Source organism: Pseudomonadota bacterium (assembly GCA_016719885.1).
GTDB lineage: Bacteria > Pseudomonadota > Gammaproteobacteria.
Genome location: JADJYF010000015.1, coordinates 115343 through 165108, shown reverse-complemented (window position 1 = coordinate 165108; position 49766 = coordinate 115343). Strand labels below are relative to the sequence as shown.

At 66.3% G+C, this 49766-nt stretch carries 39 protein-coding genes and 6 pseudogenes (1 of these 45 cut by a window edge); 16 read left to right on the top strand and 29 right to left on the bottom strand.

Annotation, left to right across the window (positions count from 1 at the left end; translation table 11 throughout):
* Together lon and pyk are read left to right on the top strand one after the other, a co-directional pair.
* The coding region (gene lon, locus IPM80_16785) for an endopeptidase La (GenBank protein ID MBK8960023.1) at positions 1-1239 on the top strand (1239 nt) is incomplete at its 5' end.
* A 77-nt stretch (positions 1240-1316) separates the two neighbouring features.
* Positions 1317-2768: a pyruvate kinase gene (gene pyk, locus IPM80_16780; protein MBK8960022.1), complete on the top strand. Its 1452-nt coding sequence runs from the start codon at positions 1317-1319 to the stop codon at positions 2766-2768.
* A 123-nt stretch (positions 2769-2891) separates the two neighbouring features.
* Here the strand turns inward: pyk and ssb are convergent, their stop codons facing one another.
* Both ssb and IPM80_16770 read right to left on the bottom strand, forming a co-directional pair.
* On the bottom strand, positions 2892-3383 hold the full coding sequence (gene ssb / locus IPM80_16775) for a single-stranded DNA-binding protein (protein ID MBK8960021.1): 492 nt from the start codon (positions 3381-3383) through the stop codon (positions 2892-2894).
* Between the two features lie 82 nt (positions 3384-3465).
* Complete coding sequence (locus tag IPM80_16770) at positions 3466-4656, bottom strand: MFS transporter (GenBank protein ID MBK8960020.1); 1191 nt, start codon at positions 4654-4656, stop codon at positions 3466-3468.
* Between the two features lie 104 nt (positions 4657-4760).
* On the opposite strand from IPM80_16770, the gene uvrA reads away from it, so the two are divergent.
* The gene (gene uvrA / locus IPM80_16765) at positions 4761-7622 is read left to right on the top strand and encodes an excinuclease ABC subunit UvrA (GenBank protein ID MBK8960019.1); all 2862 of its coding nucleotides are present in this window, start codon (positions 4761-4763) and stop codon (positions 7620-7622) included.
* Positions 7623-7635: 13 nt separating this feature from the next.
* On the opposite strand, the gene IPM80_16760 is transcribed toward uvrA, so the two are convergent.
* Positions 7636-8265, bottom strand: a complete 630-nt coding sequence (locus IPM80_16760; GenBank protein ID MBK8960018.1) for a hypothetical protein — start codon at positions 8263-8265, stop codon at positions 7636-7638.
* A gap of 89 nt (positions 8266-8354) precedes the next feature.
* Between IPM80_16760 and IPM80_16755 the strand changes: the two genes are divergently transcribed.
* A complete protein-coding gene (locus tag IPM80_16755; protein MBK8960017.1) occupies positions 8355-9293 on the top strand; it encodes a carbohydrate kinase family protein in 939 nt (312 codons plus the stop codon).
* A 25-nt stretch (positions 9294-9318) separates the two neighbouring features.
* On the opposite strand, the gene IPM80_16750 is transcribed toward IPM80_16755, so the two are convergent.
* Positions 9319-11319 carry a thioredoxin domain-containing protein gene (locus IPM80_16750; GenBank protein MBK8960016.1) on the bottom strand — a complete coding sequence of 667 codons (2001 nt, stop codon included), beginning with the start codon at positions 11317-11319 and terminating at the stop codon, positions 9319-9321.
* Between the two features lie 117 nt (positions 11320-11436).
* On the opposite strand from IPM80_16750, the gene IPM80_16745 reads away from it, so the two are divergent.
* Genes IPM80_16745 through folA form a run of 3 tightly spaced genes read left to right on the top strand, consistent with a single transcriptional unit; the run spans position 11437 to position 13556 of the window.
* Complete coding sequence (locus tag IPM80_16745; protein MBK8960015.1) at positions 11437-12225, top strand: prolipoprotein diacylglyceryl transferase; 789 nt, start codon at positions 11437-11439, stop codon at positions 12223-12225.
* Positions 12226-12232: 7 nt separating this feature from the next.
* On the top strand, positions 12233-13027 hold the full coding sequence (locus IPM80_16740; protein ID MBK8960014.1) for a thymidylate synthase: 795 nt from the start codon (positions 12233-12235) through the stop codon (positions 13025-13027).
* A gap of 16 nt (positions 13028-13043) precedes the next feature.
* Positions 13044-13556 (top strand): type 3 dihydrofolate reductase, encoded by a 513-nt coding sequence (gene folA / locus IPM80_16735; GenBank protein MBK8960013.1) that lies wholly within the window; start codon positions 13044-13046, stop codon positions 13554-13556.
* Here folA and IPM80_16730 read toward each other — a convergent pair.
* The 4 genes from IPM80_16730 to IPM80_16715 form a co-directional block, all read right to left on the bottom strand.
* Positions 13525-14361, bottom strand: coding sequence for a symmetrical bis(5'-nucleosyl)-tetraphosphatase (locus IPM80_16730; protein MBK8960012.1), 837 nt, complete (start codon positions 14359-14361; stop codon positions 13525-13527). The genes folA and IPM80_16730 overlap by 32 nt on opposite strands.
* Positions 14362-14373: 12 nt before the next feature.
* A complete protein-coding gene (gene apaG / locus IPM80_16725) occupies positions 14374-14754 on the bottom strand; it encodes a Co2+/Mg2+ efflux protein ApaG (GenBank protein ID MBK8960011.1) in 381 nt (126 codons plus the stop codon).
* 66 nt (positions 14755-14820) lie between these two features.
* Positions 14821-15900 carry an LLM class flavin-dependent oxidoreductase gene (locus IPM80_16720; GenBank protein MBK8960010.1) on the bottom strand — a complete coding sequence of 360 codons (1080 nt, stop codon included), beginning with the start codon at positions 15898-15900 and terminating at the stop codon, positions 14821-14823.
* A 60-nt stretch (positions 15901-15960) separates the two neighbouring features.
* Complete coding sequence (locus IPM80_16715) at positions 15961-16083, bottom strand: hypothetical protein (protein MBK8960009.1); 123 nt, start codon at positions 16081-16083, stop codon at positions 15961-15963.
* On the opposite strand from IPM80_16715, the gene IPM80_16710 reads away from it, so the two are divergent.
* On the top strand, positions 16070-16657 hold the full coding sequence (locus tag IPM80_16710; protein ID MBK8960008.1) for a hypothetical protein: 588 nt from the start codon (positions 16070-16072) through the stop codon (positions 16655-16657). The genes IPM80_16715 and IPM80_16710 overlap by 14 nt on opposite strands.
* Before the next feature lie 71 nt (positions 16658-16728).
* Here the strand turns inward: IPM80_16710 and IPM80_16705 are convergent, their stop codons facing one another.
* The 3 genes from IPM80_16705 to IPM80_16695 are packed head-to-tail and all read right to left on the bottom strand — an operon-like array spanning position 16729 to position 18357.
* The gene (locus IPM80_16705; protein MBK8960007.1) at positions 16729-16998 is read right to left on the bottom strand and encodes a cytochrome C oxidase subunit IV family protein; all 270 of its coding nucleotides are present in this window, start codon (positions 16996-16998) and stop codon (positions 16729-16731) included.
* Positions 16995-17603 carry a cytochrome c oxidase subunit 3 family protein gene (locus IPM80_16700; GenBank protein ID MBK8960006.1) on the bottom strand — a complete coding sequence of 203 codons (609 nt, stop codon included), beginning with the start codon at positions 17601-17603 and terminating at the stop codon, positions 16995-16997. Before IPM80_16700 ends, IPM80_16705 begins: the two co-directional genes overlap by 4 nt.
* Positions 17590-18357 (bottom strand): hypothetical protein, encoded by a 768-nt coding sequence (locus tag IPM80_16695; GenBank protein ID MBK8960005.1) that lies wholly within the window; start codon positions 18355-18357, stop codon positions 17590-17592. Before IPM80_16695 ends, IPM80_16700 begins: the two co-directional genes overlap by 14 nt.
* A 236-nt stretch (positions 18358-18593) precedes the next feature.
* Here IPM80_16695 and oxc point away from each other — a divergent pair, with 236 nt between their 5' ends.
* Positions 18594-20243, top strand: coding sequence for an oxalyl-CoA decarboxylase (gene oxc, locus IPM80_16690; GenBank protein MBK8960004.1), 1650 nt, complete (start codon positions 18594-18596; stop codon positions 20241-20243).
* Between the two features lie 125 nt (positions 20244-20368).
* On the opposite strand, the gene IPM80_16685 is transcribed toward oxc, so the two are convergent.
* Positions 20369-21301, bottom strand: coding sequence for a LysR family transcriptional regulator (locus IPM80_16685; GenBank protein ID MBK8960003.1), 933 nt, complete (start codon positions 21299-21301; stop codon positions 20369-20371).
* A 230-nt stretch (positions 21302-21531) separates the two neighbouring features.
* On the opposite strand from IPM80_16685, the gene IPM80_16680 reads away from it, so the two are divergent.
* Positions 21532-23244 carry an amidohydrolase family protein gene (locus IPM80_16680; GenBank protein ID MBK8960002.1) on the top strand — a complete coding sequence of 571 codons (1713 nt, stop codon included), beginning with the start codon at positions 21532-21534 and terminating at the stop codon, positions 23242-23244.
* A gap of 333 nt (positions 23245-23577) precedes the next feature.
* Here the strand turns inward: IPM80_16680 and IPM80_16675 are convergent, their stop codons facing one another.
* The 3 genes from IPM80_16675 to IPM80_16665 all read right to left on the bottom strand — a co-directional run bounded on the left by IPM80_16675 (position 23578) and on the right by IPM80_16665 (position 27139).
* Positions 23578-24459 carry an LLM class F420-dependent oxidoreductase gene (locus IPM80_16675; GenBank protein ID MBK8960001.1) on the bottom strand — a complete coding sequence of 294 codons (882 nt, stop codon included), beginning with the start codon at positions 24457-24459 and terminating at the stop codon, positions 23578-23580.
* A gap of 68 nt (positions 24460-24527) precedes the next feature.
* Positions 24528-26102 (bottom strand): DHA2 family efflux MFS transporter permease subunit, encoded by a 1575-nt coding sequence (locus tag IPM80_16670; protein MBK8960000.1) that lies wholly within the window; start codon positions 26100-26102, stop codon positions 24528-24530.
* Between the two features lie 8 nt (positions 26103-26110).
* Entirely contained in the window at positions 26111-27139 is a 1029-nt protein-coding gene (locus IPM80_16665; GenBank protein MBK8959999.1) for an HlyD family secretion protein, read from the bottom strand.
* Positions 27140-27218: 79 nt separating this feature from the next.
* Between IPM80_16665 and IPM80_16660 the strand changes: the two genes are divergently transcribed.
* Complete coding sequence (locus tag IPM80_16660) at positions 27219-27827, top strand: TetR/AcrR family transcriptional regulator (GenBank protein ID MBK8959998.1); 609 nt, start codon at positions 27219-27221, stop codon at positions 27825-27827.
* Positions 27811-29292, top strand: coding sequence for an efflux transporter outer membrane subunit (locus IPM80_16655; protein MBK8959997.1), 1482 nt, complete (start codon positions 27811-27813; stop codon positions 29290-29292). The genes IPM80_16660 and IPM80_16655 overlap by 17 nt, the downstream gene beginning before the upstream one ends.
* Here the strand turns inward: IPM80_16655 and IPM80_16650 are convergent.
* Positions 29289-30041: a VOC family protein gene (locus IPM80_16650; GenBank protein ID MBK8959996.1), complete on the bottom strand. Its 753-nt coding sequence runs from the start codon at positions 30039-30041 to the stop codon at positions 29289-29291. The two genes, IPM80_16655 and IPM80_16650, sit on opposite strands and share 4 nt — an antisense overlap.
* A 166-nt stretch (positions 30042-30207) precedes the next feature.
* Between IPM80_16650 and IPM80_16645 the strand changes: the two genes are divergently transcribed.
* The gene (locus tag IPM80_16645) at positions 30208-32967 is read left to right on the top strand and encodes a site-2 protease family protein (protein MBK8959995.1); all 2760 of its coding nucleotides are present in this window, start codon (positions 30208-30210) and stop codon (positions 32965-32967) included.
* Between the two features lie 22 nt (positions 32968-32989).
* Here IPM80_16645 and IPM80_16640 read toward each other — a convergent pair whose 3' ends face one another.
* The 9 genes and pseudogenes from IPM80_16640 to IPM80_16600 all read right to left on the bottom strand — a co-directional run bounded on the left by IPM80_16640 (position 32990) and on the right by IPM80_16600 (position 41158).
* The gene (locus IPM80_16640; protein ID MBK8959994.1) at positions 32990-34180 is read right to left on the bottom strand and encodes an acyl-CoA dehydrogenase family protein; all 1191 of its coding nucleotides are present in this window, start codon (positions 34178-34180) and stop codon (positions 32990-32992) included.
* Between the two features lie 83 nt (positions 34181-34263).
* The gene (locus IPM80_16635; protein ID MBK8959993.1) at positions 34264-35631 is read right to left on the bottom strand and encodes an MFS transporter; all 1368 of its coding nucleotides are present in this window, start codon (positions 35629-35631) and stop codon (positions 34264-34266) included.
* A 42-nt stretch (positions 35632-35673) separates the two neighbouring features.
* Complete coding sequence (locus IPM80_16630; protein ID MBK8959992.1) at positions 35674-36063, bottom strand: MaoC family dehydratase; 390 nt, start codon at positions 36061-36063, stop codon at positions 35674-35676.
* Positions 35996-36625 (bottom strand): annotated as a pseudogene (locus IPM80_16625) (CoA transferase). The gene IPM80_16630 and the pseudogene IPM80_16625 overlap by 68 nt, the downstream one beginning before the upstream one ends.
* 3 nt (positions 36626-36628) lie before the next feature.
* Positions 36629-37512, bottom strand: a pseudogene (locus tag IPM80_16620) (nitronate monooxygenase).
* Between the two features lie 15 nt (positions 37513-37527).
* Positions 37528-37833, bottom strand: coding sequence for an SDR family oxidoreductase (locus IPM80_16615; protein MBK8959991.1), 306 nt, complete (start codon positions 37831-37833; stop codon positions 37528-37530).
* A gap of 31 nt (positions 37834-37864) precedes the next feature.
* A pseudogene (locus IPM80_16610) lies at positions 37865-39104 on the bottom strand (CoA transferase).
* A 99-nt stretch (positions 39105-39203) separates the two neighbouring features.
* A pseudogene (locus tag IPM80_16605) lies at positions 39204-40092 on the bottom strand (CoA ester lyase).
* A 184-nt stretch (positions 40093-40276) separates the two neighbouring features.
* Positions 40277-41158 (bottom strand): LysR family transcriptional regulator, encoded by an 882-nt coding sequence (locus IPM80_16600; GenBank protein MBK8959990.1) that lies wholly within the window; start codon positions 41156-41158, stop codon positions 40277-40279.
* A gap of 250 nt (positions 41159-41408) precedes the next feature.
* Here IPM80_16600 and IPM80_16595 point away from each other — a divergent pair.
* Positions 41409-43366 (top strand): annotated as a pseudogene (locus tag IPM80_16595) (AMP-binding protein).
* 79 nt (positions 43367-43445) lie between these two features.
* A complete protein-coding gene (locus IPM80_16590; GenBank protein ID MBK8959989.1) occupies positions 43446-44282 on the top strand; it encodes an alpha/beta hydrolase in 837 nt (278 codons plus the stop codon).
* Positions 44283-44313: 31 nt separating this feature from the next.
* Here IPM80_16590 and IPM80_16585 read toward each other — a convergent pair.
* The 4 genes and pseudogenes from IPM80_16585 to IPM80_16570 all read right to left on the bottom strand — a co-directional run bounded on the left by IPM80_16585 (position 44314) and on the right by IPM80_16570 (position 49248).
* Positions 44314-45571 (bottom strand): annotated as a pseudogene (locus IPM80_16585) (N-6 DNA methylase).
* Between the two features lie 1094 nt (positions 45572-46665).
* Complete coding sequence (locus IPM80_16580; protein ID MBK8959988.1) at positions 46666-46959, bottom strand: type II toxin-antitoxin system HigB family toxin; 294 nt, start codon at positions 46957-46959, stop codon at positions 46666-46668.
* A 259-nt stretch (positions 46960-47218) separates the two neighbouring features.
* Positions 47219-48559, bottom strand: a complete 1341-nt coding sequence (locus tag IPM80_16575; protein MBK8959987.1) for an aspartate aminotransferase family protein — start codon at positions 48557-48559, stop codon at positions 47219-47221.
* Positions 48556-49248, bottom strand: a complete 693-nt coding sequence (locus IPM80_16570) for a GntR family transcriptional regulator (protein MBK8959986.1) — start codon at positions 49246-49248, stop codon at positions 48556-48558. Before IPM80_16570 ends, IPM80_16575 begins: the two co-directional genes overlap by 4 nt.
* A 97-nt stretch (positions 49249-49345) precedes the next feature.
* On the opposite strand from IPM80_16570, the gene IPM80_16565 reads away from it, so the two are divergent.
* Positions 49346-49766 carry the start of a hydantoinase/oxoprolinase family protein gene (locus IPM80_16565; GenBank protein MBK8959985.1) on the top strand. It continues 1670 nt past the right edge of the window, so 421 of the gene's 2091 nt are visible here — the first part of the coding sequence; it begins with the start codon at positions 49346-49348; its stop codon lies beyond the right edge, outside the window.

The following is a 49766-nucleotide window of genomic DNA, read 5'->3' as shown; positions in this document are numbered from 1 at the left end:
GTCGGCAAGACTTCCATCGGGCATTCGATCGCCGATGCGCTCGGCCGCAAGTTCTTCCGCTTCAGTGTCGGTGGCATGCGCGACGAAGCCGAGATCAAAGGCCATCGTCGTACCTACATTGGCGCCATGCCGGGCAAGTTCATCCAGGCCTTGCGTGATACCGGCGTCGCCAACCCGGTGGTGTTGCTGGACGAGGTCGACAAGATAGGCGCGTCCTACCAGGGCGACCCGGCCTCGGCGCTGCTCGAAGTGCTGGACCCCGAGCAGAACGTCGGCTTCCTCGATCATTACCTCGACGTGCGCTTCGACCTGTCGAAGGTGCTGTTCGTGTGCACGGCCAATCAGCTCGATTCGATCCCGGGCCCACTGCTGGACCGCATGGAAGTGATCCGTCTGGCGGGCTATTTGACTGCCGAAAAAGTCGCGATCGGCAGCCGCTACCTGTGGCCGAAACAGCGCGCCAAGGCAGGTCTCGGCGCACGCCAGGTGCGCATCAACGCCGGCGCCATCAAGGCCATCGCCGAGAACTACGCGCGCGAGGCGGGCGTGCGCAATCTCGACAAGCAGCTGGGACGCATCGCGCGCAAGGCGGCCTTGGCCGTGGTGCGCGATCCTCGTCACGAGGTGGCGGTCACGCCGAAGAATCTCGAAAGCTTCCTGGGCGCGCCGCTGTTTCGCAAGCAGGTGCCGGAGCGTGGCATCGGCATCGTCACCGGTCTTGCCTGGACGGCGCTCGGCGGCGCGACGCTCGACATCGAGGCGACGCTCGTGCATAGCAAGCATCGCGGTTTCAAATTGACCGGACAGCTGGGCGAAGTGATGCGCGAGTCGGCCGAGATCGCCTACAGCTATATCGCGTCGCACCTCACCGAGTTCCGCGCCAGTCGGGAATTCTTCGACGAGGCCTTCGTGCACTTGCACGTGCCCGAAGGCGCCACGCCCAAGGACGGTCCGAGCGCCGGCGTCACCATGGCCACCGCGCTGTTGTCGCTCGCACTCGGGCGGCGCATGAAAAGGCCGCTGGCCATGACCGGCGAACTGACCTTGACCGGGCGCGTGCTGGCGGTGGGCGGCATACGGGAAAAGATCATCGCGGCGCGCCGCGCGGGGCTTAAGGAAATCATCCTGCCGGCGGCGGTGCGCGGCGAGTTCGACGAGTTGCCGGCCTATATCCCCGAAGGCCTGCGCTTCCACTTCGTGGAGAACTTCAGCGAGGTGGCGGCCATCGCGTTCGGCTGAATGGCGCACGGTGCGGAGACGCGGTAGCGAGCGGGCTTTGTGCGATACTCGCCCAAATCCACCGTGACGAGGCCGCAATGTCGATCGTAACCGAGCCCTCACTGCTGATTCATCGTCGCACCAAGATAGTCGCCACCGTCGGGCCGGCTTCGAGCTCGGAGGATGCCATCGCGGCCCTCATCGAAGCCGGCGTCAATGTCTTCCGCATCAACCTATCGCATGGCAGTCATGCCGCGCACGGCGCCGCCATCGCGATGATTCGCCAGGTGGCGCAGCGTCTCGGCACGCCTACCGCCATCCTCGCCGATCTGTGCGGGCCCAAGATTCGCACCGGCAAGTTTCGCGACGGCAGTGTCGAGCTCGTTGCCGGCAAGCGCGTGACGGTGACCACCGCCGACGTGCTCGGCGATGCCGAGCTAATTCCCTCGCAGTACGCGGCGCTGCCGGGCGATGTCGCACCCGGCAACCGCATCCTGTTGAACGACGGCGCGGTCGAACTGCGGGTGGAGGCGGTGCGCGGCCAGAACGTCGAGTGCGTGGTGGTGGCGGGCGGCCCGGTCGGCGATCACAAGGGCATCAACCTGCCGGGTACGGCGGTGTCGGCGCCGTCCCTCACCGACAAGGACCGCGCCGATGCGGTGTTTGCGCTGGCGGCGGGCGTCGATTTCATCGCCCTGTCGTTCGTGCGTAACGGCGACGACATCAGTTCGTTACGCGCCATCGTCGACGCCGCCGAATCCAAGGCCGGCATCATCGCCAAGATTGAAAAGCCCGAAGCGCTCATCAACAGCGAAGACATCATCGCGCGTGCCGACGGCATCATGGTGGCGCGTGGCGATCTTGGTGTCGAACTCAATCCCGAGCAGGTGCCCTTGGCGCAGACCCAACTCATCACCCGCGCCCGCCAGTTGAACAAGCCGGTCATCGTCGCGACGCAGATGCTGGAGTCGATGATCACCAACGCGCGGCCGACGCGCGCCGAGGTTTCCGACGTTTCGTTCGCGGTCGCGAGCGGCGCCGATGCGGTGATGTTGTCGGGCGAATCGGCGGTCGGCAAGTTCCCGGTCGCGGCGGTGCAGATGATGGACCGCGTCGCGCGTCAGACCGAAGCCTATTACTGGCATGCCGGGCTCGCGTTCCCGGGCAGCCACGCGCCGACCTCCGTGCCCATGCCCTTTGGTGATGCCATCGCCGACGCCACCGCGCGCCTCGTCACCGACCTGCGTGCGCGGGCGGTGATGGTGATCTCCATGCACGGCATGACTGCCGCCACCATCAGCGCGGCGCGACCGGCGGCGCCGGTGGTGGCCATTTCCTGCGATCAACAGACCTGCCGCCGCATGAGTCTCATGTGGGGCATGATTCCCCACTACGTGGCAAGCGTGGGCGCCGAGAATCCCAATCAGATCGCGCGGCGCGTGGCGCGGGAACTGGGCTTGGCGAAGGACGGCGGTTACGTGGTGATGGTGCGTGGCTTCAATGCCGACCCGGCCATCAATTCACCGTCGATGACGGTGTTGCAAGTGTGAGTTGGCTACAGGTGTAATCGAATGCTCTGTAGGTGCGAATTCATTCGCACATTAGAGCCCGGCTGAAAGCTGCTTGATGGGGCTCAATGTGCGAATGAATTCGCACCTACGAAGAGGGACATCTCAGAACGGAATATCGTCGTCGAAGTCCATCGGCGGCTCGGCCTGGCCGCGCGGTGCGCTGTCGCCGCGACTGCCGCCACCACCGCCACTACCACCACCGTAGCTCGAGCCACCGCGCTCGCCGCCCGCCGCCGGACCACCACCGCCGCCGCCACTGCGGCCGCCGAGCATCTGCATGTCGCTCGCGACGATTTCGGTGCTGAATTTCTCGTTGCCGTCCTTGTCCTGCCATTTGCGGGTCTGGATGCGGCCTTCGACGTAGATCTGCGAACCCTTCTTGACGTACTGCTCGACGATCTCAGCGAGGCGGTTGAAGAATACCACGCGGTGCCACTCGGTGCGTTCCTGGGTTTCACCGCTGTCCTTGTCGCGCCAGGTGTCGGCGGTTGCCAGGCGCACATTGGCGACGGCGGAACCGCCGGCGGTGTAGCGCACTTCGGGGTCGGCGCCGAGATTGCCGATCAGCATGACTTTGTTGAGGCCACGTGCCATGGGTGTTTGCTCCTTCAGGGGGTTGATGCGACCGTCCGTGGTCGGTGTAAGGCCGGGATTCTACCCAAGCCGGCAGGCGACGTCAGTCCTGCGGCGCGCTGTCGAGTGCCGCACGCGGCGCGCGCAGGGCCGCCACCAGCCATACCAGGCACAGGCCCGCGCACAGCGCCGGTACCCCGGCGAAACCGAAGCGGCCGGCGACGAAGCCGCCGAGTGTGCCGCCGATGAACATGCCGAGGAACTGGAAGGTCGCGTAGGCGCCCAGCGCCGTGCCCTTGTAGGCCGGCGGTGCCACCCTCGAAATGAGGCTGGGCAGAGAAGATTCAAGGAAATTGAAGGCGGTGAAGAACACCGTCAGCGCGACATAGGTGCCGAGCCGCTGGTGCCAGGTCAGCCACAGCAGCACTTCGGCCACGCCGAGCAGCGCGATGGCCGAACAGGAGACCTTCATCAGCCAACCGGGCCGCATCGACAGACGGATGAGCGGCGCCACCAACGCGATCGACACCAGTAGCACCGGCAGGTAGACGGTGTGATGGCGCGCGGTGGGCAGGCCCAGGCCTTCACGCAAATCGACCGGAATCGCGACGAAGCTGGCCGCCAGCACCAGGTGCAGGGCCAGCACGCCGAAATACAGCACGCGCAATTGTGGGGCACTCACCGCCGCCCACGAAATCGGCGTCGCGCGGCGCACCTGCGCCGCGGGCGTCGGTACCAGGTAGAACAACACCGGCAGGGCCAGCGCCCCAACCACGCCGGAAGCGATGAACAAACCATTGAGGCCGACCGCGCCGTCGATCATCGGGCCCAGCACGAAGGCCACCGAAAACGCGATGCCGATGCTGACACCGATGATGGCCATGACCTTGGTCCGCTGCGATTCGCGGGTCAGGTCCGCGGCCAGCGCGAGGGTCGCGCCCGACACCGCGCCGGTGCCCTGCACCGCGCGCCCAATCAGCACCGGCAGGATGTGATGCGCGAAGGCCGCGATGGCCGAGCCCAGGGTAAAGATCACCAGGCCAAGGGCGATCACCGGCTTGCGCCCGATGCGGTCGGACAGGGTGCCGAAGGGGATCTGGAAGCAGGCCTGGGTCAGGCCGTATATGCCGAGCGTCAGGCCGACCATGAAGGGCGTCGCGCCGGCCAGTTGATTGGCGTACAAGGCGAGCACCGGCACCAGCATGAACAACCCCAGCATGCGCAGGAAGAACACGCCGGCCAGGGCGAAGGTCGCATGGCGTTCGGAAGCTGTGAAGGCGGTGCTGGCTGACACGATGTAAACGAATTGAGCGCTGGTGAAAAAACGCCGTATAGTAATCGTTTGATCTTTGTCGGCGCCAGTCGCAGCCGCACGCCTTGGGAAGTCCACAGTAGTCCATGGATACGATTCATCTTCGCGGCGCACGCACGCACAATCTCAAGAACATCGATATCGACCTGCCGCGCGACAAGCTGATCGTGATCACAGGCCTGTCGGGCTCGGGCAAATCCTCGCTGGCCTTCGACACCATTTACGCCGAAGGCCAGCGCCGCTACGTCGAATCGCTGTCGGCCTACGCGCGGCAGTTCCTGTCGATGATGGAAAAGCCCGACATCGACCACATCGAAGGCCTGTCGCCGGCCATTTCCATCGAGCAGAAGTCGACTTCCCACAACCCGCGCTCGACGGTCGGCACCATCACTGAAATCTACGACTACCTGCGCCTGCTGTTTGCGCGCGTCGGCGAACCGCGTTGCCCGGACCACGCCGAGATCCTCGAAGCCCAGACCGTTTCGCAGATGGTCGACCAGGTGCTGGCGCTGCCGGCCGATTCGCGCTGGATGCTGCTGGCGCCGGTGGTGCGCGGCCGCAAAGGCGAACATCACCAGGTGTTCGAGCATCTCGCGCGTCTCGGTTACCTGCGCGCGGTGGTCGATGGCGAAGTGGTGATGCTGGATCAACCGCCAGTGCTGGCGCTGCGCAAGAAGCACGACATCGACGTGGTCATCGACCGCTTCCGCGTGCGCGAAGATCTCAAGCAGCGCCTCGCCGAGTCCTTCGAATCGGCGCTCGAACTCGGCGAAGGCGTGGCGCGCGTGGTGCCCATGGAGGGCGAGCAGGCGGGCGCCGGCGCGGAACTGGTGTTCTCGTCGCGATTCGCCTGCAAGGTGTGCGGTTATTCGATCAGCGAACTCGAGCCGCGGCTGTTCTCGTTCAACAACCCGGTGGGCGCCTGCACGGCCTGCGACGGTCTCGGCGTGGTGCAGTTCTTCGATGAACAGCGCATCGTGCAGCGCCCGGACATCAGCCTGCCGGCCGGCGCCATCCGCGGCTGGGACCGCCGCAACGCCTATTACTTCCAACTCATCAGCGCGCTGGCGAAACACTACGCCTTCGACATCGATACGCCGTTCAACGACATACCGGCCGACATCCGCCAGGTGATCCTGCACGGCAGCGGCGAGGCCGAAATCGAATTCACTTATTTCAAGGCGGGCGGCAAGGCCTACAAGAAGAAGCACGCCTTCGAAGGCGTCTTGCCCAACATGGAACGGCGCTACCGCGAGACCGATTCGAACATGGTGCGCGAGGAGCTGGCGCGCTACCAGGGCTCGAAAGCCTGCCCGGAATGTTCCGGCACGCGTTTGAATCGCGCCGCGCGCAACGTGTTCGTGCGCGAACACAATCTCGCCCATGTCACCAGCATGGCGATCGGCGCCACCCATGCGTTCTTCGATCGCCTGAGCCTGCCGGGCAAACGTGGCGAGATTGCCGAGAAAATCGTCAAGGAAGTCAAACTGCGCCTGCAGTTCCTGGTCAACGTCGGTCTCGATTACCTGACTCTAGACCGCAGCGCCGATACCTTGTCCGGCGGTGAGGCGCAGCGCATCCGCCTTGCCAGCCAGATAGGCGCGGGCCTGGTCGGCGTGATGTACATCCTCGACGAGCCGTCCATCGGTTTGCATCAACGAGACAACCAGCGCCTGTTGTCGACGCTCGTGCACCTGCGCGATCTCGGCAACACCGTGATCGTGGTCGAACACGACGAAGAAGCGATCATGGCGGCCGACCACGTGGTCGACATGGGCCCGGGCGCCGGTGTGCACGGCGGCCAGGTGGTGGCGCAGGGCACGCCCGCCGACGTGTGCTCGAGTGCGGAATCCTTGACCGGCCAATACCTTTCGGGACGGCGTGGCATCGTCATTCCCCATCTTCGCCTCAAGCCCGATCCGAAGCGCATGCTCAGCATCAAGGGCGCGCGCGGCAACAACCTGAAGGGCGTCAGTGCCGATATTCCGGTCGGACTCATGACCTGCGTGACCGGCGTGTCGGGCTCCGGCAAGTCGACGCTGGTCAACGACACCTTGTTCGCGGTCACTGCGCGCGATCTGAACGGCGCCACGGTCAGCCCCGCCGAACACGACGCCGTCGTCGGTCTCGAACATTTCGACAAGGTGGTCGACATCGACCAGAGTCCCATCGGCCGCACACCGCGCTCCAATCCCGCCACCTACACCGGCCTGTTCACGCCCATTCGTGAATTGTTCGCGGGCGTGCCCGAGGCGCGCTCCCGCGGCTACGAGCCGGGACGCTTCTCCTTCAACGTCAAGGGCGGACGTTGCGAAGCCTGCCAGGGCGACGGCGTGATCAAGGTCGAGATGCATTTCCTGCCCGACGTCTACGTGCCCTGCGACATGTGCAAGGGCAAGCGTTACAACCGCGAGACGCTCGAAATCCTGTACAAGGGTCGCACCATCAGCGACGTGCTGGACATGACCGTCGAGGAAGCGCGGCTGTTTTTCGAAGCGGTGCCGACCATTGCCAGCAAGCTGCAGACCTTGACCGAAGTGGGCTTGACCTATGTGCGCATCGGGCAGAACGCCACCACCTTGTCCGGCGGCGAAGCGCAGCGCGTGAAGCTGTCGCGCGAGCTGTCCAAGCGCGACACCGGCAAGACCCTGTACATCCTCGACGAGCCGACCACCGGCCTGCATTTCTACGACATCGAGCAGTTGCTGAAAGTCTTGCATCGCTTGCGCGACCACGGCAACACGGTGGTCGTGATCGAGCACAATCTCGATGTCATCAAGACCGCCGACTGGATCATCGATCTCGGTCCCGAGGGCGGCACCGGTGGCGGCGAGATCATCGCGGTCGGCACGCCGGAACAGGTGGCGGCCGAGCCGCGTTCCCATACCGGCCGCTTTCTCGCCGAGGTGTTGGCGCGGCCGGTACCGGCGACGCGCGCATCGGCCTGAAGCGGCGCCGCGCCTACATCGCGAGCTGCGTGCCGAGCAGGTAGCCGTAGAGCATCACGACGGGCGCCACGGCGACCATGCCCATGGCCTGGCCCAGCCACTGTTCGAGGCCGCGCGCGCCGCGACGGGCATCGAGCCGTGCGCCCACATCCTGGCCGAGCCCGGCGGCGAGCGCCGGCAGCAGCCAACACAGGCCGAACAGCGCCATGGCGCCCAGCGCGCCCGGCCACGGGCTGGCGCTCAAGGCGCCGACATGCCTGGAAAATCCCACGAACAACAGCGCAGCCGCGCCCACGCCTTGCAGTGCGTCGATGAGTCCGGTGCGCGAACCGGACAGCGGCAGCGGCACCAGCAGGCGCGCCGCGCACAAGGCGATAAGCCACAGGCCGCCGTGTGCGGCCGTTTCGTGCATGAGGGTGGCGAGCGTGGGGGCGGCGCGAAAGCCGAACAGGGCCGGGTAGGCGACGAGCACCGCGCCCACGATCATCGCGCCGCGCAGCAGCGGCGCGCCGAGGCCGAGCCACAGGCGCGTGAGCATGGGGCGCGTCGCCACCAGCCGCGCCAGCCACAGCTCGAAGCTGACGCCCGCCACCAGCACCAGCATGAGTTCGAGCATTCCTGTCGACGGCGACAACGGCAACATGCGCGGTGCCTCAGACCGCGTGCTTTCGGCGAGGCCGAAACGAATCGAGTATCATGCCGGCCATCCCCGACTTCACAGGTAGCAGTTGAATGTCCGTTCTGATCTGCGGCTCGCTCGCGTTCGATAACATCATGGTGTTCCAGGACCGGTTCAAGAACCACATCCTGCCCGACAAGATCCACATCCTGAACGTTTCCTTCCTGGTGCCCGAGCTGCGCCGCGAGTTTGGCGGCTGCGCCGGCAACATCGCCTACAATCTCAAGCTGCTCGGTGGCGCGCCCCTGATCATGGGCACGGTCGGTGTCGACTTCGCGCCCTACGCGAGCTGGTTGAAAGGGCAGGGCATGGAAACCCGCTGCATCACCACCATCGATCAATCACTGACCGCGCAGGCCTTCATCACCACCGACCTGGACGACAACCAGATCACCGCCTTTCATCCCGGCGCCATGAACTACTCGGCGAGCAACAAGGTTGCCGACGCCGGCGCGGTCGAGCTCGGCATCATCGCGCCCGACGGTCGGGACGGCATGCTCGCACACGCGCGCCAGATGCACGAGGCCGGCATTCCCTTCATCTTCGATCCGGGCCAGGGCATGCCGATGTTCGACGGCGACGATCTGAAAGCGTTCATCGACATCGCCACCTGGGTGACGGTCAATGATTACGAATCGGAGCTCATGCAGGAGCGCACCGGGCTGTCGCCCGAGGCGATCGCCGAGCGCGTGCAGGCCTGTATCGTCACGCGCGGCGGCGAAGGCTCCAACATCTACACGCGCGGCGGACGTATCGACATCCCCTGCGCCAAGCCCGCCAGCCTCACCGATCCGACCGGCTGTGGCGATGCCTATCGCGCCGGCCTGTTGTACGGCCTGGTCAACAAGCTGCCGTGGGAAACCACCGGTCGCATCGCGTCGCTGCTCGGCGCCATCAAGATTGCCCACGCCGGCACCCAGAACCATTACTTCACGCGCGACGAATTCGCGGCGCGTTACGTCACCGAGTTCGGCGCCAAGCTCGACTGGTAGGCGTCGCAAGCGCCCCGCGCACGGTTCATGAAACCAGCGCGCGCAGGCAGTCATCCAGCGTGGTGAGCGGCGCGCTGCAGCGGCTGGCGCGGCACACGTAAGCCGTGACGGCGGCGCCTTCCTGCGCCGCGCGCGCGTCCAGCAAACCGGGCAGTGCGCGCTCAGCGCCGGGGATCGCGTAGCAACTCAGCTCGGCGCCCGCGTGTGGCGCGAGTCGGGCACGCCAATGGGCCACCTGGTCGGAGTCGTCGCCGCGCAGCAGCACGTGGGGTGGCGCGCCTGCGTGGCGATGGTTCGCGGCGAGCGCGCTGGCATGGGCCTGCGGCGCGGCCTGGGCGGCATGCATGGCAGCTGTCAGCGTGCGCTCGGCGGCCACCTGGTAGCGCGCGTCGCCGATCAACTGCGCGAGCTCCAGCAGCGCATCGGCCGTCACCACGTTGCCGGACGGCAGCGCGTCGTCATTGAAGCTGCGCACGCGTACCAGCAGCGTTTCGTGATCGCGCGCGGTGAAATAGAAACCTCCGCGTTCGCGGTCTTCGAATTCGTCGAGCAGCAAATCGGCGAGCGCCACCGCGAAGTCCAGATCGCTGCGCCGCCAGCGACACGCCAGCAGTTCGAGCGTGGCGGACAACAGGAAGCCATGATCGTCGAGATAGGCCGGCACGCTCGCCACGCCGTGTCGGCTGGTGGCGAGCAGTCGGCCCGCGCGCCAGTGGTGGGCGATGACGAAGTCGAGGGCGCGTTCCGCGGCGCTGATGAAATCGGGCCGCGACAGCAGGCGCCCGGCGCTGGCCAAGGCACCGATGGTGAGCGCGTTCCAGGCGGTCAGGATCTTGTCGTCGTGCGCCGGCGCCACGCGCGCGCCACGCGCGGCGCGGAGCTTGGCGAGCTGGGCCCGCGTGGGCGCGGAGGGCGGCGGCAGCGGCTGGTCGCGGGCGGGCGACGGCCGACGCAGGTGCCAGCGGCCTTCAAAATTAGCCGCGCCGTCCAAGCCGTACTGCGCGGCGAAGGCGGCATGCCCGGCGCCCAGCACGGCCTCGACTTGCTCGCGTGTCCACACGTAATAGCTGCCTTCCTCGCCCGCCGCATCGGCATCGACGCTGGAATGAAATCCACCCGCGGCATCCTGCATGTCGGCTACCAGCCATGCGCCGATGTCGCACGCAACGGATTTGAGGTCGTCCAGGTCGCGCTTGGCGCCGACCCGCGCATAGAGCGCGAGCAGCGCGGCGTTGTCGTAAAGCATTTTCTCGAAATGCGGGATGCTCCAGTGCGCGTCGGTCGAATAGCGAAAAAAGCCGCCGCCTACCTGGTCCATGAGGCCGCCGGCGGCCATCGCGCGCAGGCTGAACGCGACCAGCCCCGGGTGGTCGGTCTCGAGCAAGGCCAGCGCCTCCGGGTGCAGAAACTTGGGCGCGCCGCCGAAGCCGCCGTGGCGCGCATCGAAGGCCTGCGTCAACTGCATGACGGCGCGCGCCATCAGCGCCGGTTCGAAGCCGGCGGCGACGTCGTCCGCGCCGCCGAGCTCCGCGCCGAGTGCGGCGCGCATGTTGGTACTGAATTCGGCCATGCGCGCGCCATGCTCGCGATAGGCCTGCGCCACGCGCTCCAGCACCTCGGCGAAGCCTGGCCGCCCATGGCGCGGCGTGTTGGGGAAATAGGTGCCGCCGAAGTAGGGCACTTGGTCGTCGGGTGTCAGGAACATGGTCAGCGGCCAGCCGCCGTTGGCCTGGGTCAGCAGCCGATGGGCGGCCTGGTAGATCTTGTCGAGGTCTGGGCGCTCCTCGCGGTCGACCTTGATGTTGATGAACAGGCGATTCATCTGCGCGGCGATGGCGCCGTCTTCGAAGGACTCATGGGCCATGACATGGCACCAGTGGCATGCCGAGTAGCCTATCGACAGGAGAATGGGCTTGTTCTCGCTGCGTGCCCGCGCCAATGCTTCCGCACCCCACGGGTACCAGTCCACCGGGTTGTCGGCGTGTTGCAAAAGGTAGGGACTGGTGGCGTCGCGCAGGCGGTTCATGGGGTGATGTCGGACTCGGAATGGGGCCGCAACGCTACCACGTCGAGCGGCGCCCGTGCCTCTCCCGACGCCTTGAACAGTGCATAATGGCGGCCGGTTGCTGTGACGTTCCTGGCCATGATTCCGTTTCCCCCCATCGATCCCGTTGCCTTCAAACTCGGTCCGGTGGCCGTGCACTGGTACGGCCTGTCCTACATCGTCGGCATCGGCCTCGGCTGGGGCTTGCTGCACGACCGTGCCGGCCGCGGCAACGGACGCTGGACCCGCGACCAGGTGGCGGATCTGGTGTTCTACGCGGCCCTCGGTGGCGTGCTCGGCGGTCGCATCGGCTACATCCTGTTCTACAACCTGCACAGCTACCTGTCTGAACCACTGTCGATACTGGCGGTGTGGCGCGGCGGCATGTCCTTCCACGGCGGCGCCGTCGGCATGTCGCTGGCGCTGGCGTGGTTCGCGCGTGCCAACCAGCGCAGTTTTCTCGAGGTGGCGGATTTCCTCGTGCCGGTGGTGCCTATCGGTCTCGGCCTCGGGCGCATCGCCAACTTCATCAACCAGGAGCTATGGGGCGCGGCCACCACCCAGCCGTGGGGCGTGCTGTTCACCCATCCCGCCGCCGGCGGAGTGGCGCGCCATCCGACCCAGCTCTACGAGGCTTTTCTCGAAGGCCTGGTGCTGTTCGTGATCCTGAACGTAATCGCGCGCAAGCCGCGCGCCCATGGCACGCTGATGGCGTGGTTCTTCATGCTCTACGCGGTGTTCCGCTTTGCCGTCGAGTTCGTGCGCGAGCCGGATGCGCACATCGGCTACCTGGCATTCAACTGGTTGACCATGGGCCAACTGCTGTCGGCGCCGATGTTCATCATCGGCGTCGTAATGCTGGTGGCGGTGAGCAATCGCAAAGGGTAAGGCCGCCATGCAGACCTATCTCGATCTCCTCCGTCACGTGCGCGACCACGGCGTGCGCAAAAGCGATCGCACTGGCACCGGCACCTTGAGCGTGTTTGGCCACCAGATGCGTTTCGATCTCGCGCAGGGCTTTCCGCTCCTGACCACCAAGAAGCTGCATTTGAATTCCATCATCCACGAACTGATCTGGTTCCTGCGCGGCGAATCGAACATTGCCTACCTGAAGGACCATGGCGTGTCGATCTGGGATGAATGGGCGGACGCCGACGGCGAGCTCGGGCCGGTCTACGGTGTGCAATGGCGCTCGTGGCCGCGCGCCGACGGCGGCAGCATCGACCAGATCACGGAAGTCATCGAGGCCATCCGTCGCACGCCCGACTCGCGGCGGCTGGTGGTGAGCGCATGGAACGTCGCCGACATTCCGCGCATGGCGCTCGCGCCCTGCCACACGATGTTCCAGTTCTATGTGGCGGACGGACGCCTGTCCTGCCAGATGTACCAGCGCAGCGCCGACATCTTCCTGGGCGTGCCATTCAACATCGCGTCCTATTCCTTGTTGACCATGATGATCGCGCAGGTGTGTTCGCTCGAGCCCGGCGATTTCGTGCACACGCTGGGCGACGCGCACATCTATCTCAATCACCTCGAACAGACCGACCTGCAGCTGACGCGCACGCCCTATCCCGCGCCGCGCATGGTGCTGAACCCGGCGGTGCGTTCGATCTTCGATTTCAAGCGCGAGGATTTCGTGCTCGAAGACTACCAATGTCATCCCCACATCGCCGCGCCGGTCGCGGTGTGATGGCGGCATCGCGCACGTGAAGCTGGCGCTGGTGGTGGCGATGGCGCGTAACGGCGTCATCGGTCGCGACGGTGGCCTGCCCTGGCATCTGCCGGCCGACCTGCAGCGTTTTCGCGCCATCACCATGGGCAAGCCCATCGTGATGGGGCGACGCACCCATGAATCCATCGGTCGGCCCTTGCCGGGTCGTCGCAACATCGTGCTGTCGCGCGCCGCGAATCATGCGGCCGCCGGTTGTGAAGTGTTCGCAACCCTGGACGCCGCGCTGGCGGCGCTGGCCGATGTCGAGGAAGTGATGATAGTCGGCGGCGCGGCACTGTACGCCGAAGCCTTGCCGCGCGCCGAGCGCCTGTATCTCACCGAGGTCGACGCGGCGCCGACCGGCGACGTGTTCTTTCCGGCGTTCGAGCGTGGGCAATGGCGCGAAGTGGCGAGCGAGGCGCATGTCGCCGACGCGCGCAACGAGTACGCCTGGACCTTCCGCGTGCTGGAGCGGATCAGTCGAACGGCGCCGCCGTCGTCGAATTGACCTCGAACAAGGCACCGTCCTCGAGGCGCATGGCGGTGAGCTTGCCACCCCATACCGCGCCGGTGTCGAGCGGGTAGACGTGCAACGCCGGCCATTCGTCGCGCGGCAGGCGCAGCGTCGACCAGTGGCCGAACACGATGCGCAGGTCGCGATTGGCGCGCGCCGGCATGCGAAACCACGGTACGAGATGGCCGGCCGCGCTCGGTTCGCTCTTGTCCTCGAGATCGATACCGCCGTCGGCATGGCAATGGCGAATGCGCGTCAGGGCATTGGTGATGTAGCGCAGACGCGCATGACCGCGTAGCGAGGCATGCCAGTGCGCGGGCTCATCGCCGTACATGTGCGCGAGGAAATCGCGAAAGTCATCGCCCTGTAGGGCGCCTTCCACTTCGCGCGCGCAGGCCATGGCGGTGGCGAGATCCCAGCACGGCGGCAGGCCGGCGTGCACCAGCGTGTAACCGAGCGTCGCGTCGTGGTGGAGCAGCGGCTGGCGGCGCAGCCAGTCCAGCATCGTTTCCCGGTCCGGCGCGTCGAGAATGTCGTCGAGGGTGTCGCGCCGGCGTGGCTTGGCGCCCGCCACGTGGGCGCAGGCCAGCAGATGCAGGTCGTGATTGCCGAGCACTGTCACCGCGCGCTCGCCGAGCGTCATCACGCTGCGCAGCACCGCCGCCGATTGCGGCCCGCGGTTGACCAGGTCGCCGACCAGCCACAGCCGATCACGCGTACGGTTGAAATCGATTTGCTCGAGCAGCGCCTGGAACTCGCGGTGACAGCCCTGTATATCGCCAATCGCGTAAGTGGCCACGGCCTTGCCGTCTCAGTTCAGGATGCGCGGCATGGCCAGACGGAAGATCGGAATGACGGCCTTGAACTGCTCACCGTCGCTGGCCTGCATCTGGTAGCTGCCGCTCATGCTGCCGATCGGCGTCTCGAGCACCGCGCCGCTGGTGTACTGAAAGGCCGTGCCCGGTTCAATCAAGGGCTGCTGGCCGACCACGCCATCGCCATGCACTTCCTGCACGCGGCCGTTGGCATCGGTGATGAGCCAGTGGCGGCTCCGCAACTGCGCCGCCACCGTGCCGGTGTTGGCGATGGTGATGGTGTAGGCGAAGGCGTAACGATTGGCCGCCGGCTCCGACTGCTCTTCGAGATACGTGCTTTGGGCGCTGACACGTATGTCGTATCGGGTCTCGTTCATGCGCTGGTTCCGTGACTATGGCGCCGGGCATCACGCGCCTGGCGCCATTGTAACGGCGACGGGGCCTCAATAGCGCGCGATGACGTGGGTGGCGAAATCGCGAAACACGCGGCGCGCGTGATCCATGGGCGGCAGCAAGGTGATCTCGCGCAGGCCCGCCGCTTCGGCAGCCCTGAGTCGCGCGATGATCTGTTCGGGCTCACCGGCCAGGATCCAGGTCTCGATGGCTTCCGGCGTGATGAAGCGCCGTTCCTCCGGCACCAGCCACGAGCAATGCCCTTCATGGATCTGCAGATAGCGCTTGTGCTCGGGCATCGACATCTTGCCGACGTAGTCGCAGTACTCGTCCCACACGTTGCGCACCGCCGGCGGCAGCGCCGAATCGTCGCCCGACAATTTCCAGTTCTCGTAGCAGTAGTGGAGGGCGGCCGCCACCTGTGAGCCGCATTGGTCGATGACGCGTGGGCTGGTGAGTTTTTCGCCCGGGCCCAGCACCACCGCGCTGGTCAGCGCGGCGCTGTGGAAATCGGCCGGAAACACCCGCTTGACCTCGGCAGCGCCGGCGCGCATCAATTCGTAGCTCTCATGCACCAATGCCGGCGGCTCGTTGAGCGCCGAGATGCGCCCGTCGCCGTAGGCGCCCGCCGCGCGCAGCGCGCCCGGGCCATTGGCCGCCACCCAGATCGGGATCGCCTGGCTGATGTCGATGAACTTGCGCTCGAGGTGCAGGAAGCGGATATCGCGCGTTTCGCCGTTCAAGCTGTACTCGACTTCATCGCCGGCCAAGAGGCCGCGCACCACGCGCAGGTACTCGCGGAACGGTTTGGGCTTCATCGGCTTCATGCCCATCACGCGCATGGCGGTATGGCCGGTGCCGAGTCCCAGGAACACGCGGCCCGGCGCCAGCGCCGCGATGCTGGCGATGGAATGGGCGGTGACCGGCGCGATGCGGGTCGGCGCGATGGACACGCCCGTGCCGATCTTGATGCGCGAGGTATTGACCGCCGCCAGCGCCAGCACCGCGTAACAGTCCGACCAGATCATCTGGGAGTCGGGCACCCAGCCGTGGTCGTAGCCGAGATCCTCGGCCAGCTTGATGAGCTGCCAGTCGTTGATGTGCGTGCCGATCATGGCGCCGAATTTCATGTTCTTTCCCCTCGATGGTGATAGCCGTGCCCTGCATCGTTTGTCATCGAAGGCGGAGGGTCAAGCGGCGTCACCGGTGATTGCCGAACGACCCATGCCCGAAAAATTGAGGCCGCGACTGCAATTGCGCGCACCGCAGACGAGGATACGTATCGCGCTGCTGCTGATCGTGCCGGCCGCCATCGCCTTCAACCTGTACGTGAACAACATTGCGCTGTCGCGCGACATCGGCGGCATCAGCTTCGTGCAGCCGGCCGGCTGGAACTATCACACCGACACGCCGGTGATCCCGCATGCGCGGGTCATCCACTTCAGTGCCAGCGGTCTCGCCAACGCGATTCGCGAGCAGCATGGCGTGCCGCTGTTCGTGACCACCAAGTACCCGGCCGACAAGGGCGGGCTCAATCCGCTGATTGGTGTCAACGTGTTCGCGCACAAGTCGGATGACGAGCTTGCCCCGGAAAAATTGCTGGAGGCCAAGTTGTCCGAAGTGCAGCGCGATTCGCACAACGCGCTGGAGGTCATCGAGCCCATCGCGACACTGCCCATCGCGACGCTGCCCGGCGCGCGGGTGGTGGTGAAGGTACGCGCCGGCAAGGAGGCCGACGGTCTCAACCGCACCACGGTTTACACGCTGGTGGCGGGCCACCTGAGTTTCACCATCATCGCTTCCGATGCGGCGCAAGGTGAGCAAGCGACGGACGCCGAGTTACGCGACTTCATCTCTTCCATTGCCGTGGACGAGGTAAACCCGTAGGTGTGAATTCATTCGCACAGGGGATTCGGACGCAGACCGAAGCGTCGTTCCATGCGCGAATGAATTCGCGTTTACACGGTCGCGAACAGGTAGGCGCCGAGGATGATCAGGGTGACCGCCGCCACCCACGCTTCGGCCACCAGCCGCCACGGCATGGCGCCGCTCGAAAGCTCCATGAAGTGCAGGAATACCAGGCGCACCTTGAAGGCCGCGATCAGGATGATGGCGACGGTGGCGCCGCGCGCGGGCGCGTCGTTTTCGACCAGCGCGAACACCGCCAAGGTGGCGGCGATCAAGGCCAGCCACGCGCGCGTCATGGGCAGGGACAGTAAGGCCGTCATGGCGCGTGCAGCAGGTAAAGCATGGGGAACAGCACGATCCACAACAAGTCGACCATGTGCCAGTAGCAGCCGCTCGATTCAATCCACACCACGAAGCGCGCGTCCAGCGCATCCTGCCGGCTCTTGGCCAGGCATACCGCCAGCACCGCCATGCCGACCACGAAGTGCAGGAAATGCAGGCCGGTGAGCGCGAAATAGAACATGAAGAAATCGTTGCTGAGCATGGTGATGCCGGCCGCGATCTTGTGCCAGTACTCGAAAATCTTGCTGACCGCGAAACCCGCGCCGACCAGCATGCCGAGCGCCAGGTAACGCTGCACCGCCGCCCGCTGGCCGTCACGCGCGCAGTGCACCGCCAGCGCCACCAGCCACGAGCTGGTCAGCAATATGAGGGTGTTGAGGACGCCGAGGCGTGGGTCCAGCAGCTGGCGCGATTGCTCGAACAGCGCCACTGCCTTGCCGCGTTCGACCATGAACAGGCCGAACAGCAACGCGAACAGCGTGATGTCCGCGCTGATGAAGAACCACACGCCTTCGTCACCGGCCAGCCTGCGCTGACCGGTGGCGTCGTTGGTGGTCGCAAGCGTGGAGTCAGGCGGATGCACCTACGGCCTTTCCGACTGCGGCGGCATCGCCGGCCTTGGCGGTTTCACCGCGCGCTTCCGCCTCCAGACGCTTGATGGCGGAGAACAGGTAGGTGGTCACGAACACGATCCAGAAGAACCACAGGAAGAACTCGACCCAGAAATTGAGCGTGCCGCTGCGCGCGAAGATGCCGCTCTTGAAGAACGGCATGAACACTTCGGCGACGAAGCTGAAGCCGACCCAGATGCCGTACCAGGCCAACCACTTCGGCACCAGCGGCACGGCTCGCTGGTCTTTCAGGAACGCCACGCCCATCGCCACCATCTGCACGGTGGTGACCATGTAGCCCATGTCGATCAGCAGCCACGCGGTGTCGTAGAGCAATTGCAGGATGGAGTCGTCCAGCGCCTCGGGACGATAAGCGCCGGCCAGCCAGAACACGCACGACACCATGATCGGCACCACCGTCAGACCCGCGCCCCACACCGCGCAGGTGGAGAGAATGTTGTTGTCCTTCTCGATGCCGTACTCGATGACCTTGCCTATCGACAGGCCCCACAGGAAATACAGCACCGTGAAGCTCATCGCCATGCTCATGCCGAGGCGGATGATGTTGGCATCCTCGCGGAAGTAGTCGCCGATGACCTTGGCCGGCACGTCGGGCTGGAAGGGCGGAATGTTGTGGCCCATGAGGCCCCAGAACACGATGAACACCAACAGGAAGACCGGACCGCACCACGCCAACAGGCGCAGGTATTTCAGGCGCTCTAGCATTTCGTTTGCTCCCCCGACAATGATACGTAGGCGGCGCGCGGACTCTGCCTGGTCACGGCGCCGGGTGTGCCTGGGCCTGCCGATGGCGGCCCGACGAGCAAATGGTAAGCATGCTTACCATAACCGTGCAAGCTTTCCGCGACGGCCGGCGCCGCGATCCTTGATCGGACACCGTCACCGGCGCTCGCGGCACGACGCTACACTGGCCGGACACCAGCACAGGGGAGCTAAGGACCATGGCACAACTCGACGGCACGGCCATCATCGCGCGCAGCCTGAAGCGCCAGGGGGTCGAGCACATCTTCGGCGTGATGGGTTTTCCCATCGTCGACCTCGCCCAGGTCGTGCAACGCGAAGGCTTGAATTTCTACGGCTTTCGCAACGAGCAGTCGGCCAGCTACGCAGCCGGCGCGGTGGGGTTCATGAGCGGCCGCCCCGGCGTGTGCATGACCGTGTCGGGGCCGGGCATGGTGCACGCCGTGGCCGGACTCTCCAATGCGTGGGCCAACTGCTGGCCGATGCTGCTGGTGAGCGGCGCGCCGGATTCCTACCAGCGCGAGCAGGGCGCCTTCCAGGAAGCGCCGCAGCTCGAAGCGGCGCGACCTTTCGTCAAGCTCAGCACCCGCCCCGATTGCCTGGCGCGCGTGCCGGCTTATGTCGAGAAATGCGTTCGGACTTCGATGGCCGGACGTCCGGGTGCGGTGTATCTCGATCTGCCCAACGACATCATCGCCGATCGGTGCGAGGAGGAGCGCCTGCAGTGGCCGCCGTGCGCGACGGCGCCGGCCAGGTCGCTGGCCGATCCGCGCGAGGTGGAACGCGCGGTGGCGGCGCTGCGTTCGGCCAAGCGGCCCTTGGTGATCGTCGGCAAGGGCGCGGCCTATGCGCGCGCCGAACAAGAGGTGCGTGCCTTCATCGAAGCCGCGCGCCTGCCGTTCCTGGCCGCGCCGATGGGCAAGGGCGTGGTGCCCGATGACCACGCGCTGTCGGTGGCGCCGGCGCGCTCGCTGGCATTGCAGGAGGCCGACGTGATTTTTCTCATCGGCGCGCGCTTGAACTGGATCATGCACTTCGGCCTGCCGCCGCGCTTCGCGCGCGATGTGCGCGTGGTGCAGCTCGACATCGCCGCGGAAGAGATCGGCACCAACGTGCCCGCCGAGGTGGGGCTGGTCGGTGACGCGCAGGCGGTGATGGCGCAGATGAACGACGCGCTTGGCGCGTCGCCGTGGCGCTTCGCCGCCGACAGCGAGTGGTGGACGGCGCTGCGCGCCAAGATTGCCGACAACGATGCCCAGGTCGCCGCCATGACCCGCGACGATTCCTTGCCCATGGGCTACTACCGCGTGTTCGGCGAGATCCGCGCGCAGCTGCCGCGCGACGCCATCATTGTCAGCGAAGGCGCCAACACCATGGACATCGGCCGCAGCATGATGCCCAACTTCGCGCCCCGTCAGCGCCTGGACGCCGGCACTTTCGGCACCATGGGCGTCGGCCCGGGTTTCGCCATCGCGGCCGCCGTCACCCATGCGGACAAGCGCGTGTTCTGCATCGAGGGCGATTCCGCTTTCGGCTTCAGCGGCATGGAAGTCGAAACCGCTTGCCGCTACCGGCTGCCGATCACGTTCATCGTCGTCAACAACAACGGCATCGGCTCGGGCGAAACGGAGCTGCGCGATCCGATCCCGCCCTATACCTACACGCCCAACGCTCGTTACGACAAGGTCATCGAAGCGTTCGGCGGGCGCGGCTTCTTCGTCAACACGCCGGAAGACTTGCGCAACGCGTTGCGCGATGCCGCGCAGGAAAGCATGCCGACCTTGATCAACGTGATGATCAATCCGCAGTCGACACGCAAGCCGCAGAAGTTCGATTGGTTGACGCGCTAGACCGCGCGGAAAATTTTTGTGGGTCAGACTTCAGTCTGACATTGGGTCGACGACCTCGATGGGGCTGCACGCTGTGAATGTCAGACTGAAGTCTGACCCACAATGAATCGACGACGCACACGCACCTACAAGTCTTCCAATTCGCCGTAGCGTTTCACCACTGCTTCCAGGTCCGCGATCAGCTCCAGCGCCGCCGGTGGCAGGGCACGATCGACCAAGGTCCCGATCAACATCGGCAACACCAACAGGCGCGCCTGCGCCGGCGGCAGGCGCAGCGGCACGAAGGCGCCGCTCGACACTTCCGCGTGCAGCAAGGCGCTGGTGGCGAAGCCCACCGCGTCGGTCTCGCGCACGATGGCGCGCACCACGCCGAAATCGTTGACGATGACGGCCGCGTCGCGCCGCGCCTCGGGCCCGACTTCGTTACGCAACTCCTCGCCGATGCGACGTATGAACCAGCGTGGACCGGGGCCCTGCACGATGGGGTAGACCATGATGCGCGCGAGGCCGTGGGGGCCGCCGCTGGCGAGGGGATGGCCGGGCCGCACGAAGGGCTGGGCGTGGATCATGCCGATCTCGCGCAGCTCGAGCCCGGCGGTGGGTACGTCGGGGCGTACGCCGAAAAAGAAATCGATGCGCTTGTCACGCAGTTCCTGGGCGAGTGAACTCGAATCCTGCGCCTGCAGGCGAAAGCGCAGGCTGGGGTAGCGGCGCATGCCGCTGACGATGGCCTCGGTCAGGTAGGGCTCGATGAGGCCGGCTTCGGCGCCGATCGCGAGGCGACCAATGGCCGAGCCCTTGATGAGGCCGATCTCGCGGTGCGCCTCGTCCATCAGGCGCAGCGCCTGGGCGGCGGCGTCGATGACAACGCGCCCGTACACCGTCGGGTGTGAACCGCGCCGGTCGCGTTCGAACAGCGGCGCGCCGTAGGCGCTTTCGAGCCGCGTGATGACATCGCTCAGGGTCGATTGCGAGATGCCGAGCGCCTCGGCGGCGCGGCGCATGTTGCCGGCATAGGCGAGCTCGGTCAGGGCCTCGAGCTCTTCGCGGTGATTCATGGCGGTGCTCCGCGCGGGCCAATGACTTGACCTGGATCTGGTTTGACCGAATAGCCGAACGTATCGAGTCTATTATCCGGTTTTACGAACGGCAATCTTTGGTGCCAGACTCTCCCGCCACGGCGATGTCGTCCCGCACAGGACCTCACGACGCTCACACGAGCGCCTGCCGCCGACCGCTCCGCAGCCGCCTGGCGGCCCAACGCAAACCTTCGAGAGGAGAGGAGACCATGGCCCAATTCGATACCCTGATCCAGAACGGCACCATCATCGACGGTACGCGCGCGCCGCGTTTCAATGGCGACATCGGTATTCGCGACGGCAAGGTGGTGGCGATCTCGCGCACGCCCTTGGCCGCCGGGGACGCCAAGCAGGTGATCGACGCCAAGGGCCTCATCGTCGCGCCCGGCTTCATCGATCTCCACACTCACTACGACGCGCAGATCCAGTGGGATCCCTATTGCACGCTGTCCGGCTGGCACGGCGTCACCTCGCTGGTACTCGGCAACTGCGGCTTCGGTTTTGCGCCGGTCGCGCCCGCCAATCGCGATCGCGTGATGCTGTCGATGTCGCGCGTCGAAGCCATTCCCTACGACTCCATGAAGCAGGGCATGCTGTGGGACTGGGTGACTTTCCCGGAATGGATGGACTCGCTGGCGCGCATGCCCAAGGGCGTCAACGTGCTGTCCTACGTGCCGCTGGGCCCGCTCATGATCTGGGTGATGGGCCTCGAGGAAGCGAAGTCGCGCGAACCCACCGACGCCGAGATGGAAGAGATGTGCCGCCTCATCAACGTCGGCATGGATGCCGGTGCGCCGGGCTGGTCGGTGCAGAAGCTCGGTGATGGTTTCACCTCGGTGCAGCGTGACTACGACGGCACGCCGATGGTCACCGACATGATGAGCAACGAGACCTGCCTTAAATTCGCCGAGGTGCTGAAGAAGCGCGGTAACGGCCATATCCAGATCACGCAGGCGCGTGAAGACATCTACGAAGACCTGGTGTTCGTCGAGAAACTCGCGGAGGTGTCGGGCTGCCCGGTGCTGTTCAACGTGGTGTCGGCCAACAACTACCATCCGCGCCAGAGCCGTCGCCTGCTGCAATGGGCGGAGAAGGCCCAGGCCAAGGGCAACCAGGTGTGGCTGCAGGCCATCAACGTCGGCAACGAACAGACCATGACCTTCGAGGACTTCAACCTGCTCGACGGTCAGGACGATTGGCGCAACGTGACGCTCGGCGACGTGCCGACGCGCAAGGCCAAGATGCAGGACCCGCAGATCCGCGCCAACCTGCGTGAAGATTACGACCACGGTCGCATGCCGGTGGTGACGGGCCCGATCAAGAACTTCGTGGTGCACAAGACCTTCAAGCCCGGCAACAAGCAGTGGGAAGGCATGACGCTCGAGGCCATCGGCGCCGCCCAGAGCCGTCATCCCATCGACTGCCTGCTCGACATCGTGGTGGACGAGGACCTGCGTACCGAGATCTTCACGCCGCCGTTCAACACCGACGTCGAGCTCAACCGCGAGATCTTCAGCAGCGAATACACCGTGCCCGGCGTGTCCGACGGCGGCGCGCATACCAAGTTCGTGACCATCGGCCGTTACACCACCGAGTTCATCACCGACTTCGTGCGCGACAAGAACATCCTCGGACTCGAGGAAGCGCATTACCGCCTGTCATGCCTGCCGGCGCGCATGGCGGGCTTCCTCGATCGCGGCGTGCTGGCCGAAGGCCGGCCGGCCGACGTCGTGATCTACGACTACGATGCATTGCAATGCACGCCCTCGGAAATCGCCCACGATTTCCCGGGCGGCGAATGGCGCCGTATCCAGAAGGCCGAAGGTTATCGGTACATCATGGTCAACGGCGACGTCACCTTCCGTGACGGCGAATGCACCGGCGCCACGCCGGGCAAACTGCTGCGTCACGGTCACGCTTGAGGCGAGGAGAGGCCTGGTAAGGAGGCGGCACCTTTCGCGTGCCGCCGCCGGGGAGAGGGGGGAGCGTGTTCGACGATTGTCGGGCGCGTCCTCTCCCTGGCAATTCTCGGCAATCTGATGGTCTTTTCGTGGGTGCGAATTTGCTCGCACGTTCTTTGATGCTTCCCTGCGTCGTGCGAATGAGCCGTCAGACTGAGGTCTGACCCACAAGGAGCTTGTCAGGCTGAAGCCTGACCCACAATGGCGCAGGCAGCGAAGCTCCGTGGGTCAGACTTCAGTCTGACGATTGCGGGCGCCGAATGTCTCGGCCTCCGCAATCGCTGGTGCTACTGCTTAACCGACATACTTCGCGTACGCATCCAGTGCCTTCAACACCACGCTTTCATCGCCTATCGGCAAACGCATGATGGCGCGCTTGACGCCGGTACCACGCGCCTTGGCCAGCGTTTCCCCTGACTGGATCTCGTCGTTGAGGAAGAACAGCGACACCTCGAGCTGGCTCGGGTCGCGTCCGATTTCACGCATGCGCCGGTGCACGTCGGCGACGTTGGCGGCGGCTTCGTCGATATCGAAAGCCAGCGGCAGCCAGCCGTCGCCATGACGCGCCACCTGGGCGCGACCGAAAGGCGTGTTCAAGGTGCCGAGCACCACCGGCGGGCCTTCGGGGCGCAGCGGCTTGGGGTATTGCCAACTCTCGGCGAACTCCACGAACTCACCCTTGAAGCTCGCCTTGTCCTCGCGCCACAGCGTGCGCACCGCGGCCAGCCGTTCGCGCAGTTCGCGCCAGCGCGTTTCAAAGGCCACGCCGTGATGGCCCATCTCCACCACGTTCCAGCCGGCGCCGATGCCGAAGATGAAACGGCCTTCGCTCAGGCGGTCGAGCGTCGCCACGTGCTTGGCGATGTTGATCGGATGGTGCTGGTTGAGCAGGCACACGCAGGTGCCGAGCTTGAGGCGCGTGGTGACCGCCGCGGCCGCCGCCAGCGAGGTGAAGGGATCGGACATGTGCCGGTATTCCTCCGGCAGGAAGAACAGGTTGCCGCCGGCCATCGGCATGCCGGTCTCGGGATCGGCCGGCTCGCCCGGCAAGGGCACCGGGATATGCGTGTGTTCCGGCACCCACAGCGATTCGAAGCCGCGCTCTTCGGCGGCGCGCGCCAGCTTGTCTGTCCTGAAGGTGTACTCGGTATTGAAGGAAAAGACGCCGATATCCACTGCTCGTACTCCCCACTGCGCGGTTGAATGCCGGCAGTGTACCGAACCGCGCACACCGATGGTGGCTGTCAGTGCGTCGCGCCGCTTTGCGCCATGTCGACTTTGCGCACCAGCGGCATCAGCAGCAGCGCGGCGAAGAACATCGCGCCCAGCAATTGAAACATCTGGTTGGTGGTCATGACTTCCGCTTCCCGCCACGTGTAGCGCGCCACCAGTTCGAGGCCGGCCCGCGTGGCATCCGGGCTGCCGCGATCGAGCGCGACACCGCTCATGCGCTGCCACAGCGCCATGGCCTGCGGGTCGTCATAGGACAGGAAGCCGCGCAGGTGGGCGTAGTACTCCTTGCGCCAGCCGACCATCAGGGTGTTGGCCACGGCCAGGCCAATGGCGCCGCCGAGGTTGCGCATGAGATTGAACAGGCCGCTGGCGTTCTGCACTTCCTCGGGCGGCAAGGTGCCGAGCGCGAGCGCATTGATGGGCAGGAAGATGAACATCATGGAGATGCCGCGCAACGCCTGCGGCAAGAACATCTCCGCATAGCCCCAGTCGGCATTCATGCCGCCATTCATCCAGCAGCCGGCGCCGTAGATGGCCAGCCCCAGTGCCAGCATCAGGCGCGAATCCATCCAGCGCGCGGCGGCGCCGGCCAGGAACGCGGACAGGAACTGGAAGCCGCCGGTCACCACCAGGTATTCGCCGATCTGCAGGCTGTTCAGCCCTTTTACCGCGGCGAGATGTACCGGCATGAGATACAGCACGGTGTAGATGCCGACGCCCATGATGAAGCTGTAGATGCTGCCGATGGCGAAATTGAAATCGCGGAATGCGCGCAGTTCGACTATCGGTTCCTTGATTGAAAGCTCGCGCACCAGCATGCCGAGGCCGCCCAGCACGGCGAGCGCGGTGAAGAACACGATCTCATGGCTCTCGAACCACTGCTTGCGTACGCCTTCCTCGAGCACGAACTGCAGGCTGCCGAGAAACACCACCACGCACAGTACGCCGGCGAAATCGATGCGTTTCAGCAAGGACCAGTCGGGCTTGTCGACATCGACGAACAGCGCCACGCACAAGGTGATCACGGCGCCCGGCACCAGGTTGATCAGGAACAGCGCATGCCAGGAATAGGATTCCGTCAGGTAACCGCCGAGCACCGGCCCGGCGGTCGGCGCGATCGTCACCACCAGCCCCGCGACCACCGTCATCGGTGTTTGCAGACGCGGCGGAAACAAGGTGTAGATGACCGAGAACACGGTCGGGATCATGACGCCGCCAAACGCGCCCTGCAGCGTGCGGAAGGCGACCATGGCGGGCAAATCCCATGCAAACGCGCACAGCGCGCTGGTCAAGGTGAAGCCGCCGGCCGCCACCGCCACCAGCACGCGGGTCGATAGCGCGCGCGCCAGCCAGCCGGTCAAGGGAATGATGATGACCTCGGCGATGAGGTAGGAGGTCGTGACCCAGGTGATCTCGTCGCGCGTGGCGGACAAGCCGGCCTGGATCTGCTGCAGTGAGCTCGACACGATCTGGATGTCGAGGATGGCGATGAAGATGCCGAGCACCATCGCCGCGAAGCCTATCCAGTCGCCGAGCGTGAGAACCCGTTCCTGGGCGCCGTTGCCGTTGGCGACGCGCTCTTCCATGGCGGCGCTCAGCGCACGCGTACTTTCACGACGCAGGACAGTCCCGGCTTCAACAATGCCAGCGCGCGGTTGGCATCGAGGCGGATCTTGACCGGCACGCGGCGCACTATCTTGGTGAAATTGCCGGTCGCGTTCTCGGGCGGCAGGATGCTGAACTCGGCGCCGCTGGCCGGCGCGCTGCTGTCCACCACGCCGGTCAGGGCGGCCTGCGGATAGGCATCGACTTCGATGGCCACCGGCTGGCCGGCGCGCATGTTCTCGAGTTGGGTTTCCTTGAAGTTGGCTTCCACGAACAAGCCCTCTTGCGGCACCAGGAAGGCCAGCACCGCGCCCGGCTGCAGCAATTGCCCGACCTGCACCGCGCGGTTGCCGAGTACGCCGCTGATGGGCGCCAGGATGCGGGTGTGGGTGAGCGCGACCTCGCTACGCCGCAACGCCGCTTCGGCGGTCTTGTGCGCGGCCTCGGCCTCGGCGATCTGGGCGGCCAGGGTCGCGCGCTCGCGGGTCGCTTCTTCGGTCAGCGCGCGCTGACGGGCGAGTTCCGCACGGGCGATGGCCACCGCGCTCTCCGCCGCGTCGCGCTGTTGGGCCGGCACCGAGCCGTCTTCGACGAGGCCGGCGAGGCGCGCGAGATCCTTCTGTGCGCGGCTGAAGCTGGCGCTGGCGGCGGCGAAGCTCGCCACGTGCTGGGCGATGCGCGCGTTCTGGGTGTCGAGTTCGGCGTTGAGAGTCGCGCGCCGCAGCGCGCGCGACGCCGCTTCGGCGGCGGCCTGGTCACGCTCGGCGAGCAGTGGCGCATCGTCGATCTCCACCAGCAGGGCGCCGGCCTGCACCGCCTGGTTGTCGGTGAAGTGCACGGCCTTCACATGGCCGGTGATGCGTGCACTGATCTGGGCCATGTGCGCGCGCACGTAGGCGTTGTCGGTGCTCTCGAACGGCCGCACGTGGGTCTGCCACCAGGCATGACCGAAGTAGCCGATCACGGCCACCACGCCACACCAGAACAGCAGGGTCAGGAATCGCGTCAGTGCGCGCATGGGCTCAATCTTGTACTAAACCGTGTAGTGTAGAATAATCAGGTCGAACGCCAACCGCAATCCCGCGCCGATATCCGCCATGACGCAACTCACCGACGCCAAGCGCGACGCCATTCTCGAGGCGGCCTCGCGCATGTTCCTGGCCGAGGGCTACAGCGCGGTCAGCATGGATGCCATCGCGCTTGCCGCGCCGGTGTCCAAGCCTACCCTGTACAACTATTTCCCGGGCAAGCAAGCGCTGTTCTCGGCGGTCGTCGAGCGTGACTGCGCGCGGCTGGCATTGGCGGTCGACAGCGCGGTCACCGATGACGGCGATCTGCGTTCCGACCTGCAGACCATCGCGCGTGCCTATGTCGACATCGTCTACGAACCGCGCTGCCTGGCGCTGTATCGGGTGATCATCGCCGAGCTCAAGCATTTTCCCGATCTCGGCAAGCTGACCTACGAGAGCGGCGCGATCCCGATCATCGCCGCCATCAGCCGCTACCTGCGCGGCGCGGGCACCAAGGCCGGCGTCTGTTTTCCCCACGTCGAGCGCTCGACGCGCCTGTTGATCAGCATGCTGACCGGCGACGAATTCCATCGCTGCCTGCTCGGCCTGTCACCGACCTTGAGCGCGCGTCAACGCGCGCTGCTGGTGTCGCGGGTAGTGGACAATTTCCTCAAAGCCCATGGCAACGACGCATAGGCGCCGCCGCATCGCGCTGGCGATGGGCGCCATGTTGCTCGGTGCCTGCGCGGTCGGCCCCGACTACCGTGCGGCGCCGGTCACGGCGCCCGCGCGGTGGCAGGCGACCACCGACGCCGCGCCCAGCGCGCTCGAGGCCAGCCCGCTCAGCGACGATGCCGAAGCGCTGCAACGCTGGTGGACCTGGTTCGAGGACGACAACCTCGACGCGCTCATCGACATGGCGATGGCACAGAACCTCGATGTGCGGGCGGCCGGCGCGCGGCTGCGCGCGGCGCGCGCCGAGCGTCGCGCCGCGGCGGCGGGACTCGGGCCGCGCCTCGGCATGGGCGTTGGCAGCGAGCGCACCCAGAACCCGATGCCGGGCCTCGCGCCGGGTCTCACCTTCACCCAGCACGAGATCGGTTTCGATGCGCGGTGGGAAATCGACCTGTTCGGCAGGCACAAGCGCCGCGTCGAGGCCGCCGATGCGCTCGTCGAGGCCAGCCAGGCCGAGGTCGAGGCGGCCATGACGGTGTTGTGCGCCGAAGTCGCGCGCAGCTACTGGGAAATGCGCGCGAGCGACGCCGGCATCGTCATCAAGCAAGCGGCCATCGAACTTGCCGGGCGCGACGCGCACCACGCGAAGCGGCGTGCCGACGCCGGTATCGGCACGCGCGACGCAGCCTTGGCCGCCGACGCGCGCATCCAGGTCGCGCGCACCGAACTCGTGGCACTGGAACTCGCGCGCAGCACCGCGCAGCGCCAGGTCGAACACCTGCTCGGCGTCGAGCCCGGCAAGCTCGCCGTCACCCTGCATGCGCGCAACCAGCCCTTGCCGCAGTTCGCGCCGCGCCTGCTGCTGACCCCCACGGCGGTGCTGCGCAACCGGCCGGACATCCAGCGCGCCGAACGCCAGCTTGCCGCCGCCACCGCGCTCAAGGCCGCCGCCATTGCCGATCTCTACCCCAGGATTTCGATCGGCATGTTCTTTGGTCTGCGCAATACCGCGCTGTCGGCGCTCATGAGCATGGCCTCGAAGTCGTGGTCGGGCGGCGGTTCGGTGTTGCAGCCGCTGTTCGACGGTGGCCGCCTGCGCGCGATGGTGGAGGCGCGCGACGCCGACATCGAATCCGCCATGGTGGCCTTCGAGCGCGCCAATCTCGATGCCCTGCATGAAACCGAACAGGCGTTGGCGCAATGGCTGGCGGCGGAACGTGGCCGTGAAGCCAGTACCGCGATCGTCGCCGCCAGTGAGCAGGCCGTGGCACTCGCCAGTCATCGTCAACGACAGGGAGTCGCCGATGCGCGGGAGGTGATCGCCGCCGAGCTTGCGCAACTCGAGGCGCGAGCCGCGCTGAAACGCAGCGAGGCCGACGTCACGGTGTCGACGGTGGCGGTGCTGAAGGCACTGGGCGCCGGTATTCACCACGCCGGTGCCGCCACGCCCGCCACGCCGGCGAGCGCCGCCGGCGGCGCGCCCTAGACCAGCCGCCAGCGCATTCCACCCAGCACGAAGGCCGAGTCCTGGTACGCGATGCCGAGGCGGTTCAGCGTGGCGGTGATCGCAAGCTTGTCGATGGTGACGAGGTCCAGCCCCGCCAGCCCTTCCGGGCGCCCATCCGCGCAGCGCACGAAGCGCACATCGGCATTGTCGAGGCGCAAATGCGGCACGCCGTCGACGGTGACCAGCGGCAACTGCGTGATGGCCGCCCAGCGCTCCGCGAGTGCCCGCGGCTGGTCGGCCTGGATCTCGGCCGCGACGATGGCGCTGACACGCGAGGTGCGTACGTGCGTGCGCCAGTCATCACCGGCCGGCACCCAGTTGGCGGCGTCGTCGAGCTGCTGATCGATCTCGAGAAACGTGCCGCCGGTATCGCGCGGGTGTAATTGCATGTTGCGAAAGCCCTCGGCCTTGAATTCATGGGCGACACGTACGCCCAACGCATCCACGTGCCGGCGACGCGCCGCATGGTCGTCGCACTGTGTGATGACCATGTAACCGCCATCGCCACGGCGGCGTTCGAGATAGCGGCCGGCAGCGGTATCGTCACGGGTGGGCGCGACGATTTCCAGAAATTGCCGGCCGATCGGCAGCAGCACGTTTTCGAGACCATAGGCAGCCACCGCCGGGTCGCGATGACAGGGCGAGAGGTCGAAGACCTCGACCAGCAGTTTCTCGAGCGGCGCGAGGTGGGCCGCCACCAGGGCGATCTGACGCAGCGCAAGTTCCATGAGCGTATATCCCGCGAGCGGTGGGGCCCCATTCTAGGCCGCGAGCGCAGCGCGCTTCGAGCGCCGCTTATGGTGTATGGTGCTGACCGGCGCGCGTCGAGCACTCGTGCGGCCATCACCACAGCATTGCCCACGGATCGGGATGGGCGTACGGGAGGCGACGTTCATGGGCTGGCCAGCGCTGGTCGTCGGCGGCGCGCTGGCGCTCGCCATACTGCTGCTCGGCCAATACCTGGCCGTGCTGCTGATGCTGCGTCGACTGCGCCTTGCGCCACCGGTGATGGCCGAGCACATCGACCTGCACACGGTGCCGCCCGCCCACGCCGAACTGCTCGCCCTCGCCGAGCCGCGGCTGCGCGCGCTCGGCTTCGAGTTCGAATTCGCGAGCCGCGGCCCGGCGCCGCTCGTGACCAGCAAGCCCTGCCCCCACTATTCCACCACTTGGTGCCATGCCGAGAGTGGCGCGTGGGCGGTGGTCGGCCTGAGCGAGCAGCCGGAATTCGATGATCTCTACCGGGTGGCGTTCTATTCGTTCTATCAAGCCGGCCCGCACCTCTATACCCTCGCGCGCCGCGCCCACGAACAACTGCTCGTGCTGCCGCAGTTCGACCTCGCCGACAGCGGTCGCGACCTCGAGCATCAATGGCAAACCCACCTCGAACGCATGCGCGCGCGGGATGCGCGCGAACTTATCCGCGACAAGGACACGATCGCCGACATCGAGCGCGCCATGCCCGCACAGTCACGCGCGGCGTTGCAGGCCAGCGACAGTGTGGTGACGGACAGCGATGGCAGCGCGCGCCTCACCTGGCCGGGTGCACTGCGCTACGTGCGGCGCTATCGACAAGGCATCCAGCGCCTGCGCCAAACGCCGCTGACACCGGCCGATGGCAACGGTTTGGATGCCACCGCGCCGCACGCCGCGCAGCTGCGCGCCCAGGCCGATGCCATCGCCATCGGCTACACGCTGTTTGCACAACAGCGTGATGCGGGACGCCGGGGCAAAATGCTGGTCCTGCTCACGACCGGCCTCGCATCGCTGTGCGTGTTCGCTTGGTTCTTCGACTGGTTGTTCAGCGCCGTGCTGATGGCCGTGTTGCTGTTCCATGAACTCGGACATCTCCTCGCCATGCGTGCGGCGGGCTATCGCGACCTGCAGGTGTTTTTCATTCCGCTGTTCGGCGCCATGGCCAGCGGTCGCGAGCAACAGGCAACGGCGTGGCACAAGATGCTGGTGCTGTTGGCCGGGCCCTTGCCGGGCATCGTGCTCGGCTGCGCGTTGCTGCATGGCGCGGCCAGCGGCCAGTTGCCGGCCACGCCGTTGCTCACGGCCGCGACCAGCACCTTGCTCGCCATCAATTTATTCAACCTGCTGCCGCTGGTGCCGCTCGACGGCGGACGATTCTTCGATGTGCTGTTCTCGGCGCGCCTGCCGCGCCTGCGTGGCGCATTCGCGGCGCTCGGTGCCGCGGGCCTGCTCGGCATCGGACTGTGGTCGCAGACGCCGATGATCAGCGTGCTGGGTGGCGCGCTATTGCTCGGCGTGCCGGCGCAGGTTCGTCAGGCGCGCCTGCTCGCCGCGCTGCGCGGCGTCCATCGCCACGGCATGGATGAACAAGGCGAGTGGCTGCAGGCGCTGACGCGCCTGGTTGCCACCAGTGGCCTGGCGACGCTGCCCTATGCGCAGCGCCTGGCACTGGCGCGCAGCATCACCGCCAGCGGTCTCGGCGCGGCGCCATCGGTGCTCAGCATCTTCGCCGGCCTCGCGCTCTATGCCTTGGGGTTTGCCTTGCCGGCGACGACCCTCGCCCTGCACGGCGTTGACGTGCTGCGTGTTCTCGGCATCGGCGCGCAGGCCGCACAAGTCGCGCCCGCGACCCGCGATGTCGAGCGCGAACTCGCCGCAACGCCCGACACCCGCGCGCGGCTCGCGCTGCTGCTGGGCGCCGCCGCCGAAGCCGAGGACAGCGAAGACTACGCGCGCGCCCATGCCTGGTTCGAACGCGCGCGGGACTTGACCGATACGTTGCCCGGCAGTGCTCGACAACGCGTCGACGCAGTGCTCGGCATGGCACGCACCATCGACGACCCCGCGAGTGCACGGCCGATGCTCGAGGCGCTGCTGGCGACACTGCGCGCGCCCGACCGCGACACGCGTCTCCGATACGCCGAGGTGCTGATGGCATTACGCGACGACTACTCGCCGTCAGCCCGTGACAGCGACATCGGGCGACTGCAGGAAGTGGTGGCGATCCGTGGCGAACTGCTGCCGGCCAGTCATACCGACCTGCTCGATGCGCGCCAGGCGCTGGCCTGGCAACTGTGGCAGGCGGGCAAGGACGCAGCGGCACGCGCGCAACTCGAGGCGCGCCTCGACGCGCTGATGCGCGATCCTTGTGACGCGGCGTGCCTCGCTGCCCACGGCTGGATGCGCGCCAAGGCCTGGTCCGACCTTGCGTGGTTGCTGCTCGCGCTGGGTGAACCGGCGGCCGCCGCGCAGCTTGCGCAGGATCATGGACGTGCCCTCGAGGCGTTGAAGGCCGCCGCGCGCGGCGAACGGCAGGCACTCGCCACACTCGAGGCGTGGGTGCGTGACGCCAATGGCGATCATGCCGGCGCGCTGGCCGCGCTGGCGGCGCTGGAGGATGAATACGACGCCGCGACCCCGCTATTCAACGAGCTGCAGTGGCTCATCGATCTCGCGATCTTCGCCGAGCGCGCGGCGCAGGACACCGCTGCCTCGCGCTGGCACGAGCGGCTGCGCGAACGGGTCGCGGCGCAGCGCCGAAAGAACGCGCGCTTCAATCTAGGCTGGCTGCGCGCGTCGCGCCTATCGCCCTACGCGTGGAACCGTGTGCAGCTCGATGCTGAGATCGCATGGCTCGAAAAGCACGAACCAGGCTTGCTCGCCGTGCCGCGCCGTTGAGCGCAGGCCTGGCCCGGCGCGCTCAGCTCAGGATCACCGGCGGCGCGAGCGGCTCGAGGCCGAGCATCATGCGCCCGGCGGATTCGACCTGGTTGATGGCAACCGCGAAATGCTGGGTCGCGGCGTGGGCGTCGCGCAACGAACGCTGCAGGGGATTGCGCTTGTAGTTGGCGTTGGCGCCGGACAAGGTGAACATGATGTCGGTGGCGCGTGCGCAGTTGTGCACCGCCTTGGTCGCCGCCAGCAGCATGTTGGCGCGCGCCTCGAAGGAAACGTCTTTTTCGCGCGCGATGAACTCGCCGAATTCACGCAGCGCATCCTTCAGCCACGCGCGTGAGCCGCGCACCAGCGCCACTGCCTCAGCCAGCCCGATATGAAAGGTCGGGCGATCACGCAGGGTGGTGGTGGTCGCCACGCCGGTCTTGGTCTGAGCAATCTCGACCGCGCGATCGATGGCGCCCTGGGCGATGCCGATGGCGATGAAGCCCGCTTGCATCACGCCCGTCGCGTAGGATGGGTAGCGATACAAGGGCCCGCTGAAATGGCGCGCATCGGGCCGCATGTGGCGGCCGAAAGGCCAGCTCATGTCCTCGGGCACGAATACGTCGTCGAGGATCACATCATGACTGCCGGAGCCGGCCAGGCCGCTGACGTCCCAGGTTTCGTCGATGGTGTAACTCGAGATCGGCACGAAGCAGGCGCGCGTGCGTGGCGCGCCATGGTCGTGAAACAAGGGTGTATCACCGTCGTATTCCTGGCACAGCACGAAATACCAGCTGCAATGCTGGCAGCCGCTTGCGAACTGCCAGAGGCCGCTGACGCGATGGCCGCCATCGCAGCGCAGCGCGCGGCCGAATGGAAAGAACGCCGAGCCGGTCACCACCTCGGGCTGGTTGGCGAAGATGGCTTCGATCGACTCCGGGACCATCGGCGAGGTGAACAGCGTGTTGACGTTACCGATGAAGACGCACCAGCCGGCCGAGCCGTCGATACGCGAGATGGCTTCCAGGCATTCGGCGAACTCCAGCGGCTCGAGTTCGGAGCCGCCCAGCGAACGCGGCAGGTAGAGCTTGAACAGGCCGGCCTCGACCAGCGCACGCACCACCGGCGGCGGCAGGCGGCGCAGTTGTTCGGCGCTATCGGCGTGGGCCTCGATTAGGGGGGCGAGGCGGGCAATGCTGGCGAGGTGACGCTGCAACACTTCGGTACTCATGGCGCTCCTGCTCGAGTGATGAAGGGAGGGCGCATCATGGAGTGCGGCGCAGGGCCAGGACAAGTCCGCGCGCCGCGGCTCGCTCAGTCCTCGACGATGCGGCTGTGGCGCCGCGTGTCCGGCATCAGCACGTAGACCGCCAGCGAGCAGGCGATGACGACGCTGACATAGGTATAGAACCAGGATTCGTGGCCGGCCTGCTTGAAGGCCAGCGCCACGTATTCGGCGGTGCCGCCGAACAGCGCATTGGCCAGCGCATAGGGCAACGCCACGCCCAGCGCGCGCACCTCGGTCGGAAAGAGTTCGGCTTTCACCACCGCGTTGACCGACGAGTAGGCCGACACGATGAGCAGCGACAGGCTCACCAGCAGGAAAGCGGTGAGCGCGTCACGCGTGGCGGCGAGGGTCGACAGCAGCGGCCAGGTCAGCGTGGCGCCGAGCACGCCGAAGGCGATGAGGATTGCGCGCCGCCCGACGCGATCCGACAGCGCGCCGAGCACGGGTTGCGCGAGCGTGAAGATGACGAGGGCCGCGGCGATGATGCGGCTCGCCTGGTCGGTGCTGAAGCCCGAGGTGTTGACCAGGAACTTCTGCATGTAGGTCGAATAGGTATAGAACGACAAGGTGCCGCCGGCGGTGAGACCGATCACCGTCAACGATTCGCGCGGATGGTTGCGCAGCAGATCGAGCGTCGTCGTACGTGGTCCCTGGCGTTGCTTGAACGACGGCGTTTCGTCCATGCCGCGTCGCAACCACAGCACCGCGCGCGCGAGTCCGCCACCGACGAAGAACGGTACGCGCCAGCCCCAGGCCTGCATGTCGGCCGGCGACAGCAGCGCGCTCAAGGCCAGCAGCAAGGCCATGGCGAGCAGCTGGCCTGAAATCAGGGTCGAGTAGAACACGCCCGACCACAGCCCGCGATTGCGGCGCGCGGCCATCTCCGACAGGTAGGTGGCCGACACGCCGTATTCGCCACCCATGCTCGCGCCCTGCAGGATGCGCGCGAAGATGAGGATGGCCGGCGCCGCCATGCCGATCTGGGCATGGCCGGGGCACAGCGCGATCATGAGCGAGCCCACGCACATCAAGTTGACCGACAGCACCATCGCCGCACGCCGTCCGGCGCGGTCGCCGTACAGGCCCATCAGCCACGCGCCGGCCGGGCGCGCGAAGAAGCCCACGCCGAATACCGCCGCCGTGTTCAGCAGCTGGCTGGTCTGATCCTGGTTGGGAAAAAAGACCTTGGAAAAATACAGGCCGAAAGCCGCATACACGAACCAGTCGAAGCTTTCGACCACGTTGCCGGCCGAGCCCGCGATGATCGAGCGCAGGCGCTGGTCGGCGGGAGCCGCGGAATGGATGGCGGTCAAGTTTGTTCCTCGAGGATGAGCGCGGCGCCTGCCGGCGCGCAATTGTCGCCTATCGCTCGCGGAAAGCCGATGCCTTTCCATCGACCGTCACGGCCGTGACGGCCGTGCGCCATCCGCCATCGCTCAGGCCGGCGTCTTCAGCATCAGGCCGAGGCGCGTCGCCTCGCACACCACGTCGCCTTTCTGGTTGTAGCCGACGTGCTTGAAGGTGACGATGCCGGCCTGCGGATACTTCTTCGATTCGCGGCGGTCGAGGATCTCGGTCTTGGTGGTGACGGTGTCGCCGGCGAACAGCGGGTTCGGAAACTTCACGCCTTCGAAACCGAGGTTGCCCATGGTCGTGCCCTGGGTGAGCTCGCCGACCGTCACGCCGCAGATCAGCGCCAGCGTGAACATGCTGTTGATGATGCGCGCGCCATGCATCCCGCGTGCGGGTCTTGAAGAGGGCGGCGAAGCGTGCTCGCATGGCTGGCCACTGCGTGCGATCTTCCTGCTCGGGCAGGGTCGCTGCATCGAGGCCCAGCAGCGCCAGGGTGTTGTTGTAGAAGCGCGCCTCGTTGGAACCGAGCGCGATGTACTTGCCATCCAAGTTTTCGTACACACGGTAGTAGGGCGCGCCGGAATCGAGGCGGTTGCTGCCGCGTTCATCGGTCCACAGGCCGCCGGCGCGCATGCCGTACATGAGGGCCATGAGCGAGGCGCTGCCGCCGACCATCGCCGCGTCCACCACCTGGCCATCCTGGCCCCAGCCCGTCATGCGGCCGTAGACGAGGCGCGGATTGACCGCCATGCAATCATCGGGGCCGAGGCGGTCGGCGACACCAGGACGAAAGCCTTCAATCACCGCGTCGGCTTTGCCGACCAGGCGATGCACGGCCTGCATCGCTTCGGGCTTTTTCAAGTCCATCGCAATCGAACGCATGCCGCGATGGATGAGCATGTATTTCGGATCCATCGCAAGGCCGCTGTCCGACGGCACGATGCGATCGATGCGGATGACGTCGGCGCCGAGGTCCGACAGCAGCGCCGCGCAGAACAGGCCCGGCCCGATGCCGCCGAGTTCGATGATGCGAATACCTTACAAGGGACCCATGTCGTGCTCCTGCTCAGAACTGCACGCGCTTGCCGACGCTGCGCAGCGCGGCGGTCCCTGCACCACGCGCTGCAGGGATAGGGCAGCATCTCGTGCTCGTGGCCTTCCCACACCTCGGTGAAACGGTTGCGGATTTGGCGCACGTACAGACCGTCGAACAGCAGCGAGCGGATGGTCGAGTCATGGGAAGCTTCGGCGATGGACTGCTTGTAATTCGGACCGACGCTCGACTCCGGCGTGCTGATGAAGCGCGTGCCCAGCCACACACCCTGCGCGCCTTGCGTCAATGCGGCGGCAATCTGCGCGCCGTTGACGATACCGCCGGCCGCGACCACCGGCACGGTGGCGAATTCCAGCACTTCGGCGAGCAGCGTGATGAGCCCCACGTCACCGGTGTGACCACCGCCCTCCGTGCCCTGCACCACCACGTCGGCGCCGTTGCGGATCGCCGAGCGCGCAGGCCACCACCTCCACCTTGTGCCGGACGCAGATCTCGAGTTTTTCCCTGGCGTCGTCGACCGCCATGGCCTTGTCGTCCACCGGCTTGACCTCGATGCCGAGTGCTTCGATTTCACGGGTGAGGGTCTGGATGGGACCGGGCAGCGTATCGATGGTGACTTCCGACAATTCCTTGGGCGCACGCGTCGGAAACCGATGTCCACGCACACCGGCTTGTCGGTGATGCCGCGCACCAGCTTGATCTCCTGCTCGACACGCGCGGGGGTGGGCGAAATGGCGGCAATGGTGCCGAGGCCACCGGCCTTGGATACCGCGGCGGCGAGCGGGCCGAATGCCACGCCGCCCATGCCGGCCTGCAGGATGGGATATTCGATGCCGAGCAGTTCGCACAGCGGGGTCTTGAGTTTCATGACGGCTCCTGGACTTCAGACGTCGAGTTCAATGGTCGCGACGTCCACCGCCGCGCCGCCGCCGTCCACCACCATCACGTGGCCGGTGACCATGGCCGCATCGCTGGAGGAAAGAAATGCACATACCGCGGCAATCTCGTGGGGCTGCGACACGCGACGCATGGGAATGTGGCGCGTCGAGCGGTGATAGGCCTCTTCCTCGCTGATACCGTCGCGTTTGGCGAGAAACTTGATGACGTCATCGGCGAGCTGGGTTTTCACCCAGCCTGGGCACATTACCAATACGACTTCCGGCATGCTGCGACGGTAGATGTCCTGCACGGTGTTTGCCCCTGGTTCGTTGTCATTCAAATCACGCCGGCGTCACGCAGCTGGCCTGTTCTTCAGCGTCCAGCCGCAACCACTCGCCATAGATCTCGGTGTTCGACGCGCCGAGCAATTCGGCCGCGGCCGGTCGAACTGCGCATGGCAGGCCGAGAAATGAATGGGCAGCCCCATGCCGGTGGCATCCACCGCGCCGAACACCGGATGCGCGAGATCCACCACCGCGCCCGTGCACGCAGCCGTGGGTCGGCGAGCATCTGCCGTGGCGTGCGCACCGGCGCGCTCGGTATGCGGCGCCGCTCATGCAGCTCGGCGAGGATCTCGGCGCTGGTCCGCGTGCGCGTCCAGTCTTCGATCAAGGCGTTCAAGGTCGCGGCGTGCTGCATGCGCGGACCGCGCGTGCTGTAGCGCGGGTCGTCGATGAGTTCCGGCTTGCCGATGGCTTCCATGAGACTGCGAAACCACTCGGGCATCATGGCGATGATGGCGACATAACCGTCGCTCGCCTGGTAGACGCCGAAAGGGACCAGGCGGTCGTGGTAGTTGCCGGTGCGGATGGCGTAGCCGGCGCGCTCGTAGGCGTCGAAATGTTCCTCGGCGATGAGCGAAGCCATGCAGTCGAGCATCGATACTTCGACGTGCTGGCCCTGGCCCGTACGTCCGCGGTGGATGAGTGCGGCGAGGATGCCGTTGACCGCGAACAGCGGCGCCAGCAGATCGGCGATGGGCAGGCCGACGCGGGTCGGCGGGCCATCGGCGAAACCGGTCACGCCCATCAGGCCCGACAAGGCCTGCACGATGATGTCCATGCCCTTCAAGCCGGGATAGAGACTCGGATCGCCGAGGGCATTGATGGAGGCATAGACGATGCGCGGATTGACCGCCGCCAGCGCCTCGTAGCCGACGCCGAGACGCTCGGCGGTGCCGTCGCTCATGTTCTCCATGACCACGTCGACCTGTTCGACCAGGCGCTTCAACAGCGTGAGCCCCTCGTGCCTCTTCAAGTCCAGCGTGATGCTCTTCTTGTTGCGTGCGCGATTGAGCATGCACAGCGCGATGTCATCGGCATCGCCCGGCCCGAAGTGAATGCCCTCGGCGCCGACGAAGGGCGGATTGCTGCGCGCGATGTCGCTGCCGCCCGGCGCCTCGACGCGGATGACTTCGGCGCCGAGGCCGCCCATCAGCAGCGAACCATAGGGGCCGGCCAGGGCGACGGTGAGATCGAGCACGCGTATGCCGTTCAGGGGTCGGGTGAGGGTGGTATTCATCGGTGCATCTCCAGGGCAACGGTCAAGTGATCGGCTGCGCTTCGGCAGCTCCGGCACCTTATTGGAAATGCTCACCGGGATCACTTGCCGCCCCCGCGCTCATGCGGCGAGCGATGCCGCGAGTTCGATGATCTCGCGCGCGGTCGCAACGTGGGCGATGTCGATGTGTTCGCCGTCATAGATGCAGGACGCACGACCCTCGGCCTCGGCCCTGGCATGGGCGTCGATCATGCCCTGGTAGTAGGCCACTTCGTCGGCCGAAGGGCTGAACACTTCGTTGGTGATGGCGACATTGGAGGGATGCAGCAGCAGTTCGCCGGTCATGCCGAGTTCGCGGCTGGCGGTGACGAAGGCGCGCAGACCCTCGGTGTCGTGCACCTGCTGCCAGATGCCGCCTATCGGCAGCTTGCCGGCGGCGCGCGCCGCCATCACCACCCGCGATTTGAAATACAGCGATTCGCGGCCGGCCGCCGACCACACGTAGCCGAGGGCACGCGCGGTGTCGGCGTTCCTAGCGGTGGCGCCGATCAGCGCCGCGACGCGCTCCTTCTTCGCGATCTCGTAACAGAGCTCCATCGAGCGCGGTTTCGAGCAGCGGCATGACGCGCGTGGTACCGATGTCCATGCCCTGTCGGAACTCGGCTTCCGACAGCATCATGCCGATGCAGTCGATGTCCTCCGGGCCATTGGTCTTGGAAATGAAGATACCTTCGAGGTGCGGGCCGACCACTGCCAGCACGTCGTCGAACTCGTACATGGGCGGTCTGCGGTTGATGCGCACGTAGACGCGCTGGCCGTGGGCGGCGAGCGGCGCCAGCTTGGAGGCGACGATGGCACGCGCCTCGAGCTTGAGGTCCGGCGGCACGCTGTCCTCCAGGTCGAGAATCAGGGCATCGGCGCGCGCGCCGGCGGCCTTGTCGATCATCGAGGCCTTGTTGCCCGGTACGAACAGGAAGGATCGGACGCGTTTCATTGCTTGCATGGCCATGGGCTTCTCCCGTTGCGGCTGGGTCGCGAGGCCGGAGCGCCGGGTCGAAGCCCGGACTCGCGTTTGCTGGACACGCTAGCGTCGGCCGATTGAGCGGCCAAGCGCAAAGGCAAGAAGCGGTGATTCTCGAATCGCGAAGCGGCCGTGCGCCGAGGCCACGCCACTCGGACCGTCAGGGCCGGCGTCAGGCTTCGGGGGCGGCGAGATGGGCAGCGGTGATCTGCGCGATGAAGGCTTCCGCCGCCGGCGACAGCGCGCGGCCGGCGAGGTAGCCGATGCGATAGCTGCGCTTGGCCCAGTCGCCTTCGACCGGCAGCGTGCATACGCGGTCCAGTTCGTCGGAATAGGCGATGCTGGCAGGTTGCAGGGCCACGCCGAGACCGGCGCTGGCGAGGCTGCGCGCGGCATGACGCAACTGCGCGAGGATGGTGGTGCCCTCGCCGAGGCTGATGAGATCCTGGTCGAGCAGCGCTTCCAGCGACACGCTGGCGGCCTGCGTGAGCGGATGCCCTATCGGCACCACCGCCACCAGGCGATCATCGCGACATTCGGTGCTGTCGATACCGTCATAGGCGCTGCCTTCGACGTGGGAGAAGAACGCGATGTCGACTTCTCCTTCCCGCAGGCTGCGCAGCACCTCGGCGTTGATGCCGTTGTGCAGGGTCACTTCGACCAGCGGAAAGCGCTGCGTGAATTCGCCGATCTCACGCGCCAGGAACTGCACGATCATGATGCCGGGCGCCGCCACCGCCACGTGGCCGCGCACGCCTTCGGACAACTCGGCAAGATCGCGACGCCGCGCTTCGAGCGTGGCAAGGATGCGTCGCGCATGGTTCTCCACCATGCGCCCCGCCGGGCTTGGCACCACGCCGCGCGCGGAACGGTCGAAGAGCTTGATGCCGAGCAGGTCCTCGAGATCCTGGATGCGCTTGGTGGCGGCCGACGCCGCCAGGTGTTCGCGGAACGCGGCGCGTCCGATCTGTCCTTCCTCGATGGCCGCCAGGAACAGCTTCAAGGTGAACAGGTCGACGCGCCGGATCAGGGATTGCACGGTCAGGCTGGACATGATCTTCGATGCAGGATGCGCGGCATCGAGCCTCACTATGGATTGAGCGTGCGCGGCGCGAGCGCCGGGCGACCATGGTAACGCGATCGTGGGCCAGGCTTCATGGCGCCCCGACCGCCGTTTTCTCGATCCGCGAAGGCACATTGCGCCAATCACGACGGGACGCGCGGCCAGACCTCACCCATACTCATCGCCATCCGCCCGCCGCGCCGTTGCGCGAGAGCGGAGATTGGCGAAGCGGTAAGGGGTCATGACAGCCACCAATGAAACTCCCTGGATGCCGCGCGCGACGGATCTCGAGTCGTCCGGCGTGGCGCGCCTGGTCGCGGCGCTGGGCGTCGCCGATTACGACGCCCTGCTGGCCCACGCCAGCGCCGCGCCGGCCGCCTACTGGGCGACGGTCATGCGCGTGTGCGACATCCAGTGGGACGCGGCGCCGAGCGGCTACGCCGACATGAGTCGTGGCCGCGAATTCCCACGCTGGTTTCCCGGCGGGCATCTCAACTGGGTGAATACCGTGCTGGCCTGGGGCGAACGCGAGGCCGCGGCGGGCGCTGTCGCGATCGTGGCCGAGGATGAAGCGGGGCGCGAGGTGTCCGTGCGCTACGGCGACCTGCGCTCCGCCGTCGCGCAGCGCGCGGCGGCACTTGCCTCACTCGGCGTGGCGGACGGCTCCCGCGTGGGCCTGTTGATGGACAACGGCCTCGAAGCGACGCTGGCCATGCTCGCCATTGCCTGGCTGGGCGCGGTGGCGGTGCCCCTGTTCTCGGGCTTCGGCGCCGAGGCCGTGGTATCGCGTCTCGGCGCGGCCGATGCGCGCGTATCATCGCATCACGCGCCTTCACGCGACGCGGCCGCGAAGTGCGGTTGGACACCGTCGTCATGCAGGCGCGGCCACAACTGCCGGGTTTGCAACACGTGGTGTGGAACGACGGCGCCGCACCGCCTTCGCCATTGCCGCGCGGCGAAGCGAACTGGTCGGCGCTGCTGAATGCACAGACGGACGTTGCCACGGCACCCGCCAGCGTCACGCCCGATCATCCCTTCCTCCTCATCTACACTTCCGGCACCACCGGCAAGCCCAAGGGCATCGTGCATACCCACGGCGGCTTTCCCTTGAAGATTGCCCACGACGCGCTGATGCATTTCGACATCGCGCCGGGGGACGCCTTCTGCTGGCCGGTCGATCTCGGCTGGATAGCCGGCACGCTCGTCATGAGTTCGGCGCTGCTGCGCGGTGCAAAACTCGTGTGTTACACCGGCGCACCCGACGCGCCGGACTTCTCGCGCATGGCAAGCCTCATCGGCCGTCATCGCGTCACGCACTTCGGCGCCGCGCCGACGCTGGTGCGCAGCATGGCGAGTCATGAAGAACAAAGTCTCAGCGGCGATTTCTCCAGCCTGCGTGTGCTCGTCACCGCCGGCGAAGCGATTGCCCCCGAGCACTTCCACTGGTTTCAACGGCACTTCGGCGGCGGCGAACTGCCGCTCATCAATTACACCGGCGGCACCGAAGTGTCGGGCGCGCTCTTGGCCTCGGTGGTGGTGCGGCCGATCGTGGCGAGCGCCTTCAACAGCACCTCGCCCGGCGTCGATGTCGACGTGGTGGCGGCGGACGGCGCCTCGCTTCCCGACGCCGTCGGCGAACTCGCGGTGCGCGAACCCTTCGTCGGCATGACGCAGTCCTTCTGGCAGGATGACGAGCGCTACCTCGAGACCTATTGGCGCCAAGTGCCGGGCCTGTGGCTGCACGGCGACCTCGCGGTGCGGCGCGCCGACGGGCAACTCTTTCTGCGCGGCCGTTCCGACGACACTTTGAAGATTGCCGGCAAGCGTCTCGGGCCCGCCGAAGTCGAGGAACTGGTGTTGAAAGTGCCGGGTGTGGCCGATGCCGCCGCGGTCGGCATGGTGGATGCGGCCAGCGGCGAGAAGCTGGTGGTGTTCATCGTTGCCAGGCCGAGGGCGACCGACGACGCCGCGGCTCGCGGCGCGCGTTGCGGTGGTGGTGCAGGAAGGGCTCGGCAAGCCGTTCCGTCCCGCCGCCGTGCACCTCGTCTCGCAATTGCCGAAGACGCAGCGGCAAAGACCCTGCGGCGTCTCATTCGAAACATCTACGCCGGGTTGCCGCCCGGCGATCTCTCTTCGCTCGACAACCCGGCGGCGCTGGACGAAGTGCGCAGCGTGGCCCTGGCGCCAGGTGCCGGATGAGCGCCGCGCGCATCGCATCGCCGGTGGTCCACGACCCACGGCGGACCCACGCGAGTCCTTGCCCGGCACGCCGGCGCCGATGATGAAATGGACGACGCCGGAAGGCATCACGCTCGCGGCCGATGCCTGGGGCGAGGTCGGTGCGCCGCAGGTCGTGCTGTTGCATGGCGGCGGCCAGACCCGTCATGCCTGGCGCGGCACCGGCGAGATGCTGGGCGCGGCCGGCTTTCACGCCATCGCCTTCGATGCGCGCGGCCATGGCGATTCTGATTGGTCGCCGGCGGGGGACTACGAGCAGGACGCCTTCGTGCGCGACCTCGCGCAGGTGATTGACGAACTCGGCTGTCGCTGCCCGGTGCTGCTCGGCGCGTCGCTTGGCGGCAACACGGCGCTGGCGGCGGCCGGCGAAGGCGCGGTCGATGCGGCCGGCCTGGTGTTGGTCGACATCGTGCCCCAGACCGAGCGCGCCGGCTTCGATCGCGTCAAGGCCTTCATGGCGCGCCACGCCGACGGCTTCGCCAATCTCGACGAAGTCGCGGCCGCCATCGGCGGCTATCGCCCGGGTGAGCAGCGCAGCGCCAACAGCGCCGGTCTCGCCAAGAACGTGCGCCGCGACCCGGACGGCCGCTACTACTGGCACTGGGACCCGCGCTTCCTCGACGGCCGCGAGCGCGACCTGGCCTTGCGTCACGCACGCCTGTCGGCGGCGGCGCGGTGCTTGCGCATCCCGACACTGCTGGTGCGCGGCGGCAGCTCCGACGTGGTGAGCGAGGACGGCGTGCGTGAATTCCTGGACCTGTGTCCGCACGCGGAGTACCTCAACGTGCTCGATGCCGGGCACATGATCACCGGTGACAAGAACGACAGGTTCGGGGCCGTGACGGTGGAGTTCCTCAAACGGGTGGCGGGGAAGTAGGGGAACCCAGTCCCTTTCGCCCAAGGCAGGTTTACGCCGTAGGTGCCTCGGCGCCGTCTTCTCCGTGGTCATCATTCACCGCATCGCTTGCCAGCAGAGCGCAGAGTCTGGCCAGCGCACCCGCAATCACCTGCCCATGCGCCTCGATGCTCGCGATGATCTCGGCCGGTGTGCGCGTGTCTACCGTGGTCACAGCATGCGGATTGACGGCCTTGAGGTCGAACACCGCCGCATCGATGCCCGCCGCCTGGGTTTCCAATTCGCGTGCGGCCCTGTCCTTTTCGCGGATCTGCGCATCGAGTAGTGCCTGGTCCTCGCTCGACGCCTTGTCCTGCTTCATGCGCTTCATGCGCACTTTGAGGTCGATCACTTCGTCCCTGATCCTGGCGGCGTCATCAAGCAGCGGCTGCATGTCTTCGCGTGCCTTGGCCCGCCGGGCGGCGAAGTCCACTGTCCAGGAATAGCGGCTATCGGCTCCCGGTGTTCCGTGCAGCGCCAGTTGCCGGGCATAGCTGGGAAAGGGTTTTCCTGCATTGGCATCGTCGCTCCGCCATTCGTTGACGAGCAGGGCGGGAAGACCAGCATCGTCCAATGCGCTGCCATCGGGCGCGAAGCCGAAGTGGGCGAGGGTCAGGGGCGTCTTCTTGCCCACCTTCACCCAGGCGAGATCGTAATACCAGATCTGCTCGGTCTTGCGGCCCTTGGTGAAGAACAGCAGGTTGGTTTTCACGCCGGCGCCGGCGGTGGAGAACACGCCGCCCGGCAGGCTCACGATTGCCCAGAGATCACACTCGTCCACCAATTTGCGCTTGGTCTCGACGAACGCGCTCTCATTGGCACGGAACAGCAATCCCTCATCCAGCACGATGGCGCAGGTGCCGCCGGATGCAAGCTCGGCGAGGATGTCCTGCACGAACAGGACCTGGGTCGCGCTCGTTCTAAAGAAAAAAATTCTTCTGGGCGTCGGCTCCCTCCTTGCCGCCAAAGGGCGGGTTGGTGAGGATCACATCGAAGCGCTTGGGCGCCTGTTCACGGTCTCCAGGGTGATACGGTCGCGGCTGACGTAGCCTTTTTCCCTGAGCACCGGGTCGATGAGGTGATAGCGGGTGTCCGCTTCGTTCATCGTCATGGAGTCGCCCTCGCTCGCCCGCCAGGTCAATCAGCCGAATCGAATTGCTGGCGAACCGTGCCGTTGCCAACGAATTGCGTGAGCAGCCGGTAGTTCTTGTGCGTATGTCGAACCCGACCGGCAACGACGGCGGGGTGAATTTCGAGTGCGTGGGCCAGATGCATTACCGCCATCGGGCTGGGGTTCTCGCGAACCGCGCTGCCCTCCCAGGTGGTTTGTGGAATCAGTGCTTCTTCCGCCCATTCATCTGCCTGCCGTTCCTTCGAGTCTTCGCGGCCAGTATCCGCGTCACGCAGCGAGAGGTCGTCGATGAAGGCGTCGCCCATGTCGTGATCCAGGTGGCGGCCGACATGGGCGAGTTCGTGCAGCAGGCAGAACCAGAAATTGTCGATGCGGTCGTAGCGCAGTGTCAGACCTATCACTGGCCGCCCGTCACCTAAGCGCAAGGCTGCGCCGTCGAGATAGGTCTTGGGCAGGTGCGGCACGATGACCAGTGGTATGCCATGCTTGGCCAGCAGCGCCTTGGCCTGGCGCGGTCCGTCCGCAGCGCGGCTGAGACGGGCAAGGGTTTTCAGAAACTCCAGGGTGACGGTGCCGCGTTTGTATTTTGCTTTGGGCTTGGCCGCGTTCGCTTGCGCCAGAACCTGCCAGCACCATGCGTTGAGGGCGTAAGCGTCCATCTTGGCGTTGGCGCGAAGGTGATCGTTCTTCTTGTACAGCACGGCGCCTGCGACATTCCGCCCTCCGGCGCGCTCGATAAGGCCTTGGATGATCGCTTCCGCGTTGCGGACAAGGTCGCGGCCTTTGGGTATCCAGCCCAGCTTGGCCATCGCGAGCAGCGGGAATCGGCTCCATTCGAGATTGGCCAGTGGCTGGTCACCGTGATCACTCGATTTGTGCAGTAGAACTTCCGCTGGGATGGCCAGATGTTCGTGCAGCGCACGCGCCATGGGCATGGTGATGGCGCGCTTGCCAGACAGGACCTCTGAAACCTTGGCACGGCTGCCGATGAAGGGGATGAGGTCGCGTGGACTCAGGTTGGCCTGTTCCATGCGGAACTCGATGGCGGCTATCGGGCTCGGGTAGCCCATCGGCTCGTGTTTGTTCTCATAGGCTTCGACGAGATCGGCCAGGATGTCGAGTTCATCGAACTCGACGGTGCCGGGCTCAGCGTCCATCAGCGCATCGATACGCGCGAGCGCGGCCTCGTAGTCCTGCTCCGAACGAATCGGCTTGATATTGCTATTGACCATCTCACACATCCTCGACGTCGATGACGTCATATTCGGCATGGGTGCCGACGAAGCGCACGTAAACGATACGTGCCGGGTAGTTGATCCGCACCACCAGGCGGTAGTCGTTGCCCTTGATATTGAATATCACCCGACTGTCTTTGGCGAAGCTGGCGTTGCGAAACTTCTGTTTCACCTTGGCCGGCGAATCCCAGTCCTCGTGCTGCACCTCCCGGTACCAGGCCAGCAGCGGGGCTTCGGCCGATGGGTGCTTTTCCCAGAATGCCCGCAACTGGCGTTTGGCAATGATTCGCATGGGCATGCGAAAACCGGTCCCTTAGTTAATGGGTGTAATGTGCTCCCAAAACGAACATTTGACAATGAATTTGATGCAGACCTGGACGGTCGGGGGACGGTTCCGGGGGCATCTGGCTCGCCCTGGCGCTTGAAAATGGAGGTGAGGTTCTTCCGTCCCACGTTCCCCCTACGGGGCCGGAGGGCGCCCGGCTACAGCGGGGTACTGGGCGCTGGTCAGGCGCCGGCGAGGGCTCGAGGTCCAACCAGGCGACCGGCCATCAGCAGTGTCCGTCGGCCCGCATTTCGCACACCGTGTCTTCGAAGGCGCCAGCCAGAGCGTCGATATGTGCCGTGGTCATCGGCGTCGACAACGCGCCGATGCCGCGCATGGACAGCTGCACGCCGCGATTGGCGAGGCCGAGGAAGGCCAGGAGGTTGCGCGTGGCGTCGGCGGTTTCGACCGCGCGCGCATCGGTGAGCGGGGTGCGTGTCCAGTGCACCTGGAACAGCGAGCCGGCGCCGCACACCTGGGCCGGCAGGGCGTGACGTTCGATGACGCTCGCGAGGCGCGCACGCGCGAGATCGCCCAGCGCGTTGATGTGCGCAATCGCGCTTTCATCCAGCAATTCCATGGCGGCAAGGCCGGCGGCCATGGTCATGGGATTGGCGCTGAAGGTGCCGAGATTGGCGACCGTGCCATCGGCTTCGAGGCAGCGCATGAATGCGCGCCGTCCGCCCACCGCGCCGACCGGAAAACCGCCTCCGATGATCTTGGCCATGGTGGTGAGATCGGGGTCGAAGCCGTAATAACCCTGCGCACCGCCGACCGCGTGGCGCAAGGTGACGACTTCGTCGCAGATGAGCACGATGCCGGCGCGGCGCGTCTCGTCGCGCAATACGCGCAGGAAGTCGGCGTTGGCGGGTATGACGCCGCCGGCGCCCTGGATCGGTTCGACGATGATGGCCGCGAGTTCATGGCCGTAGGTCGCGACCGCTTCACGCACCGCGTCGACGTCGTTGTAGCGCATGAGCACGACATCGTCGCAGGCGGCCTGGGGCAGGCCACCGACGTCGGCGTGCGGCACGGTGACGCGCACCGGATCGTCGGGCGCGGGCAGGCCATGGCCGCCGACCATCACGAAATCCGACGAACCGTGATATCCGCCCTCGAACTTGCCGATGCGATTGCGGCCGCTCACCGCGCGTGCGATGCGCAGCGCGACCATCACCGCCTCGGTGCCGGAATTGTTGAACACCACCTGCTCGACGCTGCGCACGCGCTCGGCGAGATGTTCGGCCAGCGCGAGTTCCTGGGCGCCGGGCGCGGAATAGGTGGTGCCGCGGGCCAGCTGCCGTTGCACCGCCTCGACGATGCGCGGGTGGCCGTGGCCGTGCACGAGCGTGGTGTAGTTGTTATGGAAATCGACGCGCGTATTGCCGTCGAGATCGGTGCCGGTCACGCCGGCGGTGTGGTCGACGTAGAACGGGAAGGGCGGATGGCGCAGCAGCGAGCGCGAGGTGCCGCTAGGCACGCGATGGCCGGCGCGCGCCGCGTGTTCACGCGAACGTGGATTGCGTGCGAGATAGGTCTGCCAGGCGCGGCTTTGTTCGATGTTCATGGCTGGCGACTCCGGACGCTTTCGACGAAGTTGCGAAACTGTTCAAGGTCATGCCGCTTGATGCGCCGCGCCTGGTCGGCGTCGCGCGCGGCGATGGCCGCGACCAGCGCCGCGTGGTTGGACCATGACTGCGAGTAATAGCCCGGCCGCTCTTCGAGCATGGCGCGCACCGCGGCTGTACAGTGCGGCACGCTCTGCATGCGCAGCACTTCTATCAGGCGCAACAGCACCGGGCTTTGCGCGGCCTGGTAGACGGTGAACTGGAAGGCATTGTTGCGCTCGAGCGTGCTGTGCAGGTCGCCTTGGCGAGCGGCGCTTTCGACCTCGGCGCAGAGTGTCTTCATCTGCTCGATGTCCGCCGCCGTCGCGTGCAGCGCCGCGCGCGCCGAGGCGTCGCCTTCGAGATTGATGCGCAGATCCCAGATGTCGGCGGCGGATGCGGCGTCGAGCTGCGGCACGATGATGCCGCGGTTGGGCAACACCGCCAGTGCGTTCTCGGCGGCCAGACGCGATACCGCCTCGCGCACCGGCATCATGCTGGTGCCGAGTTCGTCGGCGAGCTGGCGCAGGGTCAGTACCGCGCCCGGTTCGAGGCGGCCCGACAACAGCGCGCTCTTCAAACCGTCATAGGCGAGGCCGTTCAGGGTCACGCGCTCGACGCGGGCGAACACCGGCGCTGGAGTGGCCATGGGATCTCCGGATACGGACAATGCCGGCAGTGTAATTGACATCTGTGATCACAGCTACCTATAGTCCGGGCCACTACAAGAGCGACGGACGAGCGACATGGCGGAGCGGGGCGGCGAACAGGCGTGGCGCATCAGCGTGGATACCGGCGGCACTTTCACCGACGTGGTGGTGGTTGACGGTGCCGGACGCTTCACCATCGGCAAGGCGCTCACCACGCCGTCGCGCATCTTCGGCGGACTGGCCGCGGCGCTCACCGATGCCGCGCAAAAGCTCGAGCTCGGCATGGCCGAAGTCTTGGCCCGCACCTCCATCTTCATCTACGGCACGACGCGCGCGACCAATGCCATCGTCACCGGCTCGGTGGCCAAGACCGCGTTCCTCACCACCGCCGGATTCCCCGACATCCTGGTGCTGCGCGAGGGCGGCAAGTTCAACCCTCACGATTTCTCGACGCCGTTTCCCAAGCCCTATATCCCGCGCCGCCACACCTTCGAGATAGACGAACGCGTCGATGCCA

Excerpts from the sequence above, each read along its gene's own strand:
- pyk (MBK8960022.1), top strand. The coding sequence starts at position 1,317 with ATGTCGATCGTAACCGAGCCCTCACTGCTGATTCATCGTCGCACCAAG.
- ssb (MBK8960021.1), bottom strand. The coding sequence starts at position 3,383 with ATGGCACGTGGCCTCAACAAAGTCATGCTGATCGGCAATCTCGGCGCC.
- uvrA (MBK8960019.1), top strand. The coding sequence starts at position 4,761 with ATGGATACGATTCATCTTCGCGGCGCACGCACGCACAATCTCAAGAAC.
- IPM80_16760 (MBK8960018.1), bottom strand. The coding sequence starts at position 8,265 with ATGTTGCCGTTGTCGCCGTCGACAGGAATGCTCGAACTCATGCTGGTG.
- IPM80_16755 (MBK8960017.1), top strand. The coding sequence starts at position 8,355 with ATGTCCGTTCTGATCTGCGGCTCGCTCGCGTTCGATAACATCATGGTG.
- IPM80_16750 (MBK8960016.1), bottom strand. The coding sequence starts at position 11,319 with ATGAACCGCCTGCGCGACGCCACCAGTCCCTACCTTTTGCAACACGCC.
- IPM80_16745 (MBK8960015.1), top strand. The coding sequence starts at position 11,437 with ATGATTCCGTTTCCCCCCATCGATCCCGTTGCCTTCAAACTCGGTCCG.
- IPM80_16740 (MBK8960014.1), top strand. The coding sequence starts at position 12,233 with ATGCAGACCTATCTCGATCTCCTCCGTCACGTGCGCGACCACGGCGTG.
- apaG (MBK8960011.1), bottom strand. The coding sequence starts at position 14,754 with ATGAACGAGACCCGATACGACATACGTGTCAGCGCCCAAAGCACGTAT.
- IPM80_16720 (MBK8960010.1), bottom strand. The coding sequence starts at position 15,900 with ATGAAATTCGGCGCCATGATCGGCACGCACATCAACGACTGGCAGCTC.
- IPM80_16715 (MBK8960009.1), bottom strand. The coding sequence starts at position 16,083 with ATGGCGGCCGGCACGATCAGCAGCAGCGCGATACGTATCCTCGTCTGC.
- IPM80_16705 (MBK8960007.1), bottom strand. The coding sequence starts at position 16,998 with ATGACGGCCTTACTGTCCCTGCCCATGACGCGCGCGTGGCTGGCCTTG.
- IPM80_16695 (MBK8960005.1), bottom strand. The coding sequence starts at position 18,357 with ATGCTAGAGCGCCTGAAATACCTGCGCCTGTTGGCGTGGTGCGGTCCG.
- oxc (MBK8960004.1), top strand. The coding sequence starts at position 18,594 with ATGGCACAACTCGACGGCACGGCCATCATCGCGCGCAGCCTGAAGCGC.
- IPM80_16685 (MBK8960003.1), bottom strand. The coding sequence starts at position 21,301 with ATGAATCACCGCGAAGAGCTCGAGGCCCTGACCGAGCTCGCCTATGCC.
- IPM80_16680 (MBK8960002.1), top strand. The coding sequence starts at position 21,532 with ATGGCCCAATTCGATACCCTGATCCAGAACGGCACCATCATCGACGGT.
- IPM80_16670 (MBK8960000.1), bottom strand. The coding sequence starts at position 26,102 with ATGGAAGAGCGCGTCGCCAACGGCAACGGCGCCCAGGAACGGGTTCTC.
- IPM80_16665 (MBK8959999.1), bottom strand. The coding sequence starts at position 27,139 with ATGCGCGCACTGACGCGATTCCTGACCCTGCTGTTCTGGTGTGGCGTG.
- IPM80_16660 (MBK8959998.1), top strand. The coding sequence starts at position 27,219 with ATGACGCAACTCACCGACGCCAAGCGCGACGCCATTCTCGAGGCGGCC.
- IPM80_16655 (MBK8959997.1), top strand. The coding sequence starts at position 27,811 with ATGGCAACGACGCATAGGCGCCGCCGCATCGCGCTGGCGATGGGCGCC.
- IPM80_16650 (MBK8959996.1), bottom strand. The coding sequence starts at position 30,041 with ATGGAACTTGCGCTGCGTCAGATCGCCCTGGTGGCGGCCCACCTCGCG.
- IPM80_16645 (MBK8959995.1), top strand. The coding sequence starts at position 30,208 with ATGGGCTGGCCAGCGCTGGTCGTCGGCGGCGCGCTGGCGCTCGCCATA.
- IPM80_16640 (MBK8959994.1), bottom strand. The coding sequence starts at position 34,180 with ATGAGTACCGAAGTGTTGCAGCGTCACCTCGCCAGCATTGCCCGCCTC.
- IPM80_16635 (MBK8959993.1), bottom strand. The coding sequence starts at position 35,631 with ATGGAAAGGCATCGGCTTTCCGCGAGCGATAGGCGACAATTGCGCGCC.
- IPM80_16630 (MBK8959992.1), bottom strand. The coding sequence starts at position 36,063 with ATGCAGCGACCCTGCCCGAGCAGGAAGATCGCACGCAGTGGCCAGCCA.
- IPM80_16600 (MBK8959990.1), bottom strand. The coding sequence starts at position 41,158 with ATGTCCAGCCTGACCGTGCAATCCCTGATCCGGCGCGTCGACCTGTTC.
- IPM80_16590 (MBK8959989.1), top strand. The coding sequence starts at position 43,446 with ATGATGAAATGGACGACGCCGGAAGGCATCACGCTCGCGGCCGATGCC.
- IPM80_16580 (MBK8959988.1), bottom strand. The coding sequence starts at position 46,959 with ATGCGAATCATTGCCAAACGCCAGTTGCGGGCATTCTGGGAAAAGCAC.
- IPM80_16575 (MBK8959987.1), bottom strand. The coding sequence starts at position 48,559 with ATGAACATCGAACAAAGCCGCGCCTGGCAGACCTATCTCGCACGCAAT.
- IPM80_16570 (MBK8959986.1), bottom strand. The coding sequence starts at position 49,248 with ATGGCCACTCCAGCGCCGGTGTTCGCCCGCGTCGAGCGCGTGACCCTG.